Raw genomic sequence first — 57,671 nt, forward strand, 5'->3', positions numbered from 1 at the left:
CAGCTCATCTATCGGTACCTTTTGAACCGGGTTCAACAGCTTGCGGAGCTCCTTGCCGGCCCTACCTTGCTTGATCCTAGCATAGTGATCTTGCGTGGTAGCTTCGTGCTTATGCCCCATCTGCGTGGAGATCATGGAGAGAACTCTAGGGTCCCGATCGAGCGCGTCCGTCGCCGACGAGTTGCGAAAGTCCTTTATCAGGAACTTCACGTCTGCCTGTTTCTCGACCTCGCGCTTGATCTCGTTGAACTTCATGAGCGAGTACACGCCCCCATTCGCGGTCACGTACACGTTGGGAAATAGCATTGTCGATGTCTTGCCCTGCTCCCGGAGGTGCCTCTCCCGGTCGGCGAGGTACTGCCTGATGTACGGGACCATATCGTCCCTCAGGATGGTGACGTCGGTAGGTGCCGCCCCCTTTCGGGTACTCTATGCGCAGCGTGAGCCGCTCCAGGTCGAGGATAAAGGGATTGAGAAGAAGACGTACTCCTCACGCTTTCATTCTGTCGATTGGGAGTTGAAAAGGCTCAAAGGATGGAATGAAATGCTCTGGATGATATGGCTATGTTTTCTTATGGAACTTACCTATTGCTGCTTCTTCTCGTCCTTTTCCGCGGTCTCCTCGTCAACTACGGGTTTGATGCAAGGAGCACCCGGCATCTCAGATACCTCACCGACCGGCGGCATCTCCGCCTCGACTGGCACCGCCTTCTCTCCTTGCGGCTTGGCTGGGGGCTTCCTGTTCTTCCTTATCCTCATTGCACCGACCTGTTCGCGAACCTCTTGGGAAAACATGTCATGTAGCGCTTCAGCGAGCTCGTCGATCTCCATGTTCGTGCCGGTGTCCTTCTTAATCTGTCGTCGCAGTTCATTCAGGACATCCTCATGCAAGAGCGCCTTGGAGATCGAGTCGGGGCTCAGAGCAACGCGGCAGGCCCAGAACGCGGCCAGCTTATTGGAGGCGATCGATGAACGGTGAAGGACCGCCAATGTATCCGCGCAGTGATTGAAGTCATCCTTGCTTAGGTCGACGTTGAACGCGACGTCGTATTCGATCCCTTCCTCAAAGGTCAAGTGGTACAATCTCCAGACTACTCCATTGGTGAGCAACACCCAGGGATAGTTGTTTTTGGAGGCATAGTTCTCCGCCTGCTCGATGTGCCGGTCACGGAGCTCGACGCCTGCAGCCTTGGCCTCGATTATCAGCTTCGGGACGCCGCCTATCTTGATCATGAGATCAACGTACTTGTCTCGGAGCTGTGCCTCCCGGGAGATCTCCGACATAGGGTCATACCCCAGAACGTCCTCGAGGACCTTGATGATCCTCACAACGGTGTCCGCTTCGTTGATGTTCTGTTCCTTGGCCGCCAACAGGTGCGGCAGCATTTTCTTCAGGGAATGCCTGATGCTTAATTGGGTTTTCTGATCCGTGACCCCCACCTTCGTAATTAACTAGTAAGTGGTGAGTATATGTTCTTTATGAGAGACTTATAATAAAAAAACCGTTCACTTCACCCATCTCTCCCCGTCGACGTCATAACCCTACCGAACGTTCGATAAGATCATGGATTGGAACGCAGCCGGTCCGTGGAAGATCCAGGACCTCGAGGGCAACTCGATGATCATTAAAGGCGATCTTAGCTCGCCTCCTTAAAGGCGACATCATTGATCTGTGCGATGAGGCATCTGAGGGAAATATCTCACCGGAAGAATATGAGATTGTGCTCGAGGATGGGGCGGTCCTCAACAAGATTAAGAAGCTCGATGGATAGATTTTTAGGAGAAGACGACGAGAAGCAATGATTCATCGTCCACTCATCAATTCCCTTGGAGTCTTTGTAGTTACTTCTGATATGTTCTTGAACTTACGCTCATGCGAGCAGACGATGGAATCGGCAGTGACGGATGAGGCGGCCAAGATGAGGCTATCCACAATGGAAAGGCGATCTGATTGGGGTTTTATTATCGCCCGTTTGCCTATGACATCATAGTTATATTTTGACATCAGACATCCTGCCTTCTCGGCAACGATGTCGCTGATCGCTATTACTTCGATCCCTTTGGTACATGCGAGGCCATCAATCACAGAAATTGCTCGATCCTCATTTGCCGTTTCCTCAAATGTAATGTAATATACCTCGGTAATGACTGGAGTAATAACCATAGCCTCCAATCGACCCGCATCCAGAGCTTTAAAAAGTTCGACCGATGCCTGACTTTCGCGGGTTGTAGCCTCTACCGTTACATCTAGGATCACGTTCGAGTCAAGGAATATCCTCGACTTAGTCATTCATGATCCGCTGCCTAAAAGCCTTGGGGTCGGAAATATCTCCCTCAAGCATGCCAATCAAGCTTTTGCCATGGCATTTCTCCTTTAGGCTTGTGCAGACTGGCAGAATGGCTCGCGTTTCCTTTAATGTGTTTATCGAGATCTTGATCTCATTTATATCGGCTTCTAAATCGGCTAGTCTCTTCATCGGAGATTGACGTGACGCCACTTTAGGGCGTTCCTTCATATGCTCTCCTGATTCTCTGAGAGATAGTGCATTTCCTCTACTGTAAACGTTATTCATTGCCCAGACCCCCTTACTACGCTATGACAGGTGCCCCGTCATCGCATGAACTGCATCTTGGCGATAGTGCTTAAGCAATCGCAGGGTTATAAATGTTTGTTGATAAATATAAGATTTGTAAGTATAAATAATCCCCCCGATGTACTGTTGTGGCATGGACTTTTATCAGTACTTCATTGTTCTTGGGAGTCGGTTTTTCAACATCCTTGAGCTGAAGGACCTCCGGTGGCCCATATCTTGAGCATATGGCTGCCTTCATAGGTGTTCCCTCGGAGAGTTGAAGCCTTTGATGATCAACCATGAGGCGAACACCATCTCCTGCACCGCGATCGGAACGGCCAAAAGGGAGGTCGCGTCAAACACGTTAGTGTCGGTCCCGAACAGACCCATTATACCGTAAATCAGGATTCCGACGCCCCCTATGAGGCCCCATGCCGATAGCCATCGCGGCACAATCCTCGATCGATATAGGACGCAGTTGAGCGCCAGACCACCGAAGCTTAGGAGTATCAACGTCCCGAACATAAAGGACAACCCACGTAACGAAATCAGCAATGCGCCAATTGATTGAGAGCTGGACACGTCCAGGCGTCCTGTTGCATATTCCTGCCCCATCATTAGCATCAAGAGCAGGCAGACCGCGCTGACAACAATGAAAACGGCCTCCATTATCCTGATTCCAGCATAAGCCATACCGAGACCTTCCACGTGTTTTCTGAGGATCGGGAACATTAATGCCCCGATGCCGACCAATGATATGGCCAGGACCATCTCGAACAATGCTGCCATCATGATATTATTCTCGATTTCGGGCAGCTTGAGGATATAATCGGAACTCTCCAGAGCTGTGCCTAATAGCAATCCGCTGGCCAATGAGGTTATGGTGGCCAGGATAAACAAGGCACCGACGATCGCGGAAGTTTTTCTATAGTAACTTTCTTTCATTTTCTTCACCTAAGAAGAAGAACGACTGAAAATTACTTGGAATTTGAGCCATACAGATATGGCAGTTTATATACTGTTTACCACAATCATGTAATATGCCGATGCGGAAAGTGATTATCGAGATAGAACCGTATGAGACCACCAAAGTGTTCCAGAGCCCGTTGTTCACCCACATCCGCTCCTACGAGGTCTTGGAGGTCCTAAAGTTGGACCATATGAAGAATCTCTTCGTCGACCTCATCGAGTGTCATCTGAAGGAAGGCGTTTCGATCAACGACCTGACATCCATCGGCAACATGGACATCCTCAGCGTAATCCGGTCGGAAGGCGACAAGCACATCTGCCTGGTATTGGGGCATGAAAGTAAGGACACGACCGATGTGTTCAGGGAACTGAACCTCATCTATACCGCCCCCAGCCTGGTATCCGAGGATAGGGTCATCGTCAGCTTCATCAGCAGCCAGAAGGATATGATGAGATTCGTTGACCTAGTGAAGGCCGACATTGGCAAGGTTGTCAATATGTCCTTCAAGAAGTCAACCTATGAGAAGAGGGACCTCCTATCCATTCTGACAGATAAGCAGCGGGAGATGATGGCTGCCGCTTACAGATATGGCTATTATGACATCCCCAAGAGGATAAGCAGCGAACAGTTGTCAGAAAAGGTGAACATCAGCAAGCCAACACTGCTAGAGCACCTGAGAAAAGCGGAAAATAGGATATTCACGGAGATATTGGCCGGCTCTCCGGAACTGAACAAGTAGATACGACACCAAACCAGTGATGTGGGAGAGGGGATCGGTGAGATCGAGATGCCATGATATATCATTGAACGGTCACAACGATCTTTCCTTTGGCGTTGCCTTCTGCATAATATCGGAACGCATCGGCGACCTCTCTGAGCGCAAATCGCTTGTCGATGACTGGTACGACCTTACCAGCTTCGAAGAGTTCGCAGATCAGGGCAAGGTCAAGAGGATTTGGTTTGTACAAAAGTAGAGTGACCTTCCGCTTCCTTAGGACCCATGAACCGAGGAACAGGGACCCGAGGACCGCACCTCCAGAACCTCCGACGAGAACACAGATGCCCTTGGGGGCCAATGCACGCTTATAATCGAAGACCGAGCGATGGGACACGACGTCGACGATCAGGTCATATTCCAGACCATTCCTGGTAAAATCTTCCTTATTAAAATCGATGACGTGGTCGGCGCCTATCGAAAGCAGCATGTCTAGTTTCTCCGCCCTGTCCACGCCAGTGACCTCGGCTCCGAACGATTTCGCTATCTGGACCGCGAACGTGCCCACTCCGCCCCCTGCTCCGTTGATCAGGACCCGTTGTCCGGACTCGATCTTCCCTTTGTCCCGAAGCCCCTGGATGGCGAGCCCAGCCGCCTGGGGTATTGCCGCGGCCTGTTCGAAGGACAGACCGGTCATCTTCATCGATAATGATGTCTCTCTGGCACATACATATTCTGCGAAACCACCCCAGCCGTCCCGATTGATGTCTCCAAACACTTCATCCCCAGGCCTGAAGCGGGTGACGTTCCTGCCCACATCCTCGACCGTTCCCGCCACATCGCATCCAAGTACCTTATATGGGGGTTTTAACCGGCCTCCCAGACTAATATGCCCCCGGCCGTTGAGGAGCTCCCAGTCCCATGAATTTATGGAAGCCGCACGGACCTTGATCAAGACCTCATTGTCCTTTGGGGTCGGCCGCTCCAGATCCTGTTGTTGAAGGACATCTGGAGGTCCATAATTGGTCCACACAACGGCCTTCATCCTACATGCTCCATCAGGTCCGATCCACCTTCAACAATGATGACCTCTCCTCGATTAGAAATAGTCTGCCCATCTGTGACGACTTCGATATGTGTCGGTCGGTCGAAAGAGCGACCAGGGCAGTCTCTTTGGTAGCGGGCGATTGTGCCGGTATGAGGGGGCCGATCTTCCTTTATTTTGTGGATGCAAGCTCCCGAGCATGCACCCTCCCCCATTATTATATTATTCAGATGATCATATCTTCCACCCATGAGATCCATCTTGGTCCTGCGCTCATATCATCATAACAACACCGAAAAGATAGCAAAAGTCTTCGCATCTGTTCTTGATGCTCAGATAAGAACACCGCAAGAGACAGGTCCAGACGAGCTTCAACAGTATGACCTGATAGGATTTGGGTCAGGGATCTATGATGGAAAGCACCATACAGACCTGCTGGCCCTTGCCGATAGAATGCCATCGGCCGTAGGAAAGAAGGTTTTCATTTTTTCGACCAGTTTCGATAAGAGGATCGACCTGATCCACTCGTCGCTCAGGGAGAGATTGGTATCGAAGGGTTACATCATCGTTGATGAATACAATTGCGGAGGTTTCAACACCAATAGCTTCCTGAAGTACTTCGGGGGACTGAACAAGGGAAGGCCCAATGCTGAAGACCTCAAACGCGCTGAGGGGTTCGCTCAAGGGTTGAAGCAAAAAATGGAGACCTGATGATCGGCCCAGATCTACCTTTCCCTGCTTAGGTCTAGGCCCTTCTGTCGTTCGCTGCTCAAAACCGCTTGAATCTCACTGGAAAATCAAAGAACGAGCATCGCCGCACAATAATCACATGTATGTTCAGGTCAGTTCATTACCTCCTGCGGTGCTTCGGGCATATGCCTCATTGCATAACAGGCCGTGAATCGTCAATGTAATTGCAGGCCCAATTGATTGATATGGTGATGCTCTCATATTTCAACCCCAAAAATGCTGCTGAACTCTTCGAGCTTCTTGAACTCGACCAGATACATCCTTCCTTTCTGAGTAATGGTGTAGGCCGTTCCCTCTCCGTCCCCCGATCTAGCAATCAGATTAGATTTCTCCATCTGAGCCAGGTACTTAACCAAACGGTCATGGGGAACGTTGGCTGAATGCAGCAGGTGCGTTATCTTGAGGTTCTCACCTACCTCGATCGACCTTAGGATGTCGGCAAAGATGCGGGATCTGGAACGGTGCTTGGATCCCCCCTCAGCCATGGGCCACCCTCTTCCGGATAATCGCAGCAAGGATCACGATATATCCTGACAAACTCAGGACATTCGCAATGGCAGCTCCCCAGTCAGTCCCATTATGCGTGATCGACCAAACAACCGAATCATAGTTGAGAAAGCCGTATGCCACGTTGGAGAGGATCAGCAGATATCCCAACATCCCGATGAGGGCGTCCTTATTCCCTTTGGCCCTATAGAACGAGAAGACCAGTGTTATGATCAACAACATCAGAACGACGGAAATTGTCGCTGTGACGTATGGAAAGACAGGATGGCTGAATGAGGTCCCGGAATACCTGTTGAAGGAGTAAAATGAATACACAAAAGTGAAAGCCAATGAAGCTGCCAGGACGTCCAATTGAACCCGACCAAGAGTGATCGTCCTGTTCCTCAATTCATTGAGATAGATAAAGGCCAATATGGCAAATGCGGAGGTCTGGATGATGGATAGGACATTGAGGATCGTGATCGAATTTTCATTGAAATCTGATCCTTGGATGCTTGAAGGCCACTGGAACAATCCCATCGCTCCCGCGATTGGGAGAAATGACAAACATGAAAGCAGAAAGAAAGAAATGGATAGCAGCAGGGATGATCCGCTTCCGACTTTGATATACCCCCATAGAGCTATGCTGGCAATAATTAGGGAGATCGGCGCAATTAGCACTTGTGCCAAAATGCTGATTGTCTGCGGATCGATCACGTTCACCGGAAAGTAAAATGGGACTATTTATTAATGATAATGATGAACGCGATGTTCACTTTGTTAATATAAACGGATTCTCATCATGCAGGGGAAATGAATGGACACAGACAATATGCCCTTAAGGAAGCCAAGGAGGAGGATCATGGAGGCGCTAGCCATCTTCGTAGTCACCGTCGTGGTTTTCGTTGTAATAATAACGGTTCTAGATCCAAAATCAGATGGGTCAAACCAGAGGTCTTTTCCCCTTTCTAACGGTGATTACATCGAGTTCAGTATCCATGGAACGGTTCACAATGTTAGCGTTGGTGGGGAGTTCATCTATTATTTCACCGAGAGGAACGATCGCGGTCCAGATTACTATGTCCTGACCCTCGCTCCCAGGGCACCGACGGACCAGACTTCCCCGTTCGGCTCTGAGCCTTTCCTGGCCTCGGAATATTTCTATTATAATGGATTGAACCTCACGGGCATAGGAGGCCTGCTGGTCCACGGCTTCAGTCATTACAATGGAGCGAACACTTCTGACCTATGGGCCGATGGTTTTGGTGATTTCATCAATTACGAGAATGTCAACCGGTACGATATCCAAGGCGTCTATTCGAACGGGATCGCAGCCCACTATAGCAACAGCAGCGAGGGGACAACAATGGAGCAATGGATCGCAAATGGTACTGGCTTGCCGGTCATGCTGAACTATTCAGATGTATATGGTAACAATCTATCTCTAACGATCTCGTATTCGAACATACAATGGATTTCGAACCTTCCGCGCGGAGAGTGACCGGCGGAATCATTTCCCGATAACAGAATTCTCATTCTTGGCCATTGCTTAAGGGTCCGAACAGTAATTTGTTAGGATGCGGCTACGATACCGGATTCTTAGATAGTAGGTTGTAGCGATAATAATAAAGAGGCGTTTCGATGGTAACAGGTCTATAAGAATTATGAACATCAGGTTCATGTTCATAATATATTGAAATTCCGATTTCATTCTGGGGAAGTTGGAGAAAGGTCGAAATTTCGGCATTTGGTGGATCGCGGCAGTCTTCTTGACTTAGCTCCATTGCCTCAGGAAGATACAATGGAAAAAGGGTGGAGACGTAGAGCGCTGGTCGCGATGGTCGTGGTCGGTATCCTGGCATTAGTGCCAATATTATCACTTGCCGAGGCAGGCGGCAATACTCGGGCTGGATCGAATGTGAATATAAGGACCGATGTAACCGTGAAATGGCTGGGAGGCTCAGGAACTTCGATCGATGCAAGCGATCAGATCGGCCAGATCGGTTCAAATTCAGTCGAGATAAACGTAAATGAACTTGGGACCTTGGTTACGAATCAAGACATAGTCATCATCGATCAGGCGAGTTTGAACGATCTGCAATTGGCATCGGTTTCGGCCGATCTGACCAAAGTTATAGAATCCGGTATCCCAGTCATATTGATAAATAACGATCAATATTTATTAAGCAGGGCGGCTGATCGGATTCAAACCAATACAAATGAGGATAAGGCTGTGATTTCCGCAGAAAACCGGTCGGTCGAAGGAAATCACATTTCTCAACTTTATGCTGTCAATTGCACCATTTATGGTCTAAGATACTACCCATCAACTGGGGGCTCATCGACCTATAGCGGGGGCAGTCAAGGACAACAGGTCGATGCTGCGCAAGTGCGATCTGCCTATTCCTGGGCGTTTCAAAAGATAGGCGGATCGTCGGAACTTGCATCGGGTTCGGCGCCCGCTTCATCAGGTGCGATGAGCATGTTGCTTACCCCACACTGGGTACACGACACCGATTTCACTTACTCTGAACCAGCTGATACCACCCATGGCTACATGAACGTTGTGACAAACTATTACTACCTGGCTGACGACGGAGATTCAAATTTTAACTATTACTATGTAAAATACGGGCTTCTGGACATCCCTGGACAGACAGGTTACTGGGGATGGTCAAATGGAGACATGAACATAAACACCCAGAACCTTGCGGCCTTGGGGAGCGATTACCCGACAAGATGGCTGATAGATTACAGCCCCACCACACAGGTCAGCGGATCCATCATCAGCGTCAGCATCGATGCTAATGGACCAGCCGTTGGGTGGTCATTTCCCTTTGATCCCGTTGGAATTTATAATCAATGCGATCTAGGGGCGCCCCGCGCACAATGGTGGTATGACATCGATGAGGACAACTTACAGTTCAGTCAATCATTATACGTGATCCACCCAGGAGCAGAGGTAAAGACCGAGCAGCTCTGGGGCGGATATTACCATGTGAATTATGACAAATATTCGATAACGTGGTTCCATTGGAACGGTCTTTGGGAGGAATCATACACCTGGACCGCAATCCTTTCTGGGAATGTGTACCCTCTTTGACGACAAAACATCGTGGAGAGCACAAACCCAAAATTCCTTTTTTTCGGTCCACAGCTCATTTTGATTCTTCCGAGAAATTCGACAGTGAATTCGAGTCCATAAGAGCATTGATAGCCTCCGTGAACGGCTGGGACCATTTGGATCATCGTCACATGTTTTTTTATAGTTGCCGCAAACCCTAGTTCATGTTTCCTGGGGCTGGAATATAAAGGATCTCTCTGCAAGGTCCAGAAACATTCAGCGATAAAAGATCAAGCTCCCCTGATGCCGCTGACCGGCACCGAAATAACGAATTTGGCTCCTTTCCCGGTCATTCCCTGTTCGGTCATGTCGATCCCGGTGATCGAAAGTATCTCGCGGGACAAGAATAGGCCGAATCCGTGACCCTTCCCAAAACCCTTGGTGAAAAGCTTCTCCTTGATGTCTGATTGGATGCCTACGCCGTCATCCTCGCAGATGATGGCACGCGACCCATCGCGATCGTCGACGGAGAATCGGATGGTCTTGATATCGCCTCCATGGATCTTCGCGTTCTGGATCAGATTGAGGAAAACCTTGCTTATCAGCGGGTCGGCGAATATCTCGGTGCTTCTGGGAAGGTCGTTGACGATCTCGATCCCCCCAAGATGAAGATCGGCGGAGCATTTCTCCACCAGTTCATGGACGTTCTGCCATGAAGGTGCATGGATGCCGATGTCCTCATAGGTCTTGGTGAACTGGATCATTGCGGATATCCGTTCAGCGGCCTTCTGGGCCTTGGCCAGATATAACTCCGCGGCTGAGGCGTTCTGCACGCTCTCCATCAACCCCAGATATCCGGTCAGAACGATCAATTGGTTGTTGATGTCATGCCGGGTGATGTTGGATAGCAGGTTGAGCTTCTTGTTGGTCTCTCGCAGCGCCGATTGGGCCTTCTCCCGTTCAGTGATGTCCATGAAACATTCCAACATCCTTTCCTTTCCGTGGATGCTGATCTTCTTGACGGTCTTCAAAATTGGACGGTTACTGCCATCGGCGCACATCAGCGTTCGCTCGAGGTTCTTCACCTCCATCCCGCTATCGCAAACTGGACATACGCCGTTAAGGCCTGGACAGAGATAGTCGTGACACACATCGCCTACCATCTCCCTTTCATCGCAGCCTAGCATTGCCGCCGCTGCCTCGTTCACGCTCTCTATCGTTCGTTTCACGGGATCGATGATGACCACTCCGATAGATAGGTTCGACATCAGGTGCCGATGGAATTCCTCGCTCTCCCTGAGCTCTTTCTCCAGACGTTTCCGCTCGGTGATGTCACGGAATATGACCTGGGCGGTCGGTTTACCGTCCTCCAAATAGCTAGTGGCCATCACCTCGACGTCTATGACCCCTCCATTAAGTCGGCGGAACTTCTCCTCCATAAGAGGAGCAACGGTCCCAGGATTGGCGTAAAGGAAATTCATCCTGTGCTCAATGATCCCTTCTGAACCGGGTCCGGCGAACTCGGATACCGATCGTCCCAGATGGTCCTCGACCGATCTCGCCCCCATGAGCATGCTGGCCGTTTCATTGGCTTGGACGATCTTGCCATTCTGGTGGGTGATGATCGCATCAAAGGATTGCTCCATCAGCCTCCTGAGACGATCCTCCTTCTCACCGAGCTCGCGATTGAGCTCCGTCATGTGCTTGTCGAGCTCTCGACGTTCGGTGACATCGATCCCCACCCCCATGAAGAAGGTGCCTTCCTTGGTGTCCAATCTGCTCGATGTCAAAAGATAAGGGACCTCTCGACCATCCTTCATCACCAACTGGGTTTCGAAGCTGGTCTTGCCCTCTGACATACACGTTTCAATATCGTCCAGCGCCGCCTTGGCGTCCTCCGGCCGGAACCACTCAAATACGTGCTTGTCCAGCATCTCCTCGTCCGAGTAGCCGCTCACCTCCCGGTGATTCTTGTTCCAGTTGACCATTCGCATGGTCTGCCCGTTATAAAGGTAGAAGATACCGGGGAGACTTTCCACCAGCGTCTCTGAGAGGGCCTTCTCCCTCTTCAGCTCCTCTTGTCCTTCGGTTATCGCCTTCAGTTGCTTGCGAAGTTCCTCTTGTGCCGCTGCCAGTTGTTGATTGACAGCGTTCAGTTCCTCATTGTTCTGTTTTAAGGACTGTTCAGATCTCTTACGTTCTGTTATGTCCCTGGCTATGACCTGGAAAGCATCGCATTTGCTGCCTTTCCTAATGCCCGAGGAGCGCAGCTCCACCCATCTTATGGTGCCATCCTTCCGGTGGACCCGGGCAACGATGGGAGAGGTAGGAAGACCTTTCATCATGGCGATTATCGATTTTTGGAAGAGCTCAAGGGTTTCCTGATCAAAGACCCCGAGATCTGATACGCTTCCACCGATTATCTCTTCCTTATGCAATAGCACCATGTCGGCCGCGGCCTGGTTGCAGTTCAATACTTCGCCCTTGACACCGACGATCGAAATGGAATCTGGGTTATCTTGGAACAATGTGCGGAACTCCGATTCGCTGTCCAACAATGCGGACTCGGCATGGTGCCTTCGAACTATGGTGGTTATCCTGTGTTCCAGTTCCGCGAAGAGCGATCTAGGTTCTCCGCCCTTTTGGAGATATGCATCGGCACCATTGTTTATCGCTTCAATTACGACCTCTTCCCTGCCTTTGCCAGTGAATAGAATGAAAGGGATGGTGTCCCCAGAAGCACGCAACGATTTGAGGAATCTTATGCCGTCCTCACCAGGCATCTGGTAATCGGATACGATCGCATCATAATATTTTTTGGCGATCGACTCTCTGGCTTCCTCCACCGACCGGGCCACGTCAACCTTTATCGACCCAGACATCTCTAGAAATTCCTTTGTCAGATCGCATATGTAGGGTTCGTCATCGACGGACAGGATCTGTATTGCTTGTGGCGACATCAGGCCAGCTTTGACCATATTATGCGTATTTATTTTATTCTCTCAGCATAGATTTCAATTTGGCAGGCTCTATCCGATGCATGCTTTTGCCTTAGCGGTCTTGAGAGTCACCTATCTTTAGACGTCTCATGTATGTCACATGACCTCCTTCAGGTCGTTATGGACATTTCTACGGGTACGTTCCCTCACCATATCGCTCCTTCCATAATCATGAGATGATCGAACGCCATCCGGACCGATAAATGTCCTAATGTGGATACTTAGAATCCATAGCATCCGCTCATGGCTATGTTTGCGGAACGGTTACGCACCCTTAAGAGAGGCTTCTCTGTGCGCGCTTTTCCTTTACCAACAAAGAGTAGATCGTCTCTTTTGTCTTCTTTATGTTGGTTTCCAAGGCCGGCCCATCGGCATCCTTCAACAGCGTTTTAAGCTCATGCAGAACCAGAATCTCGGGGTAGGGTTTTCCGAAGTAGTTCTCGTCATAGATTAGCCTGTCCAAGGAATCAACCAATTTTTCCAAAACCTTCTTTATATCGTCTTCCTTGGATCTTATGCTGTTATCGATCGAATCGTCGATCATGTCCAGTTTTTTGCTGATCCTTACCAACACACCTTTGATTTTTATATCCATCTCCTCACCCAGTCTGTAGACTTTTTCTCCATGGGACATGCTGATCGAAACATTTTTGCTCATGTCCCTAGGGTTTTTATCCCATCCGTAAATGCATGGATCGAGGAAAGTCGCTGTTCTAAATTTCACCTTTCCTCGGGGTATGTATGCGCTTCATATAGTTTTTAATTTCGGACAGTTTGACCATAATATTCTATCCGACCAATATGAAACATTCGCTCTGGCATCGATTATTCTTAAAAATAAGGAAACATTCCATCGATGTGCCGGAAAAGGCGAAGATTGACACTATCGGAAACATATTCGTGGGCGCTACCTGAATCTTAGGATGCTTAGGATTACCAATACAACGGCGGTCAGGATAACGGCACCAAACAGCCCAAAAGTGAAAAGGCCCAGTGCGAATGCCGCTACAGATCCGAGTCCCAATGTTTCCCAGTGCATCCTTTTTGCCATTATCTTCCTTCCTCCTGAACTAAATCCCGGTCTAAAAGACTGACGGTCGTACGTGGTCGATGATCCCTGGTCATTTCGATTTCTCAGGCCAAAATGGGGCCTCTTGCCTTACCTGAGGCTGCTTTGAAACCGCTCATCTCTCATCATCCAATCAGGCGAAAATGGTGTATGGATCACACATGGCTCAACACTCTCGGTGGTCCTAACCACTATTCGGGTTCTCCCGACGAACGAACCGACCTATGGCCTGAGATTATTGGATCATGTCCAATCCAGTGAGTTTTGCACTTATATCCCAAAGCCTTTTGGCGACCTCCTGGTCGGTCGATTCTGGCGAGGACGATACCACTCTTTTCTTGGAAAAGTATTTTCCCGATACGTTCTCCATCTCTGGAGCCGAGGCCAGATAGATCGATGTCGTCGCTCCTTTTCGCGCCGATATCATGAACGGATAGGCCAATGGGACGAAGGCCTTGGCGGCTCCCTCAAGCTCATGGCCGAAATTGGTGCGGACGACTCCTGGATGCAGACAGTTCGCGGTCACCCCGGTCCCCTGCAGCCGTCTGGCCAGCTCGAAACAGAAAAGCAGATTCGCCAGTTTGGAGCGACCATAAGCCTTGAACGAGGAGTAGTTCTTTTCCATCATAAGGTCATTGAAATCCAGATGGGCACTGGAATGGGCCGCTGAACCGACCACGATCACCCTGGACGGGGCGCTTCTCTTGAGGACGTCCAGCAGCAGATTGGTAAGCAGGAAATGAGATAGGTGATTCACCTGGAAGGTATACTCGAAACCATCAATGGTAACCTTTCGTTTGCCGGAGACCAGCCCGGCGTTGTCGATAAGCACGTCGAGTCGCTGATATCCGGTCCTGAAGACATCAGCGGCCTTTCTCACACTGTCAAGGGATGCCAGGTCGCATTTGATGAAATCTGTCTCCATGTTTCCGGTCCTCCTTTTGATATTCTCTATCGTCGCCGCCGCCTTCTCTGCGTTGCGTGCCAGGATGACCACCTTGGCTCCCATTCCCGCCAATCCGTACGCCGTTTCCCGGCCTATGCCTGAGGTTGCCCCGGTTATGAGAACTATCTTGCCTTTCATTTGATCGTTCGCCATGATCACTTCACCACAGAGTGCTTCGGACCGCTGCCCACAAGAAACCTTCGGTCCTTGAATGACCAACGAAACCAACTGGGTTTTCTGCAAACTCTTAAGATGGTTCAATAGGATTGGTCAATCACATGGTGAACATTTACTTCGTCGGCACCGCCGGAAGCGGAAAGAGCTCGCTGGTCTATGCATTCCAGCAGTGGATGACCCTTCAAGGGCTTGACTGCATCACCATCAACCTAGACCCTGGTGCGGAGTTCATCCCGTACGAACCGGACATTGACATCCGGGACTGGGTGAAGGTGGGCGAGGTCATGGCCGATTACGGCCTCGGTCCGAACGGAGCCCAGATCGTCTGCGCCGACCTGATGGCCCTGCACGTGAAGGAACTGGTCGCCGCGGTCGAAGGGTTCAAGACCCCTTACGTACTGATCGACACGCCGGGGCAGATAGAGCTGTTCGCGTTCAGGCAGAGCAGCCAGGTGATAATCGAGCAGTTGGGGCAGGACGAATCGTTCTTGGTCTTCCTTTCGGACCCTCTCCTGGTCAAGACACCGTCCGGTTTCGTTTCCTCGCTCATGCTCTGTGCCACCACCCATTTCAGGTTTGCCATCCCGTTCGTCAACGTCCTGTCGAAATCAGACATGTTGAGCGAGGAGGACCTGGAGCGCGTGCTCGAATGGTCCCGGGAGCCAGAGGCGTTGAACGCGATCCTGATGGACGATGAGGCACATTCTCGTGTGCCGCTCTCCCTGGAACTGTTCAAGGCGCTGGAGAGCATAGGCATGTACCGGACCCTGACGCCGGTCTCCGCCGAACTGCAGGAAGGGATGGAGGACGTATACAATGCCATCCAGCAATCCTACCAAGGCGGGGAGGACCTGAGAAGCGACTGATCCCTTGCAAGGGGGCGGTCGTTCATAAGGGCCCCATGTCATCGCCTTGACCAACTCGATCCCGCGCTCGCATGGACCCCGATTCCACACCCAAGTCAAGGAAGGATCGGTCGCGATCATTCAGCAGGTCCGATAAGCGCTTCTATGTCCAAGACCCACGATCTGATGGTCCCCAAAGCGTCCTCGACCTTCTTTGGGTCCTTTTCGAATCCCTTTAAAAGCTCGGCCTGGTGGAGATAATACTTGCGCAAGGCCCGCAGCGTGGCAGACCCCCTCGTCGACAAACTTCTTGCCTGGTCTGCCTGGATGGATGAAAGAGCATTGTCCATCTCGTCAATGAAGAACCCAGTATGTTTCCTGAAGTCCCTAGCCACCCATTGCCGCTCGAAAAGATTCCGTGATTTCCAGCCTCGCGTCTGTTCACGATAGGTGGAAACAACCTTGTCCAGCAGGTCCTTTGGTAGAGCCGATGGGCTTGGCCCGCCTATCTCTTCTACAATCCCCGCCGGTTCGATTCCCATGTCCTTGAGGACCTGGATCGAACTGACCTCTTTGCCGTGATACTTATCTGCCATCGCCACAGACCCTGCGAAGCCGACCCCGGCCTCTTCGATGGTCAGCAAGGCTGCCCGGTTCACATTCAACAGTTCTTCAGTGGTCAGTCCCATGAAGGAGGCTACCTGGCCCCCTCCATCGAGGAACCCCGGCGTGGGAACTATTCCTGGGCCGATGGTAAAGGCGTTGACCCCGGTCCCATCGATCTCTGCACTGATCGTGTTGGACAGTTCCACCTGGGACGTTTTGAAGACCTCATATGCCCCCATGAAGGGTGCAGCCCCGGATGATGAGACACATACGAAGGTCCCATGCTTGGATCGGATCATTTCCGGTAGGAAAGCCCTCGCCATCAACACCGGCCCCCTAAGGTTTACCCGGTAGCTGCGGTCCCACGATTCGATCGGCACCTGAACAACCGGACCCATAGGAAATATCGTGGCATTATTGATAACGACCGTCGCTGACCCGAAGGACCTCCTGGTTTCGGTCACCAATTGCGTAATACTTCCTTCGTCTCCCACATCCGTTCTGGTGAAAATGACCCGTTCCTTTCCGAACTCCGCCTCCATCTTTTCAGCCGCAATTCGTCCATTGGCTTCGTCGATCTCCGCGATCACGACCTTTGCCCCGAGCCAAAGCAAAGCCCTCGCTGTCTCAAATCCTATGCCCCTTCCCGACCCGGTCACTATGGCGACCTCGTCCGCAAGTGCGTTCTTTGACAGTTTGCTCGATTCGATCAGCATGTCGGAACCTGAAGACGTAACGATGTGGTGGCCTGATTATTGTTTCTAGCGGATGGACAGCCCTCCTTCCGGACAGCCTCCGAGGGGGTAATTGGCTTTAAGAAATGGACCGTCCGTATCTTTCCTCATGTCAAAGACGATCTTGACCTGCCCTCAATGCGGCTCGTCCGATCTATACTATGAAAACGCCATGATAACCGGCGTCATTTATCACTGCAAGAAGTGCGATTACGTGGGACCGGTTGTTCTGGAGAGGGACATGACGGAAGAAGAGATCGAGGCCATGAACAAGGATAAGGCCGGCCGGAAAAAAAGGGTCTGACGCCGTTCCCTGCGTTGACATAGGGCATGGTCTCGGTCCATATTGCCGTGATGACCTGGGCCGATCATCGGTCGAATTGATCCAGCTGAGGAACGGCCCCAAAGATAAATCCGGGCCAGAGGAAGATGCCCTGCTTGGTGGGATGAAAAAGGAGGAATTGAAAGGGGTTTATGCGAACATCGCACCGGTCTCGGATTGCTTGATCTCGTCGGTCTCCAGGACCTTGGTGATCGCCCTCTCGAAATCGCCTCCGGTGACATAGTCCCGGTTGTCCCTGATGGCGAACATGCCGGCCTCTGTGCATATGGCGCGGATGTCTGCACCGGTTGCGAACTCGGCCTTGGCCGCCAGTTCGATGGCCAGGACCGATTCGTCGACGTTCATCTTCTTCATCTGTATCTTGAAGATGGCCAGCCTGCCTTCGTAGTTCGGCACTGGTATCTCAATGATACGATCGAAGCGTCCCGGTCTCAAGAGTGCCTCGTCCAGTATGTCCGGGCGGTTGGTGGCCCCTATGATCTTGACATCGGCCAGCGGGTTGAATCCATCCAGCTCGGCCAGGAGCTGCATAAGGGTGCGCTGTACCTCGCGGTCTCCGGATGTGGCGACATCAAGGCGCTTCGCTCCGATCGAGTCGAGCTCGTCGATGAACACAATGGATGGTGCCTTGTCCTTGGCCAGCTCGAACAATTCCCGGACCAGTCGGGCGCCTTCGCCGATGTACTTCTGGACCAGTTCCGAGCCGACCATCCTGATGAAGGTGGCATTCGTCTGGTGCGCAACGGCCTTGGCGAGCAGGGTCTTTCCCGTTCCCGGCGGCCCTACCAGAAGGACCCCCTTTGGCGGCTCGATGCCCACTCTCTTGTAAAGCTCAGGTCTCAGCAGCGGGTCTTCCACCGCCTCCCGGATCTCGATAATCTGCTCCTCTAGCCCGCCGACGTCGTCGTACGATATGCTTGGCTTGTCGATTATCTCGGCCCCGATGACGATCGGGTCCAGTGATGAGGGCAGGACCGACATGACTGCCAGCGTCTGCTTGTTGAGGGCCACTCTGGCGCCAACGGTTATCTCGTCGGTCGGAACGTATTCTGAGGTCGTAACTATGAAGTCAGGCCCGGTGGAGCTCTTCACGATGACCCTTCCATCGGCGAGCACGTCCTTGATGTTGCCTATGATCAGCGGAGGGGATTTCAGCCTCTCCAGCTCCGAGCGCATGCGTTTCAGCTCCTTCTGCAGTCGGAATAGCTCGCTCTCCACGTATCTCTTTTCGCCCTCGACCCTCCTTACTTCCTCCAGAAGCTCAGAGTTTTGGCGTTCGACCATCTCCATCTTGTCCTTGGTTTCTTTGGAGATATAGTCGTCGAGCTGTTCGTCACTCAATCTTGGCACCTCGTTCTCTCATATAAAAGCGCTCTATATATGACAGTTTCGTGCCGATTCGCGTGGGGGAACGAAGGAGGTGTAGCTTGTCCAGCATTTTTTGGGCACTATGTCAGCACCGTGGGCCCGACGGACGGGAAAAGGAGAACATTAAATCGGGGAAGGTCATTTGTGCTACGATTGACATGCTCTGCGAACTTTGTGGTAAAGAAACGGACAGACTGTTCACCGTCCAAATAGAAAGTACCATTCTCAAGGTCTGCAAGGACTGTTCCAAGTTCGGAGATCAGGCCAAAGCCGGGGGGAAGGAACCGGCCAACAAGCTGGTCATCGAGAACCGCCTGCAGAACCGTGAAAGGCGCATGAAGACCAAGGACGTTTACGAGCAGCAGGAAGAGACCATCGAGCTGATCGTCGACTATCCCAAGAGGATCAAGGATACTCGTGAGGCCCTCGGCTGGAAGCAGGAGGAACTTGCCTCCAAGATGGGGGAACGATTAAGCATAATCACAAAACTAGAACGAGGCGACATGCGTCCCGACGACTCCCTGATCCACAAGGTCGAGAAGACCCTCGGAATCAAGATAACGGAGCGCGTGGCCGTTATGAAGCCGGAGAAGGCCGCCGTGTCCAAGGGCGGTATGACCCTTTCGGACTTCATTAAGAAAGGGTGATCGAATCCAAACCAATCGGTGGGCGAGGCCGCTCACCTGACTTTTTTAATTCAATATCGCGATGGTCAGCCAAAGATCAAAAAGAAAAATAGAGAAAAAGGTTTGGGGAACAGGTTTTACTTCTTTCGCCTCAGGAACAGGAAGGCGCCACCTCCCAGTATCGCGACCACCACCACGACGATCCCGGCATAGAGCAATGTGTTGTCAGTGCTGGGCGTTGAGCTGATGGCATTGGGTATGGCTGTCACTACGCTGGACGCTGTCCCGTTCCCGTTCGTGTTCTTGGCCACAATCTGGTATCCGTAGCTGTGGCCAGGAACGACGGCATTGTCGGTATAGGTGGTTGTTGTTCCGATGGTGGTGTTCAACAAGGTCAGCTGGGACCCGTTGTCAGAACGGTACACGTTATAGCCTGTGATCGGGGAGGCTCCAACGGAGTCCGGTGCATCCCAAATGATCACCACCTTACCAGCCCCCGGCGTCGCTATCACGTTCTTCGGTGCCGACGGCAACGCAAGGTTGACGGGTGTCGCCGTGACCTCGTTCGATGGGTTACTGGTCCCGTTCGAGTTCACTGCCTTTACCACATAGTAGTAGGGGATCTGGTTCATGGCCGAACTGTCGTTGTAGGTCAGTGTCGCAGCGCTCGGACTGGCTATCGGCACGGCCTCCTCTCCCGACGCGGAGGTCCCTCTGTATACCTTATACGACGTGATGACGCTTCCTCCTGCATTTGACGGAGCTGTCCAGTTCAGAAGGATATATCCGTTGCCAGCAACCGCAGTCAATCCCGTGGGTGGGCTGGGTATCCCTACCACTATCTCAGCGATGATCACTACCTCGTTCGATTCAGGTCCCAGGCCGCCCGAATTGACCGCCCTCACCTCATAATAGTAGGTGCTTCCGGAAGCAATGTTCACGTCTATGTAGGTCAAGGTCGTCCCGGTCGTCGAAGCGATCGGGGTGGTCCCTTCTCCTCCTGCCGTCGTCGCCCTAAAGACCCGGTATTCCGTTATCCCGGTGCCAACGCTCGATGGGGCGCTCCAGTTCAGTATTATCTGGCCTTGCCCAGCAAAGGCTGTCAGGTTCAATGGTGCGGAGGGCGCGGACGGAGCGGGGGCCATTCCGACCGCCTCGTTCGAATCCGGGCCGGTTGCGACCGAATTGACCGCCGCCACCTCATAGTAATATGGCAGTCCAGGGGTCACCGTTGTGTCGTTGTAGGTAAGCGACGTTCCGGACACTGTCTGGAACACTGTGGTCCCTTCTCCGCCAGAGGTCGCTCCCCGGAATATCTTGTAGCTGGTGATCCCCGGGCCCACGGTCGCCGGGGCGGTCCAAGACAGGACTATGTAGCCGGTACCGTTGGTGGTAATCAGGTTGATCGGAGCGCTTGGGGCGACATTTGAGGATGTCGTGGTGGCCTCCGCTATGTTTGATTGCAGAAGCGCATCTCCGTAGTTGTTAGAGACCAGGATATAGTACCCATAGGTACCCGGCGTCAGATTCGTGTCCACAAATGTCTGCTGTCCCAATCCCGTCGCGACCAGACCGGCGAAGCTCCACGCCGTTCCATTGTACCTGAGGATCTCATAGTACAACAGGTTGGCCGTACCCTGGTATGTCGGGTTGCTCCAGGTCAGGGTTACCTGGCCGGTCCCTCCCGTTGCCGAAAGGTCAGTTACCCTCATCGGAACGTCCCCGGTGAAACTCGCGAAGGACATGGCCTCGTTGGAGTGGGCGCTCTCCCCAAACATGTTCCTGACTGACACTGTATAGAAATAATCGACGTCCTCCAAAGCGGTTCCGTCAGAGGCTATCAGGGTGGTCAAGGACGTACTGCTGAACAATCCGAACAACCCGATCGTGCTCACGTTCTTGATCGGTATTGCTCCTTGGGCACCCGAACTGTTGCCCCGATAGATCGAATAACCTATGATGGGGTTCGTGCTGGATGCTAACTTCGCATAGAGCCCAACCGATGAACTATCTGGTGTTGCTATCAGACCGGTCGGCGCTGATAGCACTGTTCCTACGAACGGTGTCGCGTTAACCTGATTGGAGAACAGGTAGACGTTGCTCAGGTTTGCTCTCACCGTATAATAGTACTTTACGCCATTGGTCGTGGAGTTGTCATACCAGTAGAATCGAGAATCTACCAGTGAGCTGTTCACGATATTTCCTCTTGCTCCTTCAACGATAGATCGGTAGATGTCGATCCCTGTCCCATTGAAGATCAGTGACGACCAGACCAGCAGCACTTGGCCGTTGCCAGGATAGGCTGCCGCGAAAGGGGTCGGCGGTTCATAGGCCGGCGTCGCATTGGCGATGTTCGAAGGTGCGCTCGGTCCGAAGAGGTTGTTCGAGACCACCTTGTAGTAGTATTTATGGCCATTTATCGCCGTCGAGTCGCTGAAGAAAGGCAGATAGAAGAACAACGTGCTGACGTTCCCGATATAAGAGAACGAGCCCGATTGTGAGTCGGAACGCAACACAGTATAGTTGGTCAACCCGTGGGAAGATGGATTGGCCGGGTTGTCCCAGGACAGGGTCACGCTGTTGTTGGATCCCGATGCGGTCAGGTTCATGGGGCTTCCAGGGATATCCCCGGTACCTCCGATGAACCTGCTGATCGATGCGTTCGTTGCCCCCCAGGTACTGCTGACGGCCCTCACTGTATAGTTGTAGGTCTTGCCGGGCAGAACATTGGTATCGTGATAGCCATTTGCCATGGATGGCAATACCGTAAGGTCGGGGAAACCGAATACGCCAGGACTATATACATAGTAAAAGCGAACGGGTGTGCTTCCGGCGTTTGCCGGGGCGGACCAGTTCAACTGTGTGGCGTACACCTGGTTCAACGCTACTAGGTTCTGGACCGCTCCCGGGGGTGTGGCGCTAGCGACCGGGGTCACAGAAATTACGTTCGAATCCGGTGATGCGCCTGCATCACTGTCAGCTGTTATCTTGTAGGTGTATTGGAGACCGTTCAAGACATTGGAATCATTGTAAGGAAGGACAAAACCGATCTGGACCGTATCCAGCTTGACGAACACCGTCGTGCTGGATGTGGCATTTCGATAGATGGTATAGTTCTTTATCAAGTCGCTTCCTTGGCTTGCGGGATGGTCCCACCAAAGCCATACGAACTGGTTTCCGGCATCTGCCACCAGATTGAGCGGTGCTGTCGGTACAGTTGTTCCCAATGCCAAAGCGGAATTATTGACATGGGTCGTTTCACGAATCTCATCCGGGACCAGAACCACGCAGGACAATAGCATCATCACTGCGAGTGCGAACCCCAGGCTTCTAGTTGAAATCCATTTCTTTATGTTCATGAAATTCCCCCCTCTGATTGTTCCTGAATGAATCTTCCATCAGGGTGTAGATTCAATTCACGCCAATCTGATTTAAGATGTTGTTTTTCATCAAATATTGTGGTCAATATGGTAATATTTGATTGGACATAAACAATTTTTCAAGCTCATTCTCACCCTAACTGGCTAAGGCAAAATTCAGAACTAGGGTCAGAAGTATCGCATACTCGGAATTTGAATGGCGGCGATGTTTCGTGTATTTCCGGAGGTATTGGTCAGCGGAAAGGTCTTCTCGATATGACATCTCGAATCCCAAAAATGAGGGAATCGCATCATATTTTCAAGTGGCCAGGGCTACGGCATCCGAGCTACGAAGGCCCTTTATCATCATTTCAATGCGATCCAGGCGACCACTCCGCCCTTTCCCCACAGCTTGCGGACCATTTTGAACCCCGCTTTCCGGAGCGATCTCTCCCAATGCTCCACATCCAGTGTGCTGGAAACCCTTTCTGCCATGACAAAGGCCCCTCCTCGTTCCAAGAAGCGGTGGGTCTTCTGGAGGACCTCTGTCTGTCTTTCCGGGTTCAGCCTTCCAATTCCCATTACCGAGATGGTGACGCGGGAACAGGTCTCCGGGAACCGTTCGGCCAGGTCCAGCTGACAGACCTCGAAGAACCCCAGCCTGACCCGTATCCTGAACCGGTCAAGGCATGAGTATGCCTTGTTCTCATCCTCACCGATGGCCACGAAGTGGCAGAGATCTTCGAACCTTTCCACAAATGGCGCCAACCAGTCCCCGTTAGAGCAGGAGAGGTCGACGATCTTGCATCTTGGCGTTACCATCGGGAGGGCAACGTCAAAAATCGATCTTTGGAGGGAATAATATTCGGAGGAACCCATGTGTATCGCGGCATCTTGCTCGGCCACGTGTGCGCTCATGTTAACGTGCATGGACGACTTTTCGTCCCGGTCTAGGTTCGCTTCGGCCATATTCTACCTCCGTTCTTATTCGCACTCTATCCGTGCTATGACATGTCATAGCACTCTAGTTATTTATTCCTTTTTGTAACAGAGGACGAACTAGGGAAAAATGGGATTTATAGCCAGATATTGAAAATATGCCTTTTGAGGAATCAAAAAGTTCAGGATTTGACTATCTCTTCCTTTGCCTCTTTGAGGTATTTCGTGATGTCAATACCGTTATCCCTTGCCACCGCTAGCGCCGCTACGATGGACTCAGTGCCCAATTTCTCTTGGACCTTGTTGATCCTGGCTACGACGTCATTGCGCTTCAGGCCGGACACCTTTGAAATTTCATCCACCAGTCGGGCGAACAAAGATTGGGGCACCGCGGGGGTCGCGGATTTCGGAGGCGCCTGGGTTGGAAGCAGGGTTGGGCCCATTTCCGGCTGGACGGCGATCGCCGCAGGGGTGGTGGTCGCAGGTACGTCCGGCCCAGACGAAGATGTCGGTGTCCCCTCGGTGATCAATTCCGACAGGATGGCCTCGGTCGGCTTGTAGTTCATCGGCACCTCGAACTCGCGATAGTCGAACGTCGGTTTTACCATGCCCTCTTCTTTCTTGAGAAGTCCTTTAGCCAGGCCTGCATCCATTACCTGCTGGGCCTTTCTGGCGTCCAATTTGAACCCTTCCTTCGTCCCCGAGTAACGGAAATTGAAGATAACGTTGTTGACGAACTCCATCTCTGACATAACGTTCTTGCCGCCTCTCTTGAAGACGACCGCGATGGTTTTGTCAAGTTCGCCCATGATACTCCTCTGGTTTCCGAACACAGGATTTTACTTAAATGATTATCGACAGTAGTTCTTCCTTCAACAACCCGAATTCGTGACATCGTATCACTGACCGACAAGGGAATCTGCGTCGGTATGGGTAGGCAATGCGGTCCGATCAGGGCGAAGAGCTTTGTTCAGGTTCTTCCAGACCCGGGGCAAAATTTTCTTGGACGATCGGTCTTCTCTGATGCCAGGACAGGGGCTCTTTAAGATCGATAGGCCCTGACATGAACAATACCGATCGGGCTCTTTCTTGTCATAGGATGGGAGAAAGGCGAACCTGGTCCATTGTGTCAGGATCACCAAATGAAGATGATCGTCGACCCCTACGATGATGGCTTAAGACAAAACGATGTCCAGGTTGACCAATACACGATCGCCCATCAATTTTGTCTACTGGTGATAATATATGTGGACAGGGTGCCATCAACATTAGTCTTATATAGAAGGACAAACATTCCAAGGGCCGTACTAGCATAGCTAGGCGTTAGATTTCAGAACAGGGAGGTATGTAAAATGTCAATGGGAAACACACCGATACTCATCCTTAAGGAGGGTACAAAGCGTGACAAGGGTAAGGACGCCCAGTACAACAACATCATGGCCGCCAGGGCCATCGCTGACGCGGTCCGGAGCACCCTTGGTCCCCGTGGTATGGACAAGATGCTCGTCGACACTTTGGGCGACGTGGTCATCACCAACGACGGAGTAACCATCTTGAAGGAGATTGATGTCGATCATCCGGCCGCCAAGATGCTGGTCGAGGTCGCCAAGACCCAGGATGAGGAATGCGGAGACGGAACCACGACCGCAGTAGTCCTCGCAGGAGAACTATTGAAGAAGGCCATCGACCTGATCGATGCCAACGTTCACCCGACCGTCATCACTCACGGATACAGGCTGGCAGCATCCAAGGCCATGGAGGTCCTGGATGCATCCGCCATCGATCTCAAGTTCGACGACCGCGCAACGCTCATCAAGATCGCTCAGACCGCCATGATGTCCAAGTCCGTGGTCGGCTCGAAGGAACTGATGGCCAATGTCTCGGTCGACGCCGTAAGGAAGGTAGCCGAGAAGGTCGGAAAGAAGTACGTCGTAGACATGGACAACATCCAGGTCGTCAAGAAGACCGGCGGATCGATGGAGGACACGATCACCATCGACGGCATCATCGTCGACAAGGAACCGGTCCACCCGGCCATGCCGAAGAGGGTCGAGAAGGCCAAGATCGCCCTGCTCGACGCCGCTCTCGAGGTCAAGAAGACCGAGGTCGACGCCAAGATCGAGATCACCGACCCGAACCAGATGCAGGCATTCCTCGATGAGGAAGAGAACATGCTGAAGAAGATGGTCGCCAAGATCAAGGCCACCGGCGCCAACGCAGTATTCTGCCAGAAGGGCGTGGACGACCTGGTCCAGCACTACCTCGCCAAGGAAAAGATCTACGCCGTCAGGCGGGTCAAGAAGTCCGACATCGAGAAGCTGGCCAAGGCCACCGGCGCCAACGTCGTGACCAAGGTCGACGAGCTCGAGGCAGCTGACCTAGGATTCGCTGGTCTCATCGAGGTCAGGAAGATCCAGGACGATGAGATGTCCTTCATCACCGGCTGCAAGAACCCGAAGGCAGTGTCCGTCCTTATCAGGGGCGGAACCGAACACGTCATCGCCGAGATCGAGAGGTCCCTGGACGACGCCATGAGCGTTGTCGCCGTGGCCATCGAGGAAGGCAGGATGCTCACCGGCGGCGGTTCGACCGCGGAAGAAGTGGCCATGAAGCTAAGGGCCTATTCGGCATCGGTCGGCGGAAGGGAGCAGATCGCTATCGACGCGTTCGCCTCCGCAATGGAAGTAGTTCCTACCGCACTGTCGGAGAACGCCGGTCTGGACCCGATCGACATACTGATCGAGCTCAGGAAGGCGCACAAGAACGGCAAGATCCACGCGGGCGTCAATGTCTTCACCGGACAGGTCGAGGACATGCTGAAGCTCAACGTGCTCGAGCCGTTCTGCGTCGGCAGGCAGGCCATCAACTCGGCCACGGATGCGGCCGTCATGATCCTCAGGATCGACGACGTCATCGCTTCCAAGGGCGGCCACGCTGGCGGCGGCATGCCTGGCGGAATGCCGGGAATGGAAGGCATGGGCGGAGAGGATTAGACAAACACCAAAGCGGGGGCGATCCCCCCGCCAAGAAACCATTTATTACCAGGTTCTAGTAATCGATGTTTCAGGGTGATCAGGATGAGCGAGGGCGCTGAGGGGAAGGCCTTAGACGAGAAGGCAGAGTCCAAGGATATGAACGAGGAGAAGGTTCAGATCGAGCAATTGCAGCAGCAGACAGCGGACCTCAGGGACGCCTTGGACAAACAGATGGCCCAGACTCGTGAATACCTCGATGCGGCTAGGCGGATAACGGCTGAGTTCGATAATTATCGTAAGCGGGCGGCCAAGGACCGGGAGGAGATCATCAAGTCCTCCAACGACAAACTGATCGCCGAGCTGCTCATCATCTACGACGACCTTGAACGGGCATTGGCATCCAATTCCTCAGCGGAGGAGTTCCGGAAGGGAGTCAATCAGATACATCTTAACCTAGGGGCTCTACTGAAGTCTTACGGACTCAGAGAAATACCAGCAAATGACAAGTTCGACCCGTCGCTGCACGAGGCTTTGAGCATCGGCGAGGGCGAGGACGGCAAGATCCTCGAAGTGTACCAGAAAGGCTATTGCCTCGGACCCAGGGTCCTGAGGCACTCGAAAGTGAAGGTCGGCATAAAGCCGGAGACGACAAATACAGAGTGAGGTGAACAATATGGCTAAGATCATCGGAATAGACCTAGGAACCAGCAATTCGGCCGCCGCGGTAATGGAAGGCGGAAGGCCAACGATAATACCGAGCGCGGAAGGAACGAGCATCGGTGGGAAAGCATTCCCTTCATACGTCGCATTCACAAAGGACGGCCAGCTTCTGGTTGGAGAGCCGGCCAGGCGTCAGGCGGTCACCAACCCAGAGGGGACCATCGCCGCCATCAAGAGGAAGATGGGTACAGACTACAAGGTCACCATAAGCGGCAAGGACTACACGCCCCAACAGATATCGGCGTTCATCCTGCAGAAGATCAAGAGGGACGCCGAGGCGTACCTCAATGACACGGTGACCAAGGCGGTCATCACCGTCCCGGCCTATTTTAACGATAACCAGAGGACGGCAACCAAGGACGCTGGTGCCATCGCCGGTCTGGAGGTCATCAGGATCATCAACGAGCCGACCGCGGCCGCCTTGGCCTATGGTCTGGACAAGCAGAACACCTCCCAGAAGATCATGGTCTTCGACCTTGGCGGAGGCACGCTCGATGTCACCATCATGGACTTTTCGGAGGGCGTGTTCGAGGTCGTCTCCACCTCCGGCGACACCCAGCTAGGAGGCACCGACATGGACGAGATCCTGATGAAGTTCGTCGTCCAGGATTTCAAGAAACAGTCCGGAGTGGACCTGACCTCGGACAAGATGGCCATGTGGCGTGTACGGGAAGCCTGTGAGAAGGCCAAAATCGAGCTTTCGACCACGATGTCCACCGAGATCAACCTGCCGTTCATTTCCGCTGACGCCTCCGGGCCGAAGCACCTTACCCACACCATAACCCGGGCCACGCTGGAAGAGCTGATCAACCCGGTGGTGGAGCGGTGCAAGGTACCGGTTCAGAACGCGCTCAAGGACGCGAACCTGACCCAAGACCAGATCGACAACGTCATCCTGGTCGGCGGTCCGACCCGCATGCCGCTGGTGCAGAGCTTCATCGAGAAGATGGTGGGCAAGAAGATCCAGAGGGGTGTCGATCCGATGGAGTGCGTGGCCATGGGGGCCGCGATCCAGGCTGCCGTTCTCTCTGGTGAGGTCAAGGACGTCCTCCTGCTGGACGTGACGCCGCTCTCCTTGGGCATAGAAACACTTGGCGGAGTCTCGACCAAGCTGATCGAAAGGAACACCACCATCCCGACCCGGAAGTCACAGGTGTTCTCGACCGCAGCTGACGGGCAGAACAGCGTGGAGATACATGTCCTGCAGGGCGAGAGGGAGATGGCAGCCAACAACACCTCGTTGGGCAGGTTCATGCTTTCCGGCATCCCGCCGGCACCAAGGGGCGTCCCGCAGATCGAGGTCACGTTCGATATCGATGCGAACGGCATCATCAACGTCAGCGCCAAGGACCTGGGAACGCAGAAGAAGACCGCCATCACCATCACCGCATCTACCAAGCTGTCGAAGGAGGACATCTCCAAGATGGTGCACGATGCGGAAGCGTTCGCCGAGGATGACAAGAAGAACCGGGAGCGTGTCGATACCATCAACCAGGCGGACAACCTCATCTATACCACCGAACACGCGCTCCAGGAGCTGGGGGCCCAGGCCACCAACGAGGAGCGGGTCAACGTAGAGAACGCGGTGGCCGAGCTGAAGGGGGAGATCCCGAAGGGCGACACTGCCACGATTAAGGCGAAGATGGAGGCACTGTCCAAGATCTTCTATGCCATCTCCGCCCGCGTGTACCAGAACGTGCAGCGGGAACAGCAGGCCGGCCAATCGGGCCAGCAGCCGGGGCAGCAGTCCGGTCCGTCCAAGCAGAACGAGGACGGGACCATCGACGCGGAATACAAGATAGTCGATGAGGACGAGAAGAAACCCTGAGAAAGTTGAGTCCGAAATGGCCGACAAGAAAGACTACTACGAGACGCTTGGCGTCGCCAAGGACGCCAGCGTTGATGACATCAAGTCAGCCTACCGCAAGCTGGCAAAGCAGTACCATCCAGACGTTACCAAAGAGAATTCTGCGCACGCCGAGGAGCGCTTCAAAGAGATATCTGAGGCCTACGAGGTCCTTATGGACCCGGAGAAACGAAAGCTCTACGACAATTACGGTCGCGCTGGAGTCGCTGGCCAGTTCTCCGAGGAGGACAAGTTCTCTTGGCAGGACTTCTCCCATGGCCAGGACCTGAATGACATTTTCGGCGACATGTCCGGCTCGGAGTTCGGCAATCTGTTCGAGTTCTTCGGAGGCGGGCAACAACGCGGGCCCCGCCCGGGACAGAACCTGAGACTGGACATCGAGATTAGCCTGGAGGATGCGGCCCGAGGCGTAAAAAGGGAGATCGTCGCACCCATGTCGATCAAGTGCGACCAATGCAACGGGAGTGGATCCAGGGATGGCAAGAGCCACAAGTGCAAGACATGCGGCGGCAAAGGCCAGGTCCAGCGGGTCCATCGTCAGGGCGGTGGACAGTTTGTCTCGATAGACGTCTGTCCCAAGTGCGGGGGCAAGGGCAAGACGATAGACCATCCGTGTCCCAAATGCAATGGGGCAGAGTATGTCCATAAACCGCAGAAGATCGAGATCACTATCCCGAAAGGTGTCGACACGGGCATGCAGTTACGAGTTCCTGGTGCCGGGGAAATATCTCCCAACGGAGGGCCTCCGGGCAACCTGTTCATCGTCATCCATGTTCGTGAACATCCGATCTTCAAACGTGATGGTCCCAATCTTCTGATGGAGAAGGACATCTCTTTCGCCGAAGCAGCACTGGGCGGAGAGATCAAGATCCCTACGTTGTTTGGAGCGGCCAAGCTGACCTTGCCGGAGGGCACCCAGACCGGAACGGAGTTCAGGCTCAGGGGGGCCGGGTTGGACCGACCCGATACCAGGGGGAAGGGCGATCTGGTCGTGCGGGTAAGGCTGAAGGTGCCAAAGAATCTGAGCAACGAGCAGAAGGAACAGATTCGCAGGTTCGATGGGCTATTGCCAGAAAAGAAATAGTGCTCTAGACGGCCTGGCAATGAGTATGATCTAAGATTGTCACCACCAAGTTGAAGGGAGAGATTCTGGGGGTGACAGCTATGTTCAAAGGAGGGAGATGGAGTCGCACTGTTCAACTGCATCCCGCGCCAGAACTCGCGGGGCAGCATGCCATTCAATTGATTCAATAATCGGCACAGCCTTCCGATGAATCCGTAAAACGAGGAATGGACCATAGACACTGAATATAAGATAGTAGATGGGGACGAGAAGAAACGCTAGGCGAGATGAGTCCGCATGGCCGATAAGAAAGATTACTACGAGACGCTGGGTGTCGCCAAGGATGCCAGCGCCGACGATATCAAATCATCCTACCGCAAGTTGGCAAAGCAGTACCACCCGGATGTGACCAAGGAGGACTCGGCCCATGCCGAGGAACGATTCAAGGAGATATCCGAAGCCTATGAGGTATTGGCGGACGCCGAGAAACGGAAGCTGTACGACAAATACGGCCATGCAGGTGTTTCCGGCCAGTTCTCCCAGGAAGGCAACTTCTCCTGGCAGGACTTCTCGCACGGGCAGGACCTGAACGACATCTTCGGCGATATGTCCGGCTCGCCGTTCGGGAACATTTTCGAGGCATTCTTCGGCGGGGGCGGCCAGCAGCGCGGACCGCGCCAGGGTCAACACCTGCGCATGGACATCGAGATCGACCTGGAGGATGCGGCCAAGGGGATAAAGCGCGAGATCACGGTGCCGACCTCGGCGAAGTGCGACCAGTGCAACGGAACCGGTTCCAAGGATGGCAAGAACCACACCTGCCCCACCTGCGGAGGCAAAGGACAGGTGCAACGCGTCGTCCGCCAGGGCAACAGTCAGTTCGTGACGGTCGGTGCCTGCCCCAAGTGCGGAGGGAAGGGGACGATCATCGAGCATCCCTGCCCCAAGTGCGACGGGGAGGGCTACATCCGCAAACCGCAGAAGATAGAGTTCGAGATCCCGAAAGGGGTCGATACCGGCATGCGTCTGCGCGTTCCAGGTGCCGGAGAGAGGTCACCCAATGGCGGTCCTCCAGGCGACTTGTTCATCGTCATCCATGTGGCTGAGCATGAGCTCTTCAAGCGTGATGGGGCCGATCTGCTGATCGAGCAGGAAATATCGTTCCCAGAAGCGGCTCTGGGCGCAGACATCGAGGTGCCTACTCTGTTAGGCACCGCCAAGCTGACCATCCCGCCCGGAACCCAGCCGGGCACCGACTTCAAACTGAAGGGGGCGGGTCTGGACCGGATCGACTCCCGTGGTAAGGGCGACCAGTACGTGCGGGTCCATCTCAAGGTGCCGAAGAAGCTGAGCAACGAGCAGAAGGAGATTCTCAAGAAGTTCTCCGAGCTCGAAGGCTCCAAGAAGGGATTCTTCGCGCGCCACAAGTGATGCGTCCATTGTTAGCAGATGACATTGGAAAGGGTTAAACGTCCCTTGGTTCTCCCTCGGAACCGCTAGCGGTGCTGAGAAAGATGCGCGCCCCCCGGTTAGGTCGGTCGTTCGATGGCTTTGACCGCAGGGTCTGGATATTGTTCTACGGCAGGATCGTCCAGGCGACCGGATTCGCCATGGCGCTCCCGTTTGTCGCCCTGTACTTGAACGGTCAGCTCGGCGTCTCCATGACCGAGGTCGGGTTGGTGCTGCTGCTCTCGTCGGCGATCGGGGCCACCGGGAACATCGTAGGCGGGGAGATCGCCGACAAGTTCGGCCGGAAACGGATCATGGGTCTGGCGCTGACCGGACGGGCGGTGATGATGGTGCTGATTGCGGCGGTCATCGCCTTCCTCTCCGGCTACCTCATAATCGCCGTCATGATCACCGTCAGTTCGTTCATGGGATCGATGTTCGAACCGGCCAGCAATGCCATGGTGGCGGACATCGTTCCAGCCAACCGGCGTCTGGACGCCTATGGGCTGCTGCGCATCGGGGCGAACCTGGGCTGGGCCCTCGGTCCGATGATAGGGGGTCTGCTGGCTGTGTTCTCGTTCTCGTTCCTGTTCCTCCTCGGAGGCATAGCGACCGGCGTGGTGGCCTCGTTCCTGATGCTTATGCTGAGCGAGTCCATGGTCCCGGGAGAGTCCCATGAACGCTACCGGCTAAGGGATATGGTGAAGATCACCCAGAACCGGCAGTTCGCCGCGTTCTGCTTCATCTCGCTGTTCTTGTTCATCATGTTCGGGCAGATGTCATCGACGTTCGCCGTCTATTCGGAGAAACAGGTGCACATCAGCCTCGCCGAGGTCGGCTACCTTTACGCCATAAACGGACTGCTGGTGGTGTGCCTCCAATTTCCCATCGCCCGGGTCATCAGCCATTACCGTATGTGCTCGGTCATCGCCATGGGATCGCTGTTCTATGCCATAGGATACGGCCTAGTGGGACTGGCCCCGGACTTCCTATTCCTGTCGATTTGCATGCTGGTGGTCACCATGGGCGAGATGGTAGTATCCCCTTCGTCCATGAACCTGGTCGCCAACATGTCCCCGGAGAACGAGCGGGGCCGTTACATGGGCTTCTACGGGTTGTTCTCTTCCTATGGCTTCGCCGCCGGCCCATTCGTCGGAGGAGTGCTCATGGACATTCTGATCGGCTCTCCGGTCCTCCTGTGGATGTCGATAGGTATGTTCGGGGTTGTGGCCATGGTCGGCTATCTGTTGCTGGGCAGGCGCATGAGCGACAGCCTGAACTGCTCCAAGGCGATTTGACATCGGATCGTGAAAAATTGAGATCCTAGATCACGGCCAGCGTCATGGTGTGGCCGTTCTCTCGTTGCTCCATGATGCCTAAATATATCCTGGACTTCTCAGGACCCTTCAGGTACGAATGTTTTTGATCTTTGGGGAGGAATAGATACTTCGGCATCGCCAGACGGTTGATGTCTGCAGGATCACAGTCCAGATGAACTGGGAGCGGGTACGATATGGGATTCGGGAAGGAGTTCAGTGGGTTCGACAGGAGGGTCTGGACACTATTCGTGACCCGTACCATCGATGGCGCTGGCTTCTCTTTCATGTACCCGTTCCTGGCCATCTACCTGCACGATAAGCTTCATATTTCCATGTCTGCGGTCGGGCTGATCCTGCTGGTCGCGGCAGCCGCAGGCGCGGTGGGGGAGCTGATCGGTGGGGAGATCGCCGACGCCTTGGGGCGAAAGCGGATCATGGTGGTCTCCATCATTGCCAGGGGACTGGTGTTCGTGGCCATCGGAGCTTACATCTCCGGCCAGGTGGATCTGGTGTTCCTCACATTGCTGGTGGCTGTCAATTTCTTCCTCGGTTCCGCGTTCGAACCGGCCAACAACGCCATGGTGGCCGACGTGGTAGAACCGGGGAGGCGCCTGAAGGTCTATGGGTTGCTACGGATCGGGGTGAACCTTGGGTGGATAATCGGACCCATGGTCGGCGGGGTTCTGGCATCCATCTCATACTCGTGGATATTCTATTGCAGTGCGATCCTTTGCTTCGCCGCCGGTTTGATCCTTCAAATATGGATACAGGAATCGCGGCCGGCTCCGGACGCAGAAAATATCACCGGTTGGAAGGGGTCCTCCGCCATTTTCCGCCACGGCTCTTTCATGTTCTTCTGTTCCATGTGCCTTCTGGTATTCATCATGGGTGGCCAGATGACCTCCACCTTCCCGGTGTTCTCCAAGGACTCAGCGGGTCTGGACGAGTTCAGCATCGGTATCATCTTTGGAATAACCGCGGTCCTAGTAGTATTGGCTCAGTTCCCGATATCCCATTATATCGGGAGGTTCAAGACCTCTCATATGATGGCGGCCGGAGCCCTCGTCTATACGCTAGGCTTCATTTGCATAGGGTTCACCCGAGACTTCTGGCTACTGACCTTGGCGATGTGCATCGTTACCGTTGGGGAGATGATCGTCATGCCAGCCTCGATGAATCTGGTGGCCAGCATGTCGTCTGAATCGACGCGAGGGAGGTATATGGGAGTGTGGGGCCTGTTCGCCGGCTTTGGCTGGTCCTCCGCCCCGTTCGTAGGCGGAGTGATGGTTGACGTGATCAGGGACCAGACCCTCTTTTGGATATCGGTCGGGATCTTCGGGGTGCTGTCCGCCGTGGGCTTCATGGCCCTGTCAAGAATGCTGACCTCGGGGATCGATGGCGCGGACACACGAAAGTTCCAGGACAAATCTTAAAATGGTCCGATGACGGTAGTAAATCGGATGAAGATAATCGGCCTGGTCACGGAGGATTTCCGTTTCTTCCATCGGATGGTCCGGCTCCTGAAGGAGAGGGGGGAACCGTTCGTCTCACTCGGTCTGGACGACCCGATACCGGAGAGCGTGGGCGCGATCATCACGACCAACGCAGAACGGGACCGGGTCCGTTTTCCCACCATAGTTTCGGACGATGACCCTGATTTCGCGTTCAAGGCGGCCCGGTCGGTGCTCCGCGGTAAGAGGTTCTCCCGACTGGTCGTGGGGATCGATCCAGGCCGGATGCCCGGGATCGCGGTGATCGGGGACGGAAGGATCATCGATACGGAGCAGGTCTACAGTCCCGAGGATGTGACGGAAACGCTCATCCGGATGACCTGGAACTTGGACTTCGATCACATGCTGATCCGGATCGGGCACGGCGACCCGACCAACCGGAACCGCATCATCCACGCAGTCTGGGACCTGGCCGACGAGGTGGAGATCGTGGATGAAACGAAGACCACCAAGCGGACAGAGACACCGGACATCGATGCCGCCATCATTATAGCGTTCACCACGGGGGAGAAGGTCGCTTCCCAACCGGAGGTATGCCCCACCCCCGGCGAGGTGCGGGACATCAAACGACTGAGCCGCATCGAATCGGGCGGACGGGTGACCATATCGACCGAGCTGGCCTCGAAGGTGGCCCGGGGAAAGATGAGCCTGGCCGAGGCCGTCGAGGCGTACCAGAAATGACCGCCCGCCCCCGGGGCGGATAGAAAGGGGTTCCCGGTCAGCCCACGGTCCGGATGAACGACGGTATCCTGGCCAGGACCATGCCCTCGATGATGATCGGCTCCAATTTCATCGCCACCGCCAGAGCGTCCTGCATCTTCTGTTCGTTGTCAGCATAGATTGTCAGGACGGTCTCTCCCTGGTCGACCTTGCTTCCCACCTTCTTGCTGAGCACCACTCCCGCTCCCTTATCCCGGGGCGAGCCTGCAGCCCTGGCCACCCGGACCAGGTCCTTGTTCTTGATCCGTGAGACATATCCGGATTTCTTGGTCAGCACATCCACGCTGTGCTCACCGATCTTGATGTCCGTGGACTTGATGTCCGGGTTGCCGCCCTGGGCTCCTACGATCTCCCGGAACTTCTTTAGGGCCTTGCCCGAGGATAGTATTTCCTTGGCCTTCTCCTCCCCGTTGTACGCCCCGCCCATGTCGAAGATCATACCCGCCAGGGAGATCGTCTTCTCGATGACGCTGGTGGGTACCTGTCCACCTTCCAGCACCGAGATGGCCTCCCGGGCCTCCAGCGCCGGTCCGATGGCCCTTCCCACCGGCTGGCCGCCATAGGTGATGGCGCATTCCACCTTCATGCCCAGCTTCTCCCCCAGGTCGATGAAGTCTCGGGCATAGGCCTTTGCCTCGTCCATCGTTCTTACCTTCGTCCCCTCACCCATCGGGATGTCCATTAGCAGGTAATCGGCGCCGACCGCCTTCTTCTTTGACATGACCGATGCCAGCAGCTGTGCGTGCGGGTCGATGCCGAGCGGATATTCCGCCTTTATGATCACGTCGTCCGCCGGGGCAAGGTTCAATGAGCCTCCCCACGCCATGATGCCCCCCACTTCCTGGGTGATGCGCTTCAAGCTCGCCGCGTCAAAGTCCACGTTGGCGAACACCTCGACGATGTCAGAAGTCCCGGCCGCTGAGCTAATCGCCCTGGACGAGGTTTTCGGGATGAGCAGGCCCCCGGCCGCCACTATCGGGACGATGAGCAGGGTGACCTTGTTTCCCGGGCAGCCTCCGATCGAGTGGAAATCGAATATCGGGCCCTTGTCGAACGTTATCGTCTCCCCGGTGTTCACCATCGCCTTGGTCAGGTCCGCGGTTTCCCGGATGTTCATGCCGTTTATGTGCAGCGACGTCACGTAGGCCGAGAGCTCGATGTTGGACAGCGTCCTGGTGGCGATGTCCTTCACGATCACGTTGATCTCATCGGTGGTCAGTTCCCCTCCGTCCATCTTCTTCCGGATGTGGTCAACGGACTCCGGACGGGTGGCGGGGTTGACGTCGATCGGCTCTCCGGGCTCCGGTCCTATGTATTTGAATGCCCGTCCCAGCAGCCCCACCTCGCCCTTGTCGATGACGGTGTCGGAGGTGTTGACGATGGCGGTGACCGCCTTCCCCTCGTGGACTATCCTGACCCGGTCCTGTTCGCGCAGTGCCATGTCCTGGGCGTCCTCGATGTGCAGCAGGGCCGTGGTCTCCCCCGTCTCCACGTCCACGAACCTCGCCTTGAGCTTCATGCCGATCCCCACTTCTCGAGGGCCTCGCGCAGCTCCAGGTGGTCCTTGGCATACTGTTCGGCGGTGAGGCCGAGATATCCTGCGTCGACCGCCTGGGACATCGCCATGGCGCCTCCCCTTACGCCGCGCGGATGTCCGGACACACCGCCCCCGGCCTGGATTTGGACATCGTTCCCGGCGATGGCGATTATCTTAGGCACCATGGCCGGCTGGACGCCTCCCGATGCGACCGGCATGACCCTCTTGTATGGCATGTCCGGTCCAACGCAAACGTGCTGGTACTCAAGGTCGGCCTTCGGGTCTCCGGTCATCTTGCCTACGCCGTAGGTGCCGATGTGCAGTGCGTCCGCCCCGCACATGCGGGCCAGTTCCGCGAAGACCTTCATGGAGATGCCATGGTCCTTGTTCCTGGTGATGGCCGCGTGCATGGTCCGGTGCACATGGATCGGCAGCTTGATCGAACTGTCCTCTGCCAGTGCCTGGACCGCGGCGAATCCGCATGTGATGACGTCCACCATGAGCTGTGACGCTCCCAGGTCCTGGGCGCGCTGAGCGACCTCCAATATCTTGTCGCCCCGGGTGGAGACGTTTATGGCGTGTATCATGGCATGTCCAGAATCCTTCTTGACCCGGTCCAGTGCCTCCGCGATCGCCACCACTCGGTCTTCCAGCGGGCAGAACTTCTGGTTGACCAGCGTTTCATCGTCCTTGCCGTTGGTCAGTCCTCCCATTCCGGCCTCGTACACGTAGTCGGCGGTCTCCCGGGGCGAGAGTCCGATCTTGGGCTTCACGATGGTGCCGACCAGAGGCTTCTCCGATCGTTTCAGGATCTTTCTGAGGCCCTCGATCCCAAACTTCGGGCCTTTGAACTGCTCGAGTATCTCGTTCGGATATACCACATCCTCCAGTCGAACACCCGTCAGAACATCCAGTCCGAACAGGTTCCCGGCCACGACGCTCAGGATCTGGGGAACGCCCCCGATGTCGATGCTGAAGTCCTCGGTCGGGAAGGCGATCACGCACACGTTGCCCTTAATATCGACCACCTTTCCGCTGCGGCGGACAAAGTTCTCCTCCTTCAATGTGCTGATGGTGGTCCAGGTCCCGGTGGACTGCTCGGTCGCGATGGCCGCTGCGGCCTCCTTCATGGGCAGGTCGGTCTTGACCTTGTAGGTGCAGAACACGTGCGATTCCGGGTCGAGCTTCTCGCCCAGGTGCAGATACTTCTCGGAATATTCCATCTCTTTCACTCCTCAAATCCAATCTCAATGCTCGTTGAATACGAATTCCTGTCCCAGTTCCCTGACTATGATCTCATAGGCGGCGAACGGTGGGATGACCCCTACCTCGGTGACGATCGAGTCGATGTACTCAGGCGGAGTGGCATCGAACACCGGATTGAATATCCTGACCGAGGCCGGGATCTCACCGGGTCTTACTATCTCGGTCGCGTCCCGCTCCTCGATCTTGACCTTCTCCCCATATATCGACCTGGGGGAGAACTTGAAGGTTTCGGCGCACACCGTGAACGGTACCCGTGCCTCATGTGCTGCCAGCGCGACCTGCGAGGTCCCGATCTTGTTGATCAGCGCACCGTTCGAGCAGATGGTGTCCGCCCCCACGAACACCGCGTCCACATCCTTCATCATGTACCGCACCGCCGAATCGACTATAATCGTGGTGGGCACTCCGGCCCGGGCCAGATCGTTAGCGGAGAGCACTCCCTGTCTCCACGGGCGGGATTCCGTGACCACCGCCTCTATCTTCTTACCTTCCTGCCATGCGGTGATTATCGCGCTAAGCGCCGCCTTGCTGTTGCAATGGGTCATGACCCGGTCCCCATCCTGTATGCGGTTCGCTCCCAGGTGGCCGATGATCTTCAACGCCTCGTTGGAGCGGGATACGAACTCGTCGGCGTTGCGCACCAGGGCGGAACGGTATTCTTCCAGATCGGTGATTGCGACGGTCCTCTTGAACACCGAATGGACCCCATTCCACAGCGAGACCGCGGTGGGTCTTGATTCCAGGAGGAGGTCCTTCGAGCCCTCCATGGCCTTCCGGAAATCTCCCAAGTCGATCCCTTGATAGGCCAACGCATCCTCCCTGAGGGCGATGGCCGCCCTTCTGGCGATCTCCGCCGCGCCTCTGATCTCCATCGAACGGATGGCATTGGCAACTTCCTTGGCCGTCATCTAAAGCCGTAATACCTACTCTCTGGACATAAAGGTTGGCCGAGAGATACGGCTGGATGTTCACCGACCGCACCCGCCTCATATCCCAAGGTACTTTTCCAGTTCCGCCAGTGGCCGGGTGTTGATGATTTGCTCCGGACCGAGCCATCCCCTCCGGGCCATGGCCACGCCGTAGACCATGTAGTCGAGGTGCTTGATGCTGTGCGAATCTGTGCTTATGACCAGGTCAAGGCCCTTCTCTCTCGCCTTTCGGCAGTTCACATCGTTCAGGTCCAGACGTTCCGGGAAGGCGTTTACCTCAAGCAGGACACCTTTCTCCTTCGCCGCCTCCATCACCAGGTCGATGTTGACCTGATACTGTTCCCGCTGCCCGATCCTCCTGCCGGTGGGATGGGCCAATATCGTGAGGTTCTCGTTCGACATTGCCGAAATGATCCGGTTGGTCATCTCCATCTCCGACATCTTGAACCTCGAATGAACCGACCCTACCACCAGGTCCAGCTCCTTCAGTTCCTCGTTCGGGTATTCGAGCTTCCCGTTCTCCTCGATCTCCACCTCCGTGCCGATGAGAACACGGAACGGGGCCATCTTTTCCGATATCCTTCTCGCCTCTTCGATGTTCTTCCTCAGCCGCTCGACCGAGAGGCCGCCGGCGATGGTGAGCGATTCCGAGTGGTCGGTGACGGCGATGTACTGGTAACCTTTCTGCCGGGCCGCTTCAGCCATCGCCTCCATGCTGGTGTTTCCGTCGCTCATCTCGGTGTGCACATGGAAATCGCCCTTGATGTCAGAAAGCTCAACGATCTGTGGTATGTTATGTGCCACTCCCGCCTCGATCTCGCCCCGGTCCTCTCGCATCTCCGGTGGCATGATATCCACGCCCAGAACCCGATAGATCTCCTCCTCGGTATGCCCTGCCACCATCTCGTCGGTGTCCTTCCTGAAGAGCCCGAACTCGTTCAGTTTGTAACCCATGTCGATCGCCATTGATCGCAGTTTGATGTTGTGCTCCTTGCTGCCGGTGAAATACTGCAATGCAGCCCCGAAGCTCTTGTCCGGCACCACCAGCAGGTCGACCTGGACATCATCCTTTAGACGGACGGACGCCTTCGTTTGCCCTTGGCCGATTATCTCCTTCACATCGGGGCCATGGACAAACTGGTACATCACCCGGGCCGGCTCATCGCTGCCGGCCAGCACATCGATGTCGCCGATGGTCTCCTTCATGCGGCGTAGGGAGCCAGCGAGGCTGACGTGCTCCACACCCTGGGCGAGAAGGAAATCGGTCATCATCTTGCCCGCCGGGTAAGCGTTGCTCAGAAGCATCCTTCCCTTCGACGACTCCACCAGGCGGATGCCGTTGAGGATGTTCTCTTCGGTCTTCTGGCCGAATCCCTTCAACCGGCGGATGCGATGCTGTTCGACCGCCTGCTTCAATTCCTGCAGACTGGTGATGTTCAATTGCCTGTACAGCAGCATGGTCGTCTTCGGTCCGATCTCCGGCACTGCCATGAGCTGGATCAATCCAGAAGGGAACTCGTTCCTAAGTTCGGTGAGGTAGCCCAATTCACCGGTATCGATGATCTCCGCCACCTTCTTGGCTATGGCATCGCCGACCCCTGGCACCTCACGGAGCTTGCCACGTTTGTACACATCCTCGATGTCCTCCCTCGTCTCTTCTATAGCATGGGCGGCGTTCCGGTACGCGCGCGGCTTGAACGGTTCGCCCCCTTTCAATTCCAAGAGGTCCGCGATCTCGTAGAGGATGGACGCGACCTTTTCGTTGAGCATGTAATCATATGATGATTCCAAACCTCAAGAGATAATGCTTTCCGAACCAACCCTGAATGGATTCTGTCTTGAACATTGTCCGTCTTCCTCATTCAATACACTGGGAAAGCAAGGTAACTGCGAGGTCTGGAGGTCTAACAGGTCGATCCATAATTGACGATGCGTTCTCGACGTAATTTTCACGGCTTATCACACAGTCAGATATAATCAAATATTCTACCCCGCCATCCTTTGGCCAGTAATAAAGGAAGTTAAGAGATGATATGTCCAAAATGCGGGTTTGACAATCCGAATGGGAGTTTCTGTGGTAAGTGCGGATCACCATTACCGGCGCAGTCGGCGCCGATTTACCAACCACCAACGCCCAGACACACGAACAAGAAAACATTGATGATCGCTTTTGCGGCAGTCATCGTGGTGGTCATATTGGTCTTGGCAGCGGTGTTTTTCGTAATGCCGAAAGCATCCTCGCAGTCCACTCCACAATCAACCTTGAACACCTTCCTCGACGATGCAAAGAGCAACGACGCTACAAAGATGATAGACGCTACGATCCTTCATTTTGACACTGCTAACCGTTCCGTCTACATCGGCAGCATGACAAGCGGTTACATCGCAATGTACCATGTCGAGGTCATCAGCATGGAAGATGTTCCAGTATCATCCGCACCGGCCGATATCAAGATGGATGTGACAAACTTCACGGCCGTGTTCCAGACCCTTTACGGCATAACCATCCAGGATTCACAATTCGTCAAGGTGACGGTCAAGAACTCCTCGGATTCCACCACCGTGACCTCATACATGCTTCTGTCCAAGGTGGATGGGAAGTGGTATTTTGACATATTCATGTACCTCTCAGATGATTGGGCCAAGGACAGGTCAATGGGCGATCAGGGTATGAGCTTCTTCGACTTCGGTCCCACGGAACAAATCAATCCATTGGCAACATTTTCACTGGGAACCAACAATTCTGGATATTGGAATTTCAAGATCAGTTCGGTCAATTCGGCCAGCGTTAGGTTCACCGATTGTAGGATCCAACTGAGCATGGGAGGCAAATTGAGCTCTGCGGTGTCGATACCATCGACCCTAAGACTGAATATCCCGATCAGTGCCGGAACCGCCACCGGTTACGACCTCACCATCGTGGACTCTGGAGCTTCAGGATACCTGTCAAGTAATGACATGTTCAGGTTCGGTCCGATCGGAAATGTGACCGGAAATAATGCCAACCAGCCTGCGGGAACAGCCATCATTGTCATCCTGACGAACACCCAGACCGGAGGGTTCGCAACCGGCTTCCTGACCGTCTGATCTCTTTGTTGGGTCTGCCGACCCATCTTTCTTTTTTCTTTATCTCCCATATAAGTTAACAAATACCCAATTGACGATGATTGTTGAGGGAGTTGGTGAATTTGGGGGCTCCAGGGTTTGTAAGGACGGTGGCGGCACACATGGACCGTTCGTTTGACCGATCGAGGAGGGCTCTTCCGTGTTGCGATCCAAATTAGGAAAAAGGAACATCGGGATATTGGTCATATCTGTCCTGATAATCTCGGTGGCAGCGATCCTAGCTGTTCAATACTCCAACCACCCGCCGATTTACGACCCTCCGACCCCTGTCGGTGCGATGCCGGCCGGATCGAACGTCTCAGGCAGCTGGGTGTTCAACCTTGTTGCGATAAGCCAGACCAATGTTCGGATAACGGACTGTGCCGTCTCTCTGACCATCGATGATCATCGCAGCGATGCATATGCGTTCATCGCCTCCTCGTCATTGAACATACCTATCGACAGCGGGAACGCCACCGGTTACAGCCTCAGGGTCAACGATGTGGGAAAACAGGGATATCTCTCCGAGGGAGACGATTTTATCATCGGCCCGATCAACAATGCCACTGGGAACAACGCCTATCAACCGAGCGGCACCCAGGTAACGTTCCATCTCATCTACAACCCGTCGGGTGGACAGATCGTCGAAGGCAAGCTTACGGTTCAGTGAATCGTCACCAAGAGAGGAACAATGGTCGGAGCTAGAGCGGTCAAATGCGAAGACCTTAAGACCACGACGCTCCAATGAATTCGGGAAGGTGAGATCTTGGCAGAAGAGACTTACAATCCCTATGAGACCGCCGTTTCCCATGTGGAAAGGGTCGGCAAGATGATGGACATGCAGCGGGACATGATAGACATGCTGCGTCAGCCTAGGCGAGAATTGACCGTACACATGCCGGTCAAAATGGACGATGGGGCGGTCCACATGTTCACCGGGTTCCGAGTCCAGCACAACAATGCCCGGGGTCCCTGCAAGGGCGGCATCAGGTATCATCCGAACGTCACGCTGGACGAGGTCAAGGCGTTGGCCATGTGGATGACCTGGAAGTGCACGGTGGTGGGCATTCCTTTCGGCGGTGCCAAGGGCGGTGTGATCTGTAATCCCAAGGAGATGTCCAAGAACGAACTGGAACATCTGTCGCGTAGGTATGCCTCGGACATCTACTCGTTCATCGGACCTCAGACCGACATCCCCGCTCCAGATGTCTATACTGACGCACAGGTGATGGCCTGGATCATGGATACCATAGCGATGCATGAAGGATCTGCGATGCCACAAGTGGTCACCGGCAAGCCGGTGGAACTCGGCGGATCGATCGGACGGGATGAGGCGACATCACGGGGGTTGATGTACATCGCTGAGGAGGCCGCCAAGACCAAGGAGATCAGGCTTAAGGATGCGAGCATCGCCATCCAAGGCTTCGGGAACGTAGGGGGCAACGCCGCCAGGCTCATGGAGAAAGAGCTGGGTGCCAAGATAGTGGCGCTGAGCGATTCCCATGGCGGCATATACAATCGGGACGGGCTGAACGTGGCCAGTGTCGAGAAGTATAAGAGACAGACCGGCTCCCTTCACGACTATCCAGATGCCAAGAACATCGAGAATTACGAACTTCTGGAACTGAACTGCGACGTCCTGGTCCCGGCGGCCTTGGAGAATGTCATCAACGAGAAGAATGCGGACCGTATCGCGGCCAAGATCATAGTGGAAGGGGCGAACGGGCCAACGACGCCCAAGGCGGACGAGATCCTTCTGCAGAAGGACATCATGGTCGTCCCAGACATCCTGTCCAACGCTGGGGGCGTCACCGTCTCCTATTTCGAATGGGTCCAGGACCTGCAGTTCTTCTTCTGGACGCTGGACGAGGTCAATGCAAGGCTGCGTCAGGTCATGACCAGTGCATATGACAAGGTCATCGCCCTGTCCCATTCTAGGGAGGTGGACATGCGCACCGCCGCGGACATGATCGCCATGGGCGATGTCGCCAGGGCCATCCAGCTCAGGGGAATATTCCCCTAGGTAAAACATTCAGGGTTCAAGCTCGCTCTGGAGCAGCTTGAACTCCATCTGCTCCATCGTGGCCGGTTCAACGGGTATCAGCAATATGGAACGCGCCGAGTAGACATCGTCCTTCAGCTTCTGGACCATCTTCAGGAATCCTTTGAAGTCGTTGTTCGTGATCATCATGTTCACACCCTCGAGCAGAATGACCGTCGATTTGTCCTTGTTCGCTGCCAGGAAGAGCTTTATGGCGCTCTGCACCTTGGAAAGGTCGGTGGGGGCGAGGTATCTTTCCCTCCACTTCTGCTCAGGATCCACGTCGGCGGCTGGCGGGTCCGATTTGGTGAGCCAAACGATGGTGCACTTATCCCCAAACCGTCTTTGTGCCACCTCTGGAGGGAGCCTGGAAATGCACAGGCCGATCATACCCATGTTGACCAGGGAAGAGAATATCTTGAAAGCCTGGTCCGGCCTTTCCTTCTCTTTGATGAGATAGGTCCTCATCGGTTCGAAGGACATCTGCAGCTCATGCTTCTGGCTATCGTCACTGAGATCGATGCCGGTCTCCCTCAGTATCTTGCGTTTCCTACCCTTGACCTTGTCCTCGATCGCAAAGCGCTGGTTCTTCGCCAAGAGCTGGATCTCCGTCGTCGTGAAGTTGCGCTTCATGGTGGTGGAGATCAGCTCCTCTAGCGCCTCGCGAAGACCATCCTCATAGCCTTTGATGTAACCCCTCGAAAGGGACTCCTGATCAGACATGCATCCCATATAGTGAATAGCCGAGGCCGAGATTTAACCTTATGTTCGCTAAAATCAAACAGGAACTTGGCGACGATTTGGAGCATCAGCATAACCAATTCGACCTTTCCGATGTCCATTTACGTTCCAGCCGGAAGAACCTTGAGAAAGTCTTTTATGATTAGGAGCCTACTAACCGCCGGATGCCGACCCAACAAGTCAAGTTCAGAGGGGTCAAGGCCACCCCAAAGGCGTTGGAGAAAGGCCTCATCGAGACGTCGAAGATGCTGCGTGACAATCCGGCCATCATCATTCCTCAGTGTTCTGGCGAAAAGTGCCGTAAGTGCCGCTTCGACAAGGTCCAACGGAAGATCGAGAAGGTCTCCAATTACAAGGACGATCCAGATAAGCTAAACAAGATGGCGATGCACGGTGACCAGCTGGTACGTGCCTATGCAGCCGCGATCTCCCTGGCCGCTTCCGGAAAGATCCCCTATCTGACCGCCGCCCAATTGCCCGTCGGAGAGGTCTCATTCGCCGTCAGGGGCAAGGTCGACCGGGAGAAGCTTATCGGCATCCAGCATTTCGACGACCCGGACCTGAGGCTGCTCGCCTATTTCGACATCGCGAAGAAACGCGACCTTCACATCTATTCCACCAACGAACGATTGTTCTGTTCCGAGGCCGGGGCCGATGTTCCGGACAAATATGTCACCGAGATGCTTGAACAATCCGAGTACAAGCTCAAAGGGCTCACCTGCGGCCACCCGGAATCTGACGCCTGCCTGATAATCAATTGGAAATCATCCGGGAAAGAGGTAAGGGTCTGCCATGAATGTGCCAAAGAGGTCAATTTGATCAGTTGGCTCTCATCCCGCATCGCAGCCAATCAGACCAACGATGATTTCGAGGTCAATGTGGAGCGTAAGCTGCACTGCATAGCATCCGATTGCGCTGATTGCCCGTCCAAGAAAGCGTTCGAGATGAGCGACGACCTCAAACGGTCGTATATGGACGGGAAGATCAGCGACAAGGAGCTGATCAACCGCTACATCGAGGAGCTGAACGTCACCACGCGCTGGATGGAATCGGTCTACATTTCCGGGGCGGATTGCTACGGACACGACAAGAACAAGTTCCTGGCCGACGTGAAGGGGAACGAGTCCGAGATGATGGCGCTCAACCATCTTCTTGAGGTGAAGAACGTCTCCATCGTCTCCTCAAGCAATCAGGCAGGTAAGATAATCACCGACATATGGGAACCGAACAGGCAGACACTGCTTGAGGCGGTGGCGTCGCAGGGTGTTATCGAGGACCTGTTGAAAAGGACGGACCTCACCCCGCCCCAGATGGTGCAGGAAGCAAGGCGGATGGAACAGAACCTGAATATCTCCAGCGCTCTGCCCAGGTATTCCAAGCTGGGTGAGATAGGCGCCTACGCCGATCTGCTGGCCAGAACCTTCAAGACCGAAGGCAAGGATGCAATGGTCCGGGCTACGGAAAAGGGCCGGCAGAAGGACCATCGGATCAAGTCGATATCCTTCGCCTTCCTCAACTCGGCCGGTGACACGTCAAAGAACTGGCAGTTCAACAAGGAGGAGACCGACTATGGAATCTATCTGGCACAGTTCGCACAGAAAATGCTGGAATCGACCGGGTCCCAGTACGATGAGGCGTTGCGGAACTTGTTGGCAGCGTCCGGGGCGTCCGAACCGGCGGTGTTGGAAAAGAATTGAGGCCCCTGTCTTCGGCAGGGGGGAAGTGATCAAGGTCGGTTCTGTGCCCGTTAGAGCGCCCGACCGTCCTTCAAAGCCCGTTCCATCAGTTCCTTGTTCTGCCTTGCGGTCGCAGGACTGTTCGCCGCGGTCAGCTGGATCGTGTCGTTCAGGTGGAACCCATATAGCTTCAGGATGCCGGCGAGCCCGTGGGCGGCGCTCTCGAAAGCCTTCGGGTCGGGGTTGCCTTGGGTAGTGATCACGATCGCCTTCTTCCCCGGGTTCAGGCTGACCTTGAAATCGGTTCCGAGGAACTGGTAGAGCCGATCCTCGAACAGTCTGAACTGGCCGTTCAGCTGGCCCATGTAGATCGGGGCCCCCAGAACGACGGCGTCCGCCACCTTTATCGCTTCCATGAGCGGCGTCATATCGTCCTCGAGCTTGCAGCGGTCATGGGTCTTGCAGTACAAGCAGGCCTGACATCCCTTATAGCTCATCTCATTCAGGAGGAAGATCTCCGTGGCATGTCCCTTCTCCTTGGCTCCGTCCAATACCGCCTGGACCAGCGTTTCCGAGTTGCCATTCTTCCTTGGGCTTCCTGCGATACCGATGACTTTCATAAAGAATCCTCAGCTATACCGATAGAAGTCACTATATTTCAATGAAGTACAATATTCTATTATATTAGCTATCCATTTGGATACTTATGGAAGATCCCTATCCTGAGCCTAAACATGCCGAGTGCCCCATCGAGGCCACCGTTATGATGATCGGGGGAAAGTGGAAGACGGTCATCCTCTGGAAGCTCAGGGACGACAAGCTCCGCTTCAACCAGCTAATGACGGAGATGCCAGATATTTCGCCGAAGATGCTCACCAAACAGCTCCGCGAGCTGGAACACGACGGACTGGTCACGCGCAAGATGTACCCAGAGATCCCGCCCCGGGTGGAGTACAGCCTCACACCGAAGGCGATCAGCCTGGTGCCGATAATGATCGATATGGCCAGATGGGGGGTGGCCAATATCGATGGAAGGTCATGGATGGGCTGTCCTTCGAATTGCCGGTGCGCACTGAAGAAGTAGGATCAGAGGCTGACCAGCTCATACTTCCGGCTTCCCAAGCCTATCTCCTCTCCATAGCTCAGCTGGAGCTCGCCGTTCGTGTTTTGCCTCAGGCCCTTGAACTTGTCCAATCCCGCCTCCAGGTTATCTTTCAGCAGGGAATCCGCCAGCCCTATCTGCCTGTTCACCAGGTCATAGCTCGCCTGGTCTATGGCAACCGGGTCGGTGGATGCCACGAAACCGATGTCCGGCACGATGGGGGCGTCGCTCCACGGGGCACAATCACAATCAGGAGTTATGTTGATCAGGAAATTGATGTAGCCCATCTTCTTCGCATGCGGCTTGACCACACCATAGGCGTACTCGGTCATCCTCTCCACCATCCTGGGCACGTCCGCTTCCCAGTTGATGTCGATGGCCTTTTCTGGACAGACGGTGAGGCACTCACCGCAACCTATGCAGTCCTCGGCAGATATCGTCGCTTTGTTGTCTGGCAGTGTTATCGCCCCTTCTGGACAGACCGAGGCGCAGGCGCCGCAGCCGATGCATACGTCGCGGTTCGACTCCATCCGGCAGCTGTGCTGCTCCTTCTTCCCGATGGCCGGAGCTCCGCCCATGGCGATGTTCTTGATCGCACCTCCGAAACCGGTCATCTCGTGGGCCTTGAAATGGGTCAGCGCGATGATGCCGTCGGCGGAGACAATGTCCCTGGCAAGCTTTACGCTCTGGAAATGCTTCTTACCTATCGGTACATCGACATAGTTCTCGCCCCGCAATCCATCAGAGATTATCAGGGGCGCCCCGGTGACAGTATAATCGAAACCGTGCTCCAAGGCGGTCACCAGGTGGTCCACCGCGTTGTGCCTGCTGCCGGAGTACAGAGTGTTGGTGTCCGTGAGGAATGGATTGCCGCCGCATGCCTTGACCCGGTCCACCACCTTTCTCACGAAGACCGGATTGACATATGAGTCGTTGCCCCTCTCGCCGAAATGGATTTTGATGGCGGTGAGGTCTCCCGGCTTTACCGTTTCCCCAAGTCCGCCCTCGGTGAACAGGTCTCCTACCTTGTTTACCTTGTTCCCTTTCTCCGTCCTCGTCCTCAGGTTGCAGAAATAGACTTTAGCTGACACGAGCCTCATCCCATTTGGATACGGTAATTCGCGGAGGTCCTATTATTATCCATCAATACCGCGGGCCGTTCCCATGGATGGCTTCAATCGGTCACCATGACATCCATCACCATGTGCGACTTGCACGGGGCATAGGCCTTTACCTCTTTCACCTGGAGAACCTCGAACCTCCTAGCACCAGATGCCTTGGCGAATGCCTTCACCATCTTTCCCGGTATCTCATCGACCGAGCACACATCGTGATAGTGGATGATCCCGCCCTTCTTGATAAGGTCCATAGCCTTGGGAAGGCTGGCCTCGGTCGAGCCGATGTAACCCATGACGATCCGGTCGGCGATGTTCTCATAGGGAAGTGAACGGTTATCTCCCAGGTAGGTCTCCACTATGCTTTCGACCCCGTTAAGGACCAGGTTCCTTCTCAGATAGTGGTGGGCCAAGGGATTGATCTCGCAAGCTATCACTCGCTTTGCATGGGCAAGCTTGGCCAGCGGCAGTGTGAAGTAACCGATGCCGGCGAACATGTCCACGACGGTCTCCCCGGTACAGTCGAGCTCTCCCATGCGTTTCTTCTCATCGAAGTTGCCGGAGGAGAACATCAGCTTGGCCACGTCCAACTGGTACAGGATCGCGCCCTCATGATGGACGGTCACCGTTTCCGAGCCGTAGACGACCTCCATCTTCGGGGTGCGGAACTGGCCGTCGATGTATCCTCGCTCGTCCAGGACGGTCTTGGCGCCCAGTTCCTCAGCGTAGGTCTTGGCAATCCTCTTTAGATAGGGCCGTAGTTCTTGTGGGAACTTGGCGATGAGCACGTCGCCCAACATCTCCCACTTGTAAGGGAGCAGGTCCCCCAGCTCATCCGGTAAGGCCAGATCCTCCTTGATGATCTCAAAGGGTGCCCGATAGCGCTCCCTTTCCCGGGGGTATCCATCGACGATGACCAGGCATTCCTGGTCGATCACCTGCTGATCGACCTTTTCGGTAAGGGGCAGCAGAACGAATTCTCCTTGCTCGATGATCCTGACATCCTTGCGCACATAGCCTCTGATGTTCAGCCTCTTGCGGACCGTTTCCGCTTCCAGCCGGGCCACCTGTGCGCATCTCATGAGCGTTCAAAAAGGAGGCCGTCGATACAAACCTTCCGATTACTTGAACAGCAGCGAACCTAGTATCTGCGGTGAGAATCGAAGGAGTGAAGGCACCGAACGTAGGACCGCCGGTGCGAGCTCCGTCGGTCTATCGATATCTCCCGTTTCCAGTATCTCCTGGACCGCCGGTCGTGACATCAGTTTGCCCACGTCGTCGAGCTTCTTGTCGCTCAGCCTCACGAACACCTTTCTGACCCGGTAACCCCGGTCCAGTTCCCTGCCTATCCTTTCCTTCCAGAGGTTCTGATACTGGGAGAGCGACCCTGCACTGAGGTCGTTCTTATCCAGTGCTGCAAGGGCAGTCTCCGCGGCACATTCCGCCGACAGGATCCCGGTATACAGCCCTCCTCCACTGAGCGGCTTGGCCATGGCGGCCGCGTCTCCGGTTATGATGACCCTGTCGGCGTATGTCCTCTTCCGAGTGCCTAGGGGGATCACCCCGGAATAGTTGTCCAGTCTCTTCGCGCTCTCCAGCTTCTCGGATTCGATCAGAGATTTGAGGTAACCGCTCGGCGGGCCGTAACCCTCCGATACGCACAGGCCGATGCGAGTGAAATTCCCGCACGGTATCTTCCAGGCAAAGAAGCCGGGAGCGACCTTGTTCCCCAGGAAGACATGGACATGGGTCTGTTCATCCATGCGGTGGTCGATATCGCTCTCTATGCCCTTGACCATGTCCCGGGGAGCGGGAAGGCCGGCCATCTTCGATACTGTAGATTTGTAACCGTCCGCACCCACTAGGAGCCTGCAGTGGATATCCTCGCGGTCTTCGGCCCGGACGATCATGCCATTCTCCATGGAGGCGAAGTCCAGGAACTTTGTCCCGGCAACGTAACTGGCCCCGGCGGCCACGGCACGCTCCATGCAGCGCCGGTCGAACCTTAACCGATCGACCACCACGGCCTTGGTCTCCTTACCGTCCAGGCGGATGATCTCTCCCCCTGGAAAATGCAGGACCATTCCGTTTATTCGGTTCAGAACGGTATCCTGGGCTCCCACCATGTCGATGACCCGGGGCGTCACCAGCCCGGCACATTGGACCGGGACCCCAGCATCCTTGTGCTCCTCCATGATGAGGGTAGAGTACCTCTTCGCGGTGATCGCCGCTACGGCGCATCCCACGGGCCCTCCTCCCACGATGACCAGGTCCGACTCCATTACCCCATGCAAATCTCCGCCGATATTAACCACTTTGGTCGTCGGCATCTGTGCCTAGAGACCAGGAGCGTGAACGCCGCTACCAGGGCAGCGGTGGTGACGCCCAATGACCAAGAGGAAGTTCCTCAGAACGTAAGGAACGATGTTAGCCCGTTCGCGGTCCTGGATGTTGAGAATAAGGACGCTTGTAGCAAAACATGATGATGCCGCTGCAGCAACATCAGTTTCTGCTCCTTGAACGGAGAGGCCATCCGCCGATTTTTGTACGTTAGTGGATATAAAAATAATGGTACGCCGCCCTGCGGCGGAAAAAAGGCACGGGCGTGCCGGTCACTTCTTGCTTACCTTCTCCCAGTCCTTGAGGAACCTTTCGATCCCAGAGTCGGTGAGGGGGTGCTTGAACATCTTCTTCAGCACGTCGTACGGGATGGTGGCCACATGGGCCCCGAGCCTGGCAGCCTCGGTGACATGGATCGGGTCCCGTACCGAGGCCACGATCACCTCGCAGTCGAATTCGTAGTTCTCCAGGATGTCCATGATCTCGGCGATCAGGTCCATTCCGTTCTGGCCGATGTCATCCAGCCTGCCCACGAAGGGAGAGACATAGCGCGCCCCGGCCTTTGCCGCCAGCAGCGCCTGGTTGGCCGAGAAGATCAGCGTCATGTTGACCTTTATGCCCTCGGAGGCCAGTATCTTGGTGGCCTTCAGCCCCTCCTCGGTCATTGGGATCTTGACCACGATGTTCTTGTTCCCGGCGGCGATCTTCCTCGCCTCTGGGACGATCTCCGCCGCGGTTGTGTTGACCGCCTCGACGCTGATCGGACCGTTCACGACCGCGCAGATCTCCTTGACCAGGGTGGAAAAGTCCTTATTCTCCTTGGCCACCAGTGACGGGTTCGTGGTCACTCCGTCCAGGATCCCCCAGCTGTTAACCTCTTTGATCTGTTCGATGTTTGCCGTGTCAATGAAGATCTTCATCCTAACGCCTCCTGATTACATCCTCTGCGGCTGAAACGACCTTGTCCATCGTCAGCCCGTACTTCGTCATTAGCTCTTCGCTCTCACCCGATTCGCCGAACACATCGGCCATGCCGACGCGCCTCATCGGCACCGGGCGGTGCTCCACCAGATAAGAAGCAACGTATGATCCCAGTCCGGAGATGACATTGTGCTCCTCTGCGGTCACGATCCCTCCGGTCTCGGTCGCCGCCTTGTGCAGCGCTTCCTCATCGAGCGGTTTGACCGTCGACATGTTGAGCACTCTGGCCGAGATGCCTTTGGTCTTGAGGGCCTCCGCCGCCTCCAGGCAGGCCGAGACCATCTGACCGGTACCCACCAGCGTTATGTCGGAACCATCGATCGGCATCGTTGCCTTGCCGATCTCGAATGGAGTGCCAGCGTCAGTGAAGTTGGGCACGTCGACGCGCCCCATACGCAGGTAGCAGGGTCCAGGCCGGGCGGCCACCGCCTTGGTCGCCTTGAACGCCTCTGTGGCATCCCCGGGGACGACGATGGTCATGTTGGGCAGAGTATGCATCAGGGCGATGTCCTCCATCGTCTGGTGCGATGCACCATCGCCACCAACGCTGATCCCGGCATGGGTGGCAGCGATCTTGACGTTCATTTTCGGGTAGGCCACCGACTGCCTGATCTGATCGAAGCAGCGGCCGGTCGCGAACACCGCAAAGGTCGAGGCGAACACTGTCTTTCCCGAGGCCGCCAGACCGGCTGCGGTACCGATCATGTTCTGTTCGGCTATGCCGACGTTGAAGAACCGTTCCGGGAACTCCTTGCCGAAATCGGCCGTCCTGGTCGAACCGGACAGGTCGGCGTCAAGCACCACGATGTCGTTCCGGGAGCGTCCCAACTCGACCAATGCCTTGCCGTACTCCTTCCTTTGGCTGCTATAGGTCCACTTCATTGGTCTTCCCCCAGTTCTCTCAGGGCGCGCCGGGTCTCATCCGCCGTGGGCGATTTCCCGTGGAATGCCAGGTTGTTCTCCATGAAGGAGACACCTTTGCCCTTGATGGTGTGGGCGATCACGACGGTAGGCTTACCCTTGGTCTCCTTGGCCCGGTTCGCCGCATCGAGGATCTGCCTCATGTTGTGTCCGTCGATCTCCAGGACGTTCCACCCGAAGGCCTTCCACTTGTCGGCCAGCGGCTCCAGGGACATTATGCTCTCGGTGGTTCCATCGATCTGAAGTTTGTTCCGGTCTACGAAGGTGAGCACATTGTCCAGCTTGTAGTGGGAGGCCAACATGGCCGCCTCCCATATCTGCCCTTCCGCCATCTCACCATCACCGCATATGCAATAAACACGATAGGACTTCTTGTCCAATTTTGCCGCCAACGCCATCCCGTTGGCCGCGCTCAGGCCTTGCCCGAGGGAGCCAGTGGACATCTCTACTCCAGGGGTCTTGGTGCGGCATGGATGTCCCTGCAAACGACATCCTATCTTTCTTAGCGTTGCCAGCTCCTCTATCGGGAAGTATCCGCTCTCTGCCAGCGCGGCATAGTAGATCGGCGCCGCATGTCCCTTGGAGAGTACGAAACGGTCCCGGTCGGGCCAATCCAGCTCCTTTGACCGGTGATTCATGATGTCGAAGAATAGGGCGGTCACAATGTCCGCGGAGGAAAGTGATCCGCCGGGATGTCCAGACCCTGCGGCAAACGTCATCCTAATGACGTGGCGGCGGAGTATATTGGCTTTTTTCTCAAGATTAAGGATAGTATCGTCGTTATACGAGGACACGAAGAGCACCTCTAAGGATGGGATGGGGGTTGGTCAATGGCCCGGTTCTATTTAATAACTTTTTGTGCCTTCTGACGGCAATCGGGAGGAAATAGAGGCGTTGCTCATCCGGCAAGAATCTCCCAAGAAGGGGTGAAAAACCGCCTTGTCGATGGCCCGTACCTTCCATTCCATTTAATATGGTGACATTCAGATACTGACACGATGGCGTACTGTTATGATATTCCGTGCGGGGGCAATGCCGTCCTCGAGCAGGTGGTAGAAAGGCTCAACAACGATGTGGAGGTACGAACCCTATGGAAGGCATCCAATATCACCGCCATTGACCGGATGGGTTATTCCGATCATGGCCCGACGCACATCAAGATCGTCTCAAAGCTGGCGCTCAAAATGCTCCAGATGCTCGTGGACAAGGGCATGAAGCCCGGCATCGTGAAGAACTACGGGCTGGGAATCTCCGACGCCGAGGTGGTCGTGGTCCTGGCCGCCTCGTTGCACGACATCGGGCATTCGATCCACCGGACCAATCATGAGGAGATGTCGCTCATTCTCGCCCCGCCGATCATAAAACGTATTCTGGAGGGTTTGTACGATGAGGCTGAAAGGACCATCATGATGGTGGAGACCATGCATGCCATGATTTCGCACCATGAGGATATCTTCCCATTGACCCTCGAGGCAGGGGTGGTGCGGGTGGCAGATGCGCTGGACATGGAGAAGGGGCGGGCCAGGGTACCGTTCCGCGCCGGGAGCATCAATATCCACTCGGTTTCTGCCTTGGCTATAGAAAAGGTCCGCGTTGTCGAAGGAAAGGACATACCGATACATGTGGACATCACCATGAACAACTCTGCCGGGATATTCCAGATAGACGAGCTATTGCGGGACAAGATAGAAAAATCAGGGATCAGGGACAAGATCGAGATATCGGTTCATGTCCCGAAGGAAGAGACCAGGATAGTGGAGAGCCTGAAGCTCTGACCACCTTAGTCGTTCTCGATACGCGGGGCGAGCAGATACTTTACCTTGCCCTTTCCACCGGCGAAGTCGAACTCTATCTTGACCGGCAGGTCGTTACCCAGGTTGATCACGACAACGGTTCCGGCGGGGATCGCCCGGATCATGTTGGCGAAGTAATCCATCGGGAACAGGGACTTGATGCTCTCTTTGCAGTCCAGGGATACCAGCAGGTCCTTCGGCAGCTTGAGGGTCACCGAGTCGGTGTCTCCCTCGGACAGGAGCTCGAACTGCTCCGGTGTTGCCGTCAGGGCGATGTGGTCCGATATGCTCTCTGAGGCTTTGATGCCCCTCTGGAGCTCCTCGACGTTCACGGCGACCTTGGCCGGAAGGATCAGGTTGGGGACCTTGGTGTCCGCCATGCCTTCGGTGGAGACCAAGCTCATGCGCCTGGTGACGTTCCCGACGGATATGATCAGCCGTCCGCGCTCTTCGTCATGCTTCATCTCGATGATGTCCCCCGCCTTAGACAGGCGGATGACCTCCCTGAGCTTGTCAAGGTCAAGTCCGATCTCCGTCTCGTTGGCTGAGAACTGTTCAAATGCGCCCTTGTCGATCGCCATGTCGATCATGGCCACGTGGGCTGGGTCGACCGCCTTCAAAGTGATCCCGTTGGCATCGATCTTGAACTTAGCCTCATCGATGAGCGTTGAAACAACGTCCACGACGCCCTTGAGCGTCTCGGACTTTAGCTTGGCTTGGAACATCAGACTCCCTTCCATGCAGTAAACAGATGCTGTTTAATAATCTTTTGCAGAGTATAGCCAGCATGTAGTCTGATTTTAATCCTGAACCGAATATCGGAATGCATTGGAAGGGGGAAATTTTACCAACAGGTGCCTGTGAGGCTCGTCCTCCCTTGCTCTTGTAGGGATCGGTACGGTTGTCCGAGGCCCTTTCAGAATGGGTTCTTGGAAGTCTGGCAATAAAAAATGGTTCCACGGGTGAAATCTACAATCCCTTGACCGATGCCGACGGTTTTTATCCCGACGCCTTTGTGAGGCGGTTTGTGTTTGTCTAACCGTACTCGCGCCAGGAGGCACCGCATTCACAGCAACGGTAGATCTTGGTCTCCGGTTCATCCGCGGCCCTGGTCTGTCTAAGCACCCAGAACGCCTCGTTGTGCTTGCACTTGGGGCATTCGACCTTGGCCTTGGGCAACGTCGGTGCCGAGTTCTCGATTACCGCCTGCTCCTTATCCTTGCCCCTGATGACGCATGTGTCTGCCTTGTTTGCGGTCACGTCATACTCTTTCTGGCATCGGTTGCACCAGATCTTGCCGTTCTTCGGCAATGCAAGGGCTTTACATGTGGGACAGAACATTTGGATTTCGCCAACTCGCAGGAAAATTACCACCATATTTATATTCTTCTTCTCCACCGCCTTTCAGCGGCGATAGAAGGGATCAGACGAACCGGAAGTCGTCGGATTCAGATTTCTTGCTGGTTTCCAGCTTCTTGTGCGTGCTGTGTGAAGCCTTTACCGGTATCTCGTGCCTCGCCCGGTCAAGGTTGCGTTCGAACTCCTTTTGGCGGCGTTTCCTGATCGGCTCGTCATCATCCTCTTCCTCCATCGCCTTGTCCAAGGTCCTGGAATGAGCGACTGGAGCATGGGAGCGGCTTCGGCCGGCCCCCGAGGTCTCCTTCAGCTCATTGAAGTGGACCGACGGAGCCCTGCGTGGCTCCTCCTCGTCATCTTCCTCTTCGATCTTTCTGCTCTTCCCCTTGCTCTCATGCCTGCCGAATATCCACAGTCCCTTCTTCCCTTTGGAGTTGGGGTCTCCTGCGTGGGGATGAGCGGCACGGTTCCCTCCATGCTTGACCACGTACTCCATCTCCCTAAGCGACTGAAGAGCCATAGCCCCTCCGATGTAGGCGAAGGCGATTGCGAGGATGAAGAAGTCCAGGCGTACTCCCGAGGTGCCCTGGATGGTCCCGATGAAGGATTGAAGATAACCGGTCGTGAAGTTGGCGAAGGGTCCGAAGATCGGCATCGCCTTGGCCAATTCACCGAATATCGCCTCCGGTGCCAGGTCGACGCCGAACCAGACGGAGGGTATGATCTTTATCGTCACCATCGTGGCGACGAGGAACACTATTGACAGGGGTATGCTGACTGCGAAGACACCTTTGATCGGACTGCCGGCCCTTCTGCCCGCAACGTATCCGGCAATCATCGGTCCGAAGATAGGGATCCACCAGAGCAAGAACATAAGGATGCTGCCATACTTCACGGCTGACCAGTAGTTGAAAGGATCATCCCATGATGACGAAAGCAACCATGACCGCTTCGGCTTTTCCTCGCTCTCGTTGGAAAGCCGGTATACTCCGCTCTTCATGAGCTTCTTGGTGGCCTGGTCCTTCGTATGGGCCTTTCGCCTGAAATTCAATCCCATCCCCTCGGTCTGACAGTATGTCAGACAGATGAAAATCAGTGGGTGAATATAAAGAACTTGGGGTTCTATGCCGAACGGTCGTTATTTCGGTACGTAGCACATCAGGTTGTATTCCCGGAGCGCTTCCTTGGTCCCTTCCGGCGTGATCGCCCGGGGACGCGTTTGATGCTTGAGTATCTCATCGAAAGGATAGTTGATGTATGCGCTTAGCAGTTTGAGCCGGTCCGCAGGAAAGGCCTGCCTTCCAAGGAGGATCTGGACCACGCTCCAGCCCGGATGGACCCGGGAGCGATAGCCCATCTGGCGACCGAGTTCGTTCAGGGATCCGGCCTTCTCTATTCCTCTCGCTATTATCATTGCCCTGAAACCTGAGGTCAACCATACCTTTTCTAGTTCCTTCGGTTGACGGAACCCGGGAAATGCGAAGTCTGACAAGCGATAATGGTCATGCGAATGTGGATTAGATAAATCTT

The 57,671-nt window shown here is 54.7% G+C and carries 54 protein-coding genes; 22 read left to right on the plus strand and 32 right to left on the minus strand.

The window, feature by feature from the left end:
- From VGK23_10245 to VGK23_10265, 5 genes are all read right to left on the minus strand, one after another.
- Window positions 1–378, minus strand: a 378-nt coding sequence (locus VGK23_10245; protein HEY3420921.1) for a hypothetical protein, incomplete at its 3' end; no start/stop codon positions are given.
- A 207-nt stretch (window positions 379–585) separates the two neighbouring features.
- A complete protein-coding gene (locus tag VGK23_10250) occupies window positions 586–1,386 on the minus strand; it encodes a type I restriction enzyme HsdR N-terminal domain-containing protein (protein ID HEY3420922.1) in 801 nt (266 codons plus the stop codon).
- A 418-nt stretch (window positions 1,387–1,804) separates the two neighbouring features.
- Window positions 1,805–2,290 (minus strand): PIN domain-containing protein, encoded by a 486-nt coding sequence (locus VGK23_10255; GenBank protein HEY3420923.1) that lies wholly within the window; start codon window positions 2,288–2,290, stop codon window positions 1,805–1,807.
- Window positions 2,283–2,573, minus strand: coding sequence for a hypothetical protein (locus VGK23_10260; GenBank protein ID HEY3420924.1), 291 nt, complete (start codon window positions 2,571–2,573; stop codon window positions 2,283–2,285). Before VGK23_10260 ends, VGK23_10255 begins: the two co-directional genes overlap by 8 nt.
- A 255-nt stretch (window positions 2,574–2,828) precedes the next feature.
- Complete coding sequence (locus VGK23_10265; GenBank protein HEY3420925.1) at window positions 2,829–3,518, minus strand: DUF4386 domain-containing protein; 690 nt, start codon at window positions 3,516–3,518, stop codon at window positions 2,829–2,831.
- A gap of 101 nt (window positions 3,519–3,619) precedes the next feature.
- Between VGK23_10265 and VGK23_10270 the strand changes: the two genes are divergently transcribed.
- A complete protein-coding gene (locus VGK23_10270; protein ID HEY3420926.1) occupies window positions 3,620–4,282 on the plus strand; it encodes a helix-turn-helix domain-containing protein in 663 nt (220 codons plus the stop codon).
- Between the two features lie 61 nt (window positions 4,283–4,343).
- Here the strand turns inward: VGK23_10270 and VGK23_10275 are convergent, their stop codons facing one another.
- Window positions 4,344–5,303, minus strand: coding sequence for an NAD(P)-dependent alcohol dehydrogenase (locus VGK23_10275; GenBank protein HEY3420927.1), 960 nt, complete (start codon window positions 5,301–5,303; stop codon window positions 4,344–4,346).
- 249 nt (window positions 5,304–5,552) lie between these two features.
- On the opposite strand from VGK23_10275, the gene VGK23_10280 reads away from it, so the two are divergent.
- Window positions 5,553–6,014: a flavodoxin family protein gene (locus VGK23_10280; GenBank protein ID HEY3420928.1), complete on the plus strand. Its 462-nt coding sequence runs from the start codon at window positions 5,553–5,555 to the stop codon at window positions 6,012–6,014.
- Between the two features lie 236 nt (window positions 6,015–6,250).
- On the opposite strand, the gene VGK23_10285 is transcribed toward VGK23_10280, so the two are convergent.
- Entirely contained in the window at window positions 6,251–6,538 is a 288-nt protein-coding gene (locus VGK23_10285) for a winged helix-turn-helix domain-containing protein (protein HEY3420929.1), read from the minus strand.
- On the minus strand, window positions 6,531–7,262 hold the full coding sequence (locus VGK23_10290; protein HEY3420930.1) for a hypothetical protein: 732 nt from the start codon (window positions 7,260–7,262) through the stop codon (window positions 6,531–6,533). Before VGK23_10290 ends, VGK23_10285 begins: the two co-directional genes overlap by 8 nt.
- Window positions 7,263–7,401: 139 nt before the next feature.
- Between VGK23_10290 and VGK23_10295 the strand changes: the two genes are divergently transcribed.
- On the plus strand, window positions 7,402–8,040 hold the full coding sequence (locus VGK23_10295) for a hypothetical protein (GenBank protein ID HEY3420931.1): 639 nt from the start codon (window positions 7,402–7,404) through the stop codon (window positions 8,038–8,040).
- A gap of 300 nt (window positions 8,041–8,340) precedes the next feature.
- Window positions 8,341–9,642 (plus strand): hypothetical protein, encoded by a 1,302-nt coding sequence (locus tag VGK23_10300; GenBank protein ID HEY3420932.1) that lies wholly within the window; start codon window positions 8,341–8,343, stop codon window positions 9,640–9,642.
- 251 nt (window positions 9,643–9,893) lie between these two features.
- Here the strand turns inward: VGK23_10300 and VGK23_10305 are convergent, their stop codons facing one another.
- From VGK23_10305 to VGK23_10315, 3 genes are all read right to left on the minus strand, one after another.
- A complete protein-coding gene (locus tag VGK23_10305; GenBank protein HEY3420933.1) occupies window positions 9,894–12,563 on the minus strand; it encodes a PAS domain S-box protein in 2,670 nt (889 codons plus the stop codon).
- Window positions 12,564–12,876: 313 nt separating this feature from the next.
- A complete protein-coding gene (locus VGK23_10310) occupies window positions 12,877–13,326 on the minus strand; it encodes a hypothetical protein (protein HEY3420934.1) in 450 nt (149 codons plus the stop codon).
- Between the two features lie 580 nt (window positions 13,327–13,906).
- Window positions 13,907–14,770, minus strand: coding sequence for an SDR family oxidoreductase (locus VGK23_10315; GenBank protein ID HEY3420935.1), 864 nt, complete (start codon window positions 14,768–14,770; stop codon window positions 13,907–13,909).
- A 125-nt stretch (window positions 14,771–14,895) separates the two neighbouring features.
- On the opposite strand from VGK23_10315, the gene VGK23_10320 reads away from it, so the two are divergent.
- The gene (locus VGK23_10320; GenBank protein ID HEY3420936.1) at window positions 14,896–15,660 is read left to right on the plus strand and encodes an ATP/GTP-binding protein; all 765 of its coding nucleotides are present in this window, start codon (window positions 14,896–14,898) and stop codon (window positions 15,658–15,660) included.
- Between the two features lie 116 nt (window positions 15,661–15,776).
- Here the strand turns inward: VGK23_10320 and VGK23_10325 are convergent, their stop codons facing one another.
- On the minus strand, window positions 15,777–16,961 hold the full coding sequence (locus tag VGK23_10325; GenBank protein HEY3420937.1) for an SDR family oxidoreductase: 1,185 nt from the start codon (window positions 16,959–16,961) through the stop codon (window positions 15,777–15,779).
- A gap of 127 nt (window positions 16,962–17,088) precedes the next feature.
- Between VGK23_10325 and VGK23_10330 the strand changes: the two genes are divergently transcribed.
- On the plus strand, window positions 17,089–17,283 hold the full coding sequence (locus tag VGK23_10330; GenBank protein ID HEY3420938.1) for a hypothetical protein: 195 nt from the start codon (window positions 17,089–17,091) through the stop codon (window positions 17,281–17,283).
- A gap of 168 nt (window positions 17,284–17,451) precedes the next feature.
- On the opposite strand, the gene VGK23_10335 is transcribed toward VGK23_10330, so the two are convergent.
- Complete coding sequence (locus tag VGK23_10335; GenBank protein ID HEY3420939.1) at window positions 17,452–18,663, minus strand: proteasome-activating nucleotidase; 1,212 nt, start codon at window positions 18,661–18,663, stop codon at window positions 17,452–17,454.
- 185 nt (window positions 18,664–18,848) lie between these two features.
- On the opposite strand from VGK23_10335, the gene VGK23_10340 reads away from it, so the two are divergent.
- Window positions 18,849–19,337, plus strand: a complete 489-nt coding sequence (locus VGK23_10340) for a multiprotein bridging factor aMBF1 (GenBank protein ID HEY3420940.1) — start codon at window positions 18,849–18,851, stop codon at window positions 19,335–19,337.
- 116 nt (window positions 19,338–19,453) lie between these two features.
- Here the strand turns inward: VGK23_10340 and VGK23_10345 are convergent, their stop codons facing one another.
- The 3 genes from VGK23_10345 to VGK23_10355 form a co-directional block, all read right to left on the minus strand.
- A complete protein-coding gene (locus tag VGK23_10345) occupies window positions 19,454–22,675 on the minus strand; it encodes a fibronectin type III domain-containing protein (protein HEY3420941.1) in 3,222 nt (1,073 codons plus the stop codon).
- 366 nt (window positions 22,676–23,041) lie between these two features.
- Window positions 23,042–23,644: a hypothetical protein gene (locus tag VGK23_10350; GenBank protein HEY3420942.1), complete on the minus strand. Its 603-nt coding sequence runs from the start codon at window positions 23,642–23,644 to the stop codon at window positions 23,042–23,044.
- Window positions 23,645–23,796: 152 nt separating this feature from the next.
- Entirely contained in the window at window positions 23,797–24,423 is a 627-nt protein-coding gene (locus VGK23_10355) for a DUF2240 family protein (GenBank protein ID HEY3420943.1), read from the minus strand.
- A gap of 543 nt (window positions 24,424–24,966) precedes the next feature.
- Here VGK23_10355 and thsB point away from each other — a divergent pair.
- From thsB to VGK23_10395, 8 genes are all read left to right on the plus strand, one after another.
- A complete protein-coding gene (gene thsB, locus VGK23_10360) occupies window positions 24,967–26,607 on the plus strand; it encodes a thermosome subunit beta (GenBank protein ID HEY3420944.1) in 1,641 nt (546 codons plus the stop codon).
- 84 nt (window positions 26,608–26,691) lie between these two features.
- Entirely contained in the window at window positions 26,692–27,252 is a 561-nt protein-coding gene (locus tag VGK23_10365) for a nucleotide exchange factor GrpE (GenBank protein HEY3420945.1), read from the plus strand.
- Between the two features lie 10 nt (window positions 27,253–27,262).
- Entirely contained in the window at window positions 27,263–29,137 is a 1,875-nt protein-coding gene (gene dnaK / locus VGK23_10370) for a molecular chaperone DnaK (protein ID HEY3420946.1), read from the plus strand.
- 16 nt (window positions 29,138–29,153) lie between these two features.
- On the plus strand, window positions 29,154–30,260 hold the full coding sequence (gene dnaJ, locus VGK23_10375; protein ID HEY3420947.1) for a molecular chaperone DnaJ: 1,107 nt from the start codon (window positions 29,154–29,156) through the stop codon (window positions 30,258–30,260).
- Between the two features lie 276 nt (window positions 30,261–30,536).
- Complete coding sequence (dnaJ, locus tag VGK23_10380; protein HEY3420948.1) at window positions 30,537–31,670, plus strand: molecular chaperone DnaJ; 1,134 nt, start codon at window positions 30,537–30,539, stop codon at window positions 31,668–31,670.
- 83 nt (window positions 31,671–31,753) lie between these two features.
- The gene (locus tag VGK23_10385; GenBank protein HEY3420949.1) at window positions 31,754–32,986 is read left to right on the plus strand and encodes an MFS transporter; all 1,233 of its coding nucleotides are present in this window, start codon (window positions 31,754–31,756) and stop codon (window positions 32,984–32,986) included.
- Between the two features lie 215 nt (window positions 32,987–33,201).
- Complete coding sequence (locus VGK23_10390; protein HEY3420950.1) at window positions 33,202–34,440, plus strand: MFS transporter; 1,239 nt, start codon at window positions 33,202–33,204, stop codon at window positions 34,438–34,440.
- A gap of 27 nt (window positions 34,441–34,467) precedes the next feature.
- Window positions 34,468–35,199, plus strand: a complete 732-nt coding sequence (locus VGK23_10395) for a hypothetical protein (protein HEY3420951.1) — start codon at window positions 34,468–34,470, stop codon at window positions 35,197–35,199.
- A 37-nt stretch (window positions 35,200–35,236) separates the two neighbouring features.
- Here VGK23_10395 and VGK23_10400 read toward each other — a convergent pair whose 3' ends face one another.
- The 4 genes from VGK23_10400 to polX form a co-directional block, all read right to left on the minus strand.
- Complete coding sequence (locus tag VGK23_10400) at window positions 35,237–36,757, minus strand: AMP phosphorylase (GenBank protein HEY3420952.1); 1,521 nt, start codon at window positions 36,755–36,757, stop codon at window positions 35,237–35,239.
- A complete protein-coding gene (locus tag VGK23_10405; GenBank protein ID HEY3420953.1) occupies window positions 36,754–37,998 on the minus strand; it encodes a RuBisCO large subunit C-terminal-like domain-containing protein in 1,245 nt (414 codons plus the stop codon). The genes VGK23_10400 and VGK23_10405 overlap by 4 nt, the downstream gene beginning before the upstream one ends.
- 24 nt (window positions 37,999–38,022) lie before the next feature.
- Window positions 38,023–38,949 carry a ribose 1,5-bisphosphate isomerase gene (locus VGK23_10410; protein HEY3420954.1) on the minus strand — a complete coding sequence of 309 codons (927 nt, stop codon included), beginning with the start codon at window positions 38,947–38,949 and terminating at the stop codon, window positions 38,023–38,025.
- 78 nt (window positions 38,950–39,027) lie between these two features.
- Entirely contained in the window at window positions 39,028–40,740 is a 1,713-nt protein-coding gene (polX, locus tag VGK23_10415; protein ID HEY3420955.1) for a DNA polymerase/3'-5' exonuclease PolX, read from the minus strand.
- Window positions 40,741–41,130: 390 nt separating this feature from the next.
- Between polX and VGK23_10420 the strand changes: the two genes are divergently transcribed.
- The 3 genes from VGK23_10420 (at window position 41,131) to VGK23_10430 (ending at window position 44,098) form a co-directional block, all read left to right on the plus strand.
- The gene (locus VGK23_10420) at window positions 41,131–42,057 is read left to right on the plus strand and encodes a hypothetical protein (GenBank protein ID HEY3420956.1); all 927 of its coding nucleotides are present in this window, start codon (window positions 41,131–41,133) and stop codon (window positions 42,055–42,057) included.
- Between the two features lie 178 nt (window positions 42,058–42,235).
- The gene (locus VGK23_10425; protein ID HEY3420957.1) at window positions 42,236–42,745 is read left to right on the plus strand and encodes a hypothetical protein; all 510 of its coding nucleotides are present in this window, start codon (window positions 42,236–42,238) and stop codon (window positions 42,743–42,745) included.
- A gap of 96 nt (window positions 42,746–42,841) precedes the next feature.
- Window positions 42,842–44,098 (plus strand): Glu/Leu/Phe/Val dehydrogenase, encoded by a 1,257-nt coding sequence (locus tag VGK23_10430; protein HEY3420958.1) that lies wholly within the window; start codon window positions 42,842–42,844, stop codon window positions 44,096–44,098.
- A gap of 9 nt (window positions 44,099–44,107) precedes the next feature.
- Here the strand turns inward: VGK23_10430 and VGK23_10435 are convergent, their stop codons facing one another.
- The gene (locus VGK23_10435) at window positions 44,108–44,839 is read right to left on the minus strand and encodes a DUF835 domain-containing protein (protein HEY3420959.1); all 732 of its coding nucleotides are present in this window, start codon (window positions 44,837–44,839) and stop codon (window positions 44,108–44,110) included.
- A gap of 182 nt (window positions 44,840–45,021) precedes the next feature.
- Between VGK23_10435 and VGK23_10440 the strand changes: the two genes are divergently transcribed.
- Window positions 45,022–46,554 carry a hypothetical protein gene (locus tag VGK23_10440; GenBank protein HEY3420960.1) on the plus strand — a complete coding sequence of 511 codons (1,533 nt, stop codon included), beginning with the start codon at window positions 45,022–45,024 and terminating at the stop codon, window positions 46,552–46,554.
- 50 nt (window positions 46,555–46,604) lie between these two features.
- On the opposite strand, the gene VGK23_10445 is transcribed toward VGK23_10440, so the two are convergent.
- On the minus strand, window positions 46,605–47,153 hold the full coding sequence (locus VGK23_10445) for a flavodoxin family protein (protein ID HEY3420961.1): 549 nt from the start codon (window positions 47,151–47,153) through the stop codon (window positions 46,605–46,607).
- An 86-nt stretch (window positions 47,154–47,239) separates the two neighbouring features.
- Between VGK23_10445 and VGK23_10450 the strand changes: the two genes are divergently transcribed.
- Window positions 47,240–47,617 carry a helix-turn-helix domain-containing protein gene (locus VGK23_10450; GenBank protein ID HEY3420962.1) on the plus strand — a complete coding sequence of 126 codons (378 nt, stop codon included), beginning with the start codon at window positions 47,240–47,242 and terminating at the stop codon, window positions 47,615–47,617.
- Window positions 47,618–47,619: 2 nt separating this feature from the next.
- Here VGK23_10450 and VGK23_10455 read toward each other — a convergent pair whose 3' ends face one another.
- The 3 genes from VGK23_10455 to VGK23_10465 all read right to left on the minus strand — a co-directional run bounded on the left by VGK23_10455 (window position 47,620) and on the right by VGK23_10465 (window position 51,032).
- Window positions 47,620–48,726, minus strand: coding sequence for a DUF362 domain-containing protein (locus VGK23_10455; protein ID HEY3420963.1), 1,107 nt, complete (start codon window positions 48,724–48,726; stop codon window positions 47,620–47,622).
- Between the two features lie 83 nt (window positions 48,727–48,809).
- Window positions 48,810–49,832 (minus strand): class I SAM-dependent methyltransferase family protein, encoded by a 1,023-nt coding sequence (locus tag VGK23_10460; GenBank protein ID HEY3420964.1) that lies wholly within the window; start codon window positions 49,830–49,832, stop codon window positions 48,810–48,812.
- Between the two features lie 39 nt (window positions 49,833–49,871).
- Entirely contained in the window at window positions 49,872–51,032 is a 1,161-nt protein-coding gene (locus VGK23_10465; GenBank protein ID HEY3420965.1) for an NAD(P)/FAD-dependent oxidoreductase, read from the minus strand.
- Between the two features lie 69 nt (window positions 51,033–51,101).
- Here VGK23_10465 and VGK23_10470 point away from each other — a divergent pair, with 69 nt between their 5' ends.
- Complete coding sequence (locus VGK23_10470) at window positions 51,102–51,233, plus strand: hypothetical protein (protein ID HEY3420966.1); 132 nt, start codon at window positions 51,102–51,104, stop codon at window positions 51,231–51,233.
- A 129-nt stretch (window positions 51,234–51,362) separates the two neighbouring features.
- Here the strand turns inward: VGK23_10470 and fsa are convergent, their stop codons facing one another.
- The 3 genes from fsa to VGK23_10485 are packed head-to-tail and all read right to left on the minus strand — an operon-like array spanning window position 51,363 to window position 53,795.
- A complete protein-coding gene (gene fsa, locus VGK23_10475) occupies window positions 51,363–52,010 on the minus strand; it encodes a fructose-6-phosphate aldolase (protein ID HEY3420967.1) in 648 nt (215 codons plus the stop codon).
- A gap of 1 nt (window position 52,011) precedes the next feature.
- Window positions 52,012–52,953 (minus strand): transketolase family protein, encoded by a 942-nt coding sequence (locus VGK23_10480; GenBank protein ID HEY3420968.1) that lies wholly within the window; start codon window positions 52,951–52,953, stop codon window positions 52,012–52,014.
- The gene (locus tag VGK23_10485) at window positions 52,950–53,795 is read right to left on the minus strand and encodes a transketolase (GenBank protein HEY3420969.1); all 846 of its coding nucleotides are present in this window, start codon (window positions 53,793–53,795) and stop codon (window positions 52,950–52,952) included. The genes VGK23_10480 and VGK23_10485 overlap by 4 nt, the downstream gene beginning before the upstream one ends.
- A 195-nt stretch (window positions 53,796–53,990) precedes the next feature.
- On the opposite strand from VGK23_10485, the gene VGK23_10490 reads away from it, so the two are divergent.
- Complete coding sequence (locus VGK23_10490) at window positions 53,991–54,767, plus strand: HD domain-containing protein (GenBank protein HEY3420970.1); 777 nt, start codon at window positions 53,991–53,993, stop codon at window positions 54,765–54,767.
- A gap of 5 nt (window positions 54,768–54,772) precedes the next feature.
- Here the strand turns inward: VGK23_10490 and pcn are convergent, their stop codons facing one another.
- The 4 genes from pcn to VGK23_10510 form a co-directional block, all read right to left on the minus strand.
- Entirely contained in the window at window positions 54,773–55,510 is a 738-nt protein-coding gene (pcn, locus tag VGK23_10495) for a proliferating cell nuclear antigen (pcna) (protein ID HEY3420971.1), read from the minus strand.
- A 310-nt stretch (window positions 55,511–55,820) separates the two neighbouring features.
- Complete coding sequence (locus VGK23_10500) at window positions 55,821–56,162, minus strand: transcription factor S (GenBank protein ID HEY3420972.1); 342 nt, start codon at window positions 56,160–56,162, stop codon at window positions 55,821–55,823.
- A gap of 46 nt (window positions 56,163–56,208) precedes the next feature.
- Window positions 56,209–57,198, minus strand: coding sequence for a hypothetical protein (locus tag VGK23_10505; GenBank protein ID HEY3420973.1), 990 nt, complete (start codon window positions 57,196–57,198; stop codon window positions 56,209–56,211).
- An 81-nt stretch (window positions 57,199–57,279) separates the two neighbouring features.
- Window positions 57,280–57,555, minus strand: coding sequence for a hypothetical protein (locus VGK23_10510; protein ID HEY3420974.1), 276 nt, complete (start codon window positions 57,553–57,555; stop codon window positions 57,280–57,282).
- Between the last annotated feature and the right edge of the window lie 116 nt (window positions 57,556–57,671).

It is taken from the genome of Methanomassiliicoccales archaeon (assembly GCA_036504055.1).
Classification (GTDB): Archaea; Thermoplasmatota; Thermoplasmata; order Methanomassiliicoccales; family UBA472; genus DASXVU01.

Bases quoted from the DNA above. Each gene is read 5' to 3' on its own strand.
- VGK23_10250 (HEY3420922.1), bottom strand. From the start codon at position 1,386: ATGCTGCCGCACCTGTTGGCGGCCAAGGAACAGAACATCAACGAAGCG.
- VGK23_10255 (HEY3420923.1), bottom strand. From the start codon at position 2,290: ATGACTAAGTCGAGGATATTCCTTGACTCGAACGTGATCCTAGATGTA.
- VGK23_10260 (HEY3420924.1), bottom strand. From the start codon at position 2,573: ATGAATAACGTTTACAGTAGAGGAAATGCACTATCTCTCAGAGAATCA.
- VGK23_10265 (HEY3420925.1), bottom strand. From the start codon at position 3,518: ATGAAAGAAAGTTACTATAGAAAAACTTCCGCGATCGTCGGTGCCTTG.
- VGK23_10270 (HEY3420926.1), top strand. From the start codon at position 3,620: ATGCGGAAAGTGATTATCGAGATAGAACCGTATGAGACCACCAAAGTG.
- VGK23_10275 (HEY3420927.1), bottom strand. From the start codon at position 5,303: ATGAAGGCCGTTGTGTGGACCAATTATGGACCTCCAGATGTCCTTCAA.
- VGK23_10280 (HEY3420928.1), top strand. From the start codon at position 5,553: ATGAGATCCATCTTGGTCCTGCGCTCATATCATCATAACAACACCGAA.
- VGK23_10285 (HEY3420929.1), bottom strand. From the start codon at position 6,538: ATGGCTGAGGGGGGATCCAAGCACCGTTCCAGATCCCGCATCTTTGCC.
- VGK23_10295 (HEY3420931.1), top strand. From the start codon at position 7,402: ATGGAGGCGCTAGCCATCTTCGTAGTCACCGTCGTGGTTTTCGTTGTA.
- VGK23_10300 (HEY3420932.1), top strand. From the start codon at position 8,341: ATGGAAAAAGGGTGGAGACGTAGAGCGCTGGTCGCGATGGTCGTGGTC.
- VGK23_10305 (HEY3420933.1), bottom strand. From the start codon at position 12,563: ATGTCGCCACAAGCAATACAGATCCTGTCCGTCGATGACGAACCCTAC.
- VGK23_10315 (HEY3420935.1), bottom strand. From the start codon at position 14,770: ATGGCGAACGATCAAATGAAAGGCAAGATAGTTCTCATAACCGGGGCA.
- VGK23_10320 (HEY3420936.1), top strand. From the start codon at position 14,896: ATGGTGAACATTTACTTCGTCGGCACCGCCGGAAGCGGAAAGAGCTCG.
- VGK23_10325 (HEY3420937.1), bottom strand. From the start codon at position 16,961: ATGCTGATCGAATCGAGCAAACTGTCAAAGAACGCACTTGCGGACGAG.
- VGK23_10330 (HEY3420938.1), top strand. From the start codon at position 17,089: ATGTCAAAGACGATCTTGACCTGCCCTCAATGCGGCTCGTCCGATCTA.
- VGK23_10340 (HEY3420940.1), top strand. From the start codon at position 18,849: ATGCTCTGCGAACTTTGTGGTAAAGAAACGGACAGACTGTTCACCGTC.
- VGK23_10345 (HEY3420941.1), bottom strand. From the start codon at position 22,675: ATGAACATAAAGAAATGGATTTCAACTAGAAGCCTGGGGTTCGCACTC.
- VGK23_10350 (HEY3420942.1), bottom strand. From the start codon at position 23,644: ATGGCCGAAGCGAACCTAGACCGGGACGAAAAGTCGTCCATGCACGTT.
- VGK23_10355 (HEY3420943.1), bottom strand. From the start codon at position 24,423: ATGGGCGAACTTGACAAAACCATCGCGGTCGTCTTCAAGAGAGGCGGC.
- thsB (HEY3420944.1), top strand. From the start codon at position 24,967: ATGTCAATGGGAAACACACCGATACTCATCCTTAAGGAGGGTACAAAG.
- VGK23_10365 (HEY3420945.1), top strand. From the start codon at position 26,692: ATGAGCGAGGGCGCTGAGGGGAAGGCCTTAGACGAGAAGGCAGAGTCC.
- dnaK (HEY3420946.1), top strand. From the start codon at position 27,263: ATGGCTAAGATCATCGGAATAGACCTAGGAACCAGCAATTCGGCCGCC.
- dnaJ (HEY3420947.1), top strand. From the start codon at position 29,154: ATGGCCGACAAGAAAGACTACTACGAGACGCTTGGCGTCGCCAAGGAC.
- dnaJ (HEY3420948.1), top strand. From the start codon at position 30,537: ATGGCCGATAAGAAAGATTACTACGAGACGCTGGGTGTCGCCAAGGAT.
- VGK23_10385 (HEY3420949.1), top strand. From the start codon at position 31,754: ATGCGCGCCCCCCGGTTAGGTCGGTCGTTCGATGGCTTTGACCGCAGG.
- VGK23_10390 (HEY3420950.1), top strand. From the start codon at position 33,202: ATGGGATTCGGGAAGGAGTTCAGTGGGTTCGACAGGAGGGTCTGGACA.
- VGK23_10395 (HEY3420951.1), top strand. From the start codon at position 34,468: ATGAAGATAATCGGCCTGGTCACGGAGGATTTCCGTTTCTTCCATCGG.
- VGK23_10400 (HEY3420952.1), bottom strand. From the start codon at position 36,757: ATGAAGCTCAAGGCGAGGTTCGTGGACGTGGAGACGGGGGAGACCACG.
- VGK23_10405 (HEY3420953.1), bottom strand. From the start codon at position 37,998: ATGGAATATTCCGAGAAGTATCTGCACCTGGGCGAGAAGCTCGACCCG.
- VGK23_10410 (HEY3420954.1), bottom strand. From the start codon at position 38,949: ATGACGGCCAAGGAAGTTGCCAATGCCATCCGTTCGATGGAGATCAGA.
- polX (HEY3420955.1), bottom strand. From the start codon at position 40,740: ATGCTCAACGAAAAGGTCGCGTCCATCCTCTACGAGATCGCGGACCTC.
- VGK23_10420 (HEY3420956.1), top strand. From the start codon at position 41,131: ATGATCGCTTTTGCGGCAGTCATCGTGGTGGTCATATTGGTCTTGGCA.
- VGK23_10435 (HEY3420959.1), bottom strand. From the start codon at position 44,839: ATGTCTGATCAGGAGTCCCTTTCGAGGGGTTACATCAAAGGCTATGAG.
- VGK23_10440 (HEY3420960.1), top strand. From the start codon at position 45,022: ATGCCGACCCAACAAGTCAAGTTCAGAGGGGTCAAGGCCACCCCAAAG.
- VGK23_10445 (HEY3420961.1), bottom strand. From the start codon at position 47,153: ATGAAAGTCATCGGTATCGCAGGAAGCCCAAGGAAGAATGGCAACTCG.
- VGK23_10450 (HEY3420962.1), top strand. From the start codon at position 47,240: ATGGAAGATCCCTATCCTGAGCCTAAACATGCCGAGTGCCCCATCGAG.
- VGK23_10460 (HEY3420964.1), bottom strand. From the start codon at position 49,832: ATGAGATGCGCACAGGTGGCCCGGCTGGAAGCGGAAACGGTCCGCAAG.
- VGK23_10465 (HEY3420965.1), bottom strand. From the start codon at position 51,032: ATGGAGTCGGACCTGGTCATCGTGGGAGGAGGGCCCGTGGGATGCGCC.
- fsa (HEY3420967.1), bottom strand. From the start codon at position 52,010: ATGAAGATCTTCATTGACACGGCAAACATCGAACAGATCAAAGAGGTT.
- VGK23_10480 (HEY3420968.1), bottom strand. From the start codon at position 52,953: ATGAAGTGGACCTATAGCAGCCAAAGGAAGGAGTACGGCAAGGCATTG.
- VGK23_10490 (HEY3420970.1), top strand. From the start codon at position 53,991: ATGGCGTACTGTTATGATATTCCGTGCGGGGGCAATGCCGTCCTCGAG.
- pcn (HEY3420971.1), bottom strand. From the start codon at position 55,510: ATGTTCCAAGCCAAGCTAAAGTCCGAGACGCTCAAGGGCGTCGTGGAC.
- VGK23_10500 (HEY3420972.1), bottom strand. From the start codon at position 56,162: ATGGTGGTAATTTTCCTGCGAGTTGGCGAAATCCAAATGTTCTGTCCC.
- VGK23_10505 (HEY3420973.1), bottom strand. From the start codon at position 57,198: ATGGGATTGAATTTCAGGCGAAAGGCCCATACGAAGGACCAGGCCACC.
- VGK23_10510 (HEY3420974.1), bottom strand. From the start codon at position 57,555: ATGATAATAGCGAGAGGAATAGAGAAGGCCGGATCCCTGAACGAACTC.